Consider the following 57671-nt stretch of genomic DNA (forward strand, 5'->3'; position numbering starts at 1 on the left):
GACAATTTTATTTTGGAACTGTTGGGAGTCATGGAAGGACAGCATTAATGAAATGTCGTCATGCAATATCAAAAGCTGCTATCGGAATTTGAAGGTCAATTGGATGCATTGGAGAACGGGAGCGGTGATGTCCTTTTCAAGGCTGAAAAAGGGATTGTACTGGTGGAAAAGAACATTAGGAAACTGCAAAGGCAAATAGCAAGGAAGACCTTTGCAACCCAAACCGATGAGATCTATTTCTTCAAACATGTAAAGCCCCAGATCTTCAGTAAGCTTATTTATTATGTCAAACTGTTCAATATCGAGAGCAAACGTCCCAGAGGGAACAATGCCGCCCAGATCAAATACCTCCAGCACCAAATCGATAAACTTCAGACCTTTTTTAACGACAACTTGGAATTTTACAATTATTACCGTCGCGGTGCCATGTCTTTGGACGAACAGTACTTTGTCCGGGGCAACCGTGATTTGAGATTGCCCCTGGAATCGTTCCACTTTTTGATCGACGACCAATTTTCCACCTGTCAGGATGGGACGGTGGCCACCATCATGGCCTACGATATGTTGATCGTGTATTTGAGGAAGGAAGTGGATAATCTTAACAATACTATGGAACCCCCAAAAAACAATACTATGGAAAAACCGTCAAAATTATTCTGGACTGGAAGCAAGACCGATCTGATCGAGCTGTTGTATGCCCTCCATGCCAGTAGTTCCATCAATAGCGGAACGGTCGATATCAAGGAGCTGGCCTCACATTTCGAACATTTTTACAATATTGACCTTGGCAATTACTACCATACCTTTATCGATATACGGTCAAGGAAGACCAGTAAGACCCGCTTCTTGGACAAGTTGATCGAAATGCTCAAAAGACGTATGGAATCCTTGGATGAATGAACCTTGACCTGTTCCCAAGTGTGTACCTACTTGGGAATTTTGGGCCGTTGGGCATCAGGGTATCATTTTTACACATTGTCCACAGGACATATTGGTTTCTGCGTGCCCAAACGTCCACGTTTGAAATTAAAAAATATGGCCAAAAAAAATCACCCATCTGTGTACCAACTGTGGAATTGGTTCCAGTTTCCTTTTTGAGTTTTGCATTACGAAAGTCAAATCAGGAGAGGGCCATCAAGTTAGGTGAAAGTAATGCGGTGGCCCTTTTCATTCAAATCAAAACATATGGGAGCGACAATCATTACCACCGAGGACCTGAGTGAGTTCAAAATGGAACTATTGGAGGACATCAAAGATCTATTACAGGACCAAAACGGACAAGCGAACAAAAAATGGCTGAAATCCAATGAGGTAAGGGAGCTCTTGGGCATATCCCCGGGTACGCTCCAGAACCTTCGAATCAATGGCACACTTCCCTACACCAAAATTGGGGGAGTGCTCTATTATGAGTACCATGAGATCATGCAGGTGTTGGAAAGGAACAAGATCCATAATAGGCTTTAGTTCAGTTTGGAAAACATCAACTATATCAAGCACCTCAATGGGGTGTTCGGACAGTTCTCGAAGGACAGCCGTTTGAACCCGACCCATATCAGCCTGTATGTGGCCCTGTTCCAATTGTGGAACAATAACTTCTTTAAGGAGGAATTCTACATCAACCGGGAAGAGGTCATGGAGTTTTCCAAGATAGGTTCCAAATCCACCTACCATCGCTGTATAAAAGAACTCAGCCATTGGAACTATATGCTTTATGCACCTTCGCACAATCCCTTCAAAGGGAGCCGGATCAAGATGTTCGATTTTGGGACAAGTGCTGGACAAGTACTGTACCCAAGCCGTACCAAAAATGGGACAAGCAGTGGACAAGCACTGGTACCTATTATAAAACAAATACAAACTTTGGAAAACACTAAAAACAATAATAAAAGGGAAAATTTTAAAAATCCAAGTTTCCAAGATTTTGAAAACGAGGAAAAACAGACCATAGCTGTCCCATATCGGGACAACCTCAAGACGACCAAAGAGAAAGATTACAGTGAGCCTTTATGAGCTATAGAGCACCGCATATCATCGTTGAGGGAGCCGTCCAATACCCGTTGGGGGAACTAAAGGGCAAACAGGTTCTGTACGATTTTGAAAAGATGTTGACCTATCTGGAAGCCAAGGGAAAATTGTTGTTTGGAAAAAAATTCAAGATCTATCGGGAGGACAGAGAGATTATCTACAAGCTATGCCTCTATTTTATCAGGGACAAGGAACGCTGTTCCCAATACGGCATTGATATCGACAAAGGTGTTCTGCTTTCCGGTCCGGTGGGCTGTGGGAAGACCAGTTTGATGAAATTGCTGAAACATATGGTTCCCCACAAAAGACCTTATCAGGTGATTCCCTGTCGAAACATTGTTTTTTCCTTTAACCATATTGGCTATAAGGCCATTGAAGATTATGGCAATTCCCAATTCTTCTGTTTTGATGATCTGGGTGTGGAGCCCACAGGCAGGCATTTTGGAAAAGACTGCAATGTGATTGGTGAAATATTGCTGTCCCGATATGAGCTTTTCATAGACCATGGGAGAAAAACCCATGCCACAACGAATTTAAATGCCCGGGAATTGGAAGAATGCTATGGTAACAGGGTTAGATCGAGGATGCGGGAGCTCTTCAATTTGATCGGGTTTGATAGAAATACCAAAGACAAGAGAATATGATTTCACAAGAACTCGGCAGTTTGATCAATTTGCTCCAACACATAGGAAAGCAACATGTCTGGTTTCGAGATAACAGGTATGTAATATGTTGATTTTATTATAATGGAAAAAATTCACCAAAAGAACATTTATATTGGAAAAAAACATCCAAATTCTTATATGCACTCTGTTATAATGGAAAAAACTCTTAAACATTATAGTAGAAAATATTCTTCAAATCATACGTTATAATAGAAAATATTCTCTATTTTTGTGTTTTAGACCCTTTATAATGGAAAAAAATGCCCCGCTCCACTTACAAGAGATTATTTTTTCTTCCAGCGATAAAGCATTGAGCAAACAAATTTCCAAATTGGAAAAAGAAGGACGTATAAGAAAGATCGCTCCCCGTATCTATACGTCCAATTTTTTGGAAACGCCAGAGGAAATCATACAGAAGAACATATTTGCCATTTTGGGACACCAATATCCCAATGCTGTTTTGAGCCATCGTTCGGCATTGGAGTACAAACCCACTGCACTCGGGCACATATTTGTCACCCATACCTACACCAAGAACATTAAGTTGCCGGGAATAACCATTCGGTTCATGGAAGGAACGGGACCGTTGAAGGGGGATATCAAATTTTTGGGGAAACTGTATGTTTCACAACGGGAAAGGGCATTTCTTGAAAACCTACAAGTGTCCAAAAGACCCGGACCGCGTTCCAAAACCATACCGCTTCCGGAACTGGAGGAAAAACTGGAGCAAATCGTTCGTGTGAAAGGCGAGAAAGGGCTGAACGAACTTAGAGATCGTGCTAGGACCATTTCTGAAGAATTGGACATGCGCAGGGAATTTGATAAATTGGATGGGTTGATCAGTGCGTTGTTGACCACAAACCCCTCAAAGATATTATCTTCGCCCGTTGCCTTGGCCCGGGCTTTCGGTAATCCATACGACCCCGTTAGACTGGAACTTTTTGAAAAGCTCTTTCGATATTTGAAACAATTGGAGTTCAAAGATTTTCCTGAAAACAACGTTTCCAAAAAAGCCTTTAAAAACTTTGCTTTTTATGAGGCCTATTTTTCAAACTACATAGAGGGTACCGTTTTTGAATTGGAGGAGGCAAAAACCATAGTAAAAACGGGAACACCACTTGCGACAAGAGATGAAGATTCCCATGATGTACTGGGAACGTACAACATAGTCAGTAACAAAAAAGAAATGGCCATTGTACCTTCGACCCCAGAGGAGTTTATTCATATTTTGCAATACAGGCATGGGATACTGCTTGAAGCCAGAAAATCAAAGAACCCCGGGCAATTCAAGGACAAAAATAACAAGGCCGGTCAAACCCATTTTGTGGACTTCAATTTGGTCAGAGGAACGTTGATCAAGGGATTTGAATACTATAATGCTTTAAAAGATCCCTTTTCAAGGGCTGCGTATATTATGTTCATGGTAAGTGAAATACACCCATTTTTGGACGGAAATGGTAGAATGGCCAGAGTCATGATGAATGCGGAACTGGTCAAAGAAAATCAAAGTAAGATTATGATTCCAACAGTTTACCGGGAAGATTATCTAGGGGCTTTGAGACGTTTGACCAGACAAGGTGACCCCATGGTCTACGTAAGGATGCTCAGAAGGGCCCAAACCTTTAGCTCGACCATCACTGCAGAGGACATGGATAAGGTGGAAACATATTTGGAGGCATGCAATGCCTTTAGCGATGATGAAGATAAGATACTTCGATTCAATGGGCCGGGCATCAAGGAGATTGGATGAAATTTTATCCAATTGGTTCGATATTATAACGGTCACTAAAAGGAAATAGACGTTTTTCAGCTATACATAAAACGGATAAATTCAATTTATCAACATCGCATTCCCAATTTCCCGTAATGGTTGGTGCCAATTTGGATTAAAAAATCATAAGCGAAATTAAATAATATTTTATTCACAAAATACTGATTATCAATATTTTGATATTCAATATAGAGTACTTTTCAAATATCAAAAACCGTCTAATCTTAAAAAGTTTACGATATGCGAAAATCACTGTATGCAGCCTTGCCTTTGCTCGTTTTTTCCAATTCCCTATTTGCACAGATTGGAGGCATTGAAGATTCCGTTAACGAAGTTTCCGATACCATACGGGCCATCTTTCCCATTATTCTGGGAGTCATCTTCCTAATAGGCTTTCTGTTCAATGCAGGACATTTCTTTGGTGAGAATGCAGACCTCAAAAAAGGAATTACCCGTGTATTGGTCTTTGTACTTATCGCCGGCGCGGTTGTGGGCATATTTACATATCTCATAGGCATCGTGGTGTAGCATGAAACGCTACGAAATCTATAAGGATATCCGAAAGCGAGCAGTGATAATGGGGTTGCCCATTTCATTGTTCGCACTCATGATGACATCGGTCATCGGGTCATTACTGCTTATCATCTTTTCGTTCAGCTTTTTGGTCATCATTTCGGTATTCTTTCTCAACGGAGGCCTCTATGTGGTATTGACACAACTGACCAAACACCCAGCGGTATTGCATTTTAAAAGAATATTCCCAACCACCATCAGTAACAAACGAGAAAGTCAACTCCAATATGAATAAAATTAACCTATCCGCATATCATCCTATTCTGAGCATAGAAGAGCATATCGTTTTTGCCAGTAATGGTAATGTAATATTATGTTATAAAGCAGACCTACCAGAAATCTATTCCCTATCCGAAAAAGATTTTGAGGACATACACGGCTCATGGTTTCAGGCATTCAAATCCCTACCGACAAGTACGGTTATCCATAAACAAGATATTTATAAGAAAAGCAATTATGCTGCAGATAAACTTCCCAATAAAAGCTTTATGGAAAAAGCGACCCATCGACATTTCAAAGGGCGAGAATACCTGACGCATACATCCTATCTTTTCTTCACCCTTCCATTGGATAAGGCCTTAAATGCTTCCAAGTTTACCAATCCGTTCCGAAAAGTGGAAAAGGGCATTAACAAACAACTGGACCATAATGTCCAGGAGTTTATCGCTTCGGTAAATGATGCAGTTTCTTTTATCAATAACAGCCGTAAAGTGTCTTTGAAACCACTGAACCAAGATGAAATCCTTGAATTGACCAATGCCTACTTTAATGGATTTAATGAAGGTTTTGACACAGATATTCAATTGAAACCTGCCCGCCGAGGTGGGAAAACTGCGATTGAAATTGGGGAGAACCATTTTGATGTACTGGCAGTAAATAGCGAACTCTGTTTCGGTGATGTAGTACAAAGCAGTAAAAACAATGACAAGTTTACTTCGGATGATTTTGTGTTCCATCAGGGTTTTATTGATGGATTGGGATTGGACCTAAATGAAAACCATATCATCAACCAAATTATTTACCTGGATGACAAACATAAATGGAGAAAACTACTGGACAAGAAAATTGAAGAGCTTAGTAAAAGTTCCAACTTCGGAACACAGAACAAAGTCATTCAAAAGAAGATTGAAGCTATTGTTGCTAAAATTGATGAAGACGATAGTTCTAGAATTATACGTGGGCATCTCAACATTGTTTTCTGGTGTCCGGAAGCCGGACGGCTAAAAAATATCGCTTCAAAGATTAAGACCGAGTTCAAGGAGCTGGACATTGTACCATACTACCCAAAGGGGGAAGAACGAAAGCATTATTTCCTCAACTCCTATTGTTGTTTCAGTTCTAACTTTTCCATTGAAGATTTGTACGTCACCGACTTAAAACATGCACTGTGTTTATATATCAACAACAGCAATTATAAATCAGATGGGCAGGGTATCATTTTTAATGATAGGCAATACAATATTCCAGTTTTAAAGGATGTCTGGGACGAACAAAAGAAACGTATCAAGGCTAGAAACTTTGCCATTTTCGCTCCAACGGGAGAAGGTAAATCCTTTTTAGCCAATAATGTACTTCGACAGTATTTCGAGCAGCAAGTCAGATTGGTCATCATCGATTTGGGAGGGTCTTATTCCAAGTTTGCCAAGCTCTATCCCAATGACCATATCATCTTACGATATGAGCAGGGAAAAAACCTGGGCATCAATCCCTTTTACATCTCCAATGAAGCAGATTTGACCCCTGAGCGATTGGAAGACCTTGCCATTTTTCTATTGGAACTATTAGCTGAGGGCAACCAAGTTTCAAAAGCTAAAGAAGTAGCTATTAAAAAAGTGCTACTACATTATTACAAACACATCCGATTAAATCATTCACTGGCTTCTTTGTATCAATTTATAGATGATAAAAAAGATAGCCTCATAGAGGCTCTTAGTATAAGGGAAGAACATTTTAGCGTTTACAACTTCCTGCATATCCTTTCGGAATATGTAGATGATGGATTGTACAGCTTCCTCTTCAATGTGAGTGAAGACCAGACTTATAAGATTGAGGATAAGCGAATGATTGTCTTTGAACTGGATGAAGTGAAGGACAATAAGGAAATCCTTTCTGTAATGTTGAAGCTTATCAAATCGGCTATCCAACGAACCATTTGGCGTAATCGTTCCGAAAGAGGTATCATCCTTTTTGATGAGTTTGCCAAACAACTCAAATTCGATAATGTTTTGGAGAGTGTGGAATTCTATTATCAGGCTATCCGAAAACAAAATGGGGCTATTGGTATTATTCTCCAATCCATCAATCAATTGCCTAATAATTCCACATCGGCAAGTATTCTGGAGAATACACAGGTAATTTATAGCCTTCGGAACGAAAAAGGGTACGAAGAACTTCAAAAACGATTGAACCTGTCGAGTCACGATTTGAACCAGTTAAAGTCTATTCGCAACAACCTTACTGGAGATAGAAAGTATACGGAAATGTTCATCAAGATTGGAAAAGAGAGCAACATTTTTCGTCTCGAAGTGCCCAAAGAAGTGTATGCCGCTTACCTCACGGATGGAAAAGAAAGTGAGACCATAATGCAGCTATATGAGCAGCATCAATCGATGGAAAAAGCCATCAACATATTTATTAATTCTTAAAACGAAAATCATGAAGAACAAAATCAAAATTCTAGTATTAGCATTTGCAATAGTCATTTTATTGCCTGCCCGTGCTACGGGCCAGGGGATGCCAGTGTATGACAATACCAACTTTATCAGCTTTACCAAATCCTTGATAGAATCGGCAAAACAGACCTCACAGTTGTTGAAAACCGTACAGTTTCTAAAGACCCAAAAAGAGAACATCGAAAAGGTCAATAATGTCATCAGACAGCTAAAGGCAGTCCGGGAAATGGCACGAAATAACCAACGTTTGTTCAACATTGTTCAGGATGATTTACGGGAGATTCTCAACTCACCCTATATCAAACCTGATGAAGTGAATCGGGTCTCGGAATCCTTCAATTCCATTATTGAAAACTCTTTGTATGGACTGGAATATATCGACCAGATATTGTCCAATGATACCTTTAAAATGACCGATGCGGAACGAGCCGAAGTCCTGAAGGATATCGAACTTAAATCCAAAGAAATGGTAGCTGAGATTGAAGCTAAGACCAAACGTTACCGTGAAATTATCGCCTTTCGTGAAATGCAGGATAAAATAAATAATAGGGAAACCAATTACTAATGGCGGGTATCTTTTTGGGCATAGGATTGGAATATGTTGATGCGGTGTTTACCACTATCAAGAACAGTGACTTTTCCCAGTACACTATTACAGGAATGAAGACACTGGCCATTCTGTTCTTTCTTATCAATATCCTCAAAAAGTACAATGAAGGCGTTGCCAACAACGAGGGGTATACCTGGGGACTGACCCCTGGAGAGCTCGCAAAGAATTTTGCAGTGGTTATCCTGGTCATTTTCTCAACACAGGTATTGGATGTTTTTGATACCATTCTTGTGGCCATAGAGGCCCAATACCGGGACACGGCTCCTGCGCTCCTCCCGTTACAGATGCAAGACATCGATTTGGAACAGGATGTGGGCGCATTGGAAGCCGCCAAAAAAGCAATGGCCATGTTGTACGAAGCTTTGGTTACTCCTTTGTATGGATTGAAGATGTTGGCTTTTATCATTGGGATATTCCTTTGGTTATTGGATTTATTCATATACCCATTATTTCTTGCAGAACGCTTCTTTTTGTTGGGCATCATGCAGGCCTTTTTTCCTTTGGTGATCAGTCTTGCTGTATTTGAAAAGTTTCGTTCACTCGCGTACAATTTCTTTAAGCTCTATGCTGGGGTGTATATGTTGGTGCCTGCGTTTTTTCTGGTCAACATATTTGTAAACAACCTGTATACAGAAATCAATACCAACTTTTGGAACACTCTTTTTGGAACGGATTGGGGAAGTGCATTTTTTGCGCCATTGCTCCAATTTGGTTCCATTGGATTTATCGTGTTGCTCAAATTCAAACTCTATCGCAGGGCAACATCATTTGTATTTAAACTCTTTTCAGGTGCCTAAGGCACATTAGGCAAATCCAAGCAAAACTTAAAAAAATGAAAACACCTTATCAAAATATTTACAACGTGCTCCGCCTGAACCGATTCATTGTTTTGGCAGTCGTTATCGGAGCAGTTTTGACCTGTACCATCTCAGTAACTAGGGTCATAAAACTTCACAAAGAATCCATCAATAATGCCTTTGTGGTCAATTCGGATGGAAGTGTCATTCCCCTTAAAATGGTACAGCAAAATGAAAATTTAGAAGTGGAAGTATTATCGCATTTAGAACTGTTCCATACCTATTTCTACCACATCGATGCGAGCAATTATGAAAAGAACCTGGAGAAAGCTTTATGGTTAGGAAATAGTTCTGTGGATGCATTGTACAGACAGAAAAAAGCTGATGGCGTTTACAACCGATTATTACAATATTCCTTAGTGCAAAAGGTATTAAAAATTGAATCGAAAATTAAAGTGCAAAATGGACCCTATGGGTTCGAAACCACTGTCATTTTTGAAATCAATCGAGGGTCGATAATCGACACCTATGAACTGACCACATCAGGAAACATTATCCATGTGGATAGGAACTTTCCCAACAATACCCATGGATTATTGATTACCAACTTTTTTGAAAACAAACTTAAAAAGCTAGAAGATTATGAAAATTGAAAAGAATAAAATTGTATTCACTGCCATCATTCTATGTGTAGTGCTATTTATTGGCTCCTATGCTGTAATCGCATTGGGTGAAGAAGAGGAAACAACCATTGATAACAACCAGATTCCCATCCCGGAATTGGAGGAGGGACAAAAGGAATATGGTTCAAAATTAGAGGCTCTGGACGACCTTAAAGAAGAAAGGGAGTTAACCGCTCCATCAGTTTACCCTGATCATATGGTTGATGATAAGGGCTATTTCAATCCAGATTATATGGAATATGAAAAGCAGCGCATTATTGATAGTCTTTATAATGAAGGGAATATTGATTTCGAATTGGGTACCTATCGAAAATCCATTGAGAATATGGAGCGACCTACATCTGATGCAAAGGAAGAACACCAAACTGATCCTGAAACAATTACGGAACCTGAAGCTAATACCATGGAACTGGGACTGGAGCACCAGTTGTTTTTTGCTTCCAATCCGTTGGAAAATGAAAACCTAATGACCCAAAATACGGATGCTTTTATTTATGCACGGGTGGACGGCACACAGACGGTTCGCAACAACTATCGCCTACAAATGCGCTTGACCAGAGATGCACTCATCAATGGCCGCACCGTCTGGAGAAATACACCTATTTATGGTTTCGTGAGCTTTAAACCGAATCGTACCGTCATAGAGATTGAAAACATCAATCACAATCCAGTTAGGTTAAACGCTTTTGACCTTCAGGACGGTAGTGAAGGTATCTACATTGAAAATAGCTTTAGGGGAGAAGCTACTCAAGAGATAGTAGGAGATGTTGTGGATGACATCAATATTGTGGGTGTTCCACAAGTAAGCGGGGTCAAAAGGATATTTCAACGTAACAACCGCTCCATAAAAGTTACCGTTAACGACAATTATCAACTCATTTTAAAACCCATACTATGAAAATTTTGATCGTTATTGCTTTAACCCTATCTATAAACCCTGTAGTTGCTCAGCAAACATTGGATACCATTTACGCCAATGATAAAAAGAACGTGGCCCTGTTTTTTCCGGAACCCATTCGACAAGGAATTACTGGCATTGACAATTTTGTATTTACCTACAATAGGGAAAAAGAACAATATTTTGGATTGTTGCAGGCTACACCAGGAGTAGAAAGTAATCTACTTATTGTAACCAAAAATGGTCAGGTCTACTCCTTTATTTTGAAGTATAAAGAACAGTTATCAAAATTGAATTACTTCATCACACCTAATGAAAGTATTGGGAGAGAGCGATCTGTTGTATTAAAACAAAAGTCAGTTGTTCAGCCATCAGATAAGGCAGACTATTTTAAGAAGTTCAGTAACCATTTATTGAAAACAAAATATGAATCTATTGCAACTAAGCGAAAAAAAGGTATCAAGCTACAGTTGCAAAAGATGGTTTATAATGCTTCTGAAGTTTACTTAGTATTAGAAATCAAGAACAAATCCGAAATCGATTTTGAAGTAGATTATTTAAATATCTACAGAGTAAATGGCAACAAAAAGCGTAAAGCCTCATATCAAGAACTCTTGATTAATGTTGATTATAAGCATGAAATGCCCAAGACTATCAGAATAGACCAATCAAGAAAGTTTGTTTTTGTGTTGTCCAAGTTTGTATTGGTAGATGGCGAAAAGTTGAAGCTTGAATTAAAAGAACTGAATGGGGAAAGGAAAATCCAGCTTTTATGATAAAGCTGAATTCCCTTTTTCGTCCTTCTTGGGATTTAATTTCATTCTTAGCACATTCATATCATCACTAAGTTTCTTATCAAGAACCCTCGCATAGATTTGCGTCGTTGCCAATTTGGTATGACCCAAGAGTTTTGAAACGGTTTCAATTGGAACGCCATTGGACAATGTCACGGTAGTGGCAAAAGTGTGACGTGCCATATGAAAGGTCAGGTTCTTTTTAATCCCAACTGCATCCGCAATTTCTTTTAAGTACAAGTTTATTTTCTCATTGGTAAGCACTGGAAGCAATGTTTCTGATACAACGGTAATTGGATTTTCGACATACTTTTCAATAATGGATTCTGCTTTATCCAATAAAGGAATTCTAACAGGTGTTTTTGTTTTTTGTCTTTTGGTATATATCCATCTACTGCCATCCATTCCCAAAACAATATTATCAGGTGTCAACTTAATAATGTCTGCATAGCTGATCCCAGTGTAGCAGCTAAAAACAAACAAATCACGAACCCTATCTAATCGTTCCAGCGGAAATGCATACGTTTCGAGGTTAGAAAGCTCATTTGCACTTAGAAATTCACGTTGTTTGGTTTCAAATGTGGGTTTCCATCTAACAAATGGATCTTTGTCTACCCATTCTAAATGATAGGCTAGAGTAACAATCTTTCTAAGTCTTTGAAGATGTTTCATCACCGTATTATGGCTCATTGCCTTGGGATGGCCACTAGGATAATATCCAATCAAAAAAGTTTCAAAATCTGAAATGAATTTATAGTTGAGCTGCCTCAAGAAAACATCCGAAGTCTTCAGTTTTTGTTGCAAATACCGATTAATGTAATTCTCTGTAATGCCGAAATTTCTGATGGTGCCGGAAGCAAGTGTTTTTTCGATTTTCCGGTTATGGTATTTTAAAATTTCTTGAAGTGTCTTTAAATCGCTGTCTTCATTAAGGTATTTTGCTTTGACCAAACTGGCTGTAACCAGTTCTCCTTTCAAATTAAGATCACTGTAACATTGAAACAAAGCCGTTTCTACTTGTGCCAAGTACTTATTAGTTTGTTTGGATTCTTTGGAGCTTCCAATGGCTCTTTTGGCTTTTACATTCCAATTGTCAAGGTTTACTTTGCATTTTAAGCTAATGTTAACCCGTTTTTGATTAACTGTTATTCTTGCATAGATTAATGCTTCGTTGTTCTTTGCTTTTTTTTGGTCGGCCCAAAAAAGAATGGAAAATGTGTTTTTTGTACGCATAGTTGCCGTCTTTAAAAATTAAACATTCATCGAGACGAAAGTCAAATCAACTATACCAGTTCAATAAGATGTTTTAGGCAAAGTGTCAGTTCAACTGACACTTTAGAAAATAACTGACGGATAGCTACCATTTTTATGCATATCCAATCAAATTAAATGAACCCCTAAAAACCAAGAAACCATGTAAATCATAAGACTTACATGGTTTTGGAGCAATTTGTCGATTGCTCTTAGTGACCTCGACAGGATTCAAACCTGTAACCTTCTGAGCCGTAATCAGATGCGCTATTCAGTTGCGCCACGAGGCCTTTTTAATGGGGTGCAAATATATTTCTTTTTAAATTTACGACAAAACCAAGTAATCAAAAATTATGGATTTTGAATCCTATATTCGTGATATAGAAGACTTTCCAAAGCCGGGCATTGTTTTTAAGGACATTACACCACTTTTAAAAGATCCAAAAGCGCTACACAAAGCTTGTAATGTACTTTGTGAAATGGTTGGAGACCAGAAGGTTGATAAAGTTGTGGGCGTGGATAGTAGAGGTTTCATCTTTGCTCCTTTAATAGCATCTAAATTAAACGCGGGTTTTGTTCCAGTGCGTAAAAAGGGGAAACTTCCGTATAGCACTGTTTCGGAATCTTATAAGTTGGAATATGGAGAAGATATTGTGGAAATACATACTGATGCGATTCTTAAAGGCGAAAAAGTTGTGGTTCACGATGATGTATTGGCCACTGGGGGAACGGCAAGTGCTGTATGCAAGTTGGTAGAAAAACTTGGTGGAGAGGTTATTCAATGTAATTTTTTGATTCAGCTTACCTTTTTAAATGGAAGCGACAAGCTCAACGAGTATCGGATAAAATCCCTTCTCCAATACTAATCCAAAGCCCTTGAGGTTACAAAATACCGCCATCCAATTATAGCCAACTGTAACTTAGATGCTTTGGATAGGTCCAATCTCTTTTTGGTATAAGAAGGAAGTAAAAGCTTGTTGACTTTTGCCAAGAATTTGTAGAACATAATTTCAATGGTTGGTCAATACAAAGATAACCAAAGTTTTAGCTTCCATAGATTTAATGGAAAAGTAACTCTTTACTCGGTTGAAGTTCGGCCGGAATTTAACATATTTTGATGTCATTATGGGCAAGGTAATAGGTTCGGGAACTCCCAACATCTTCTTGGGTAGGGCATTGGTCTAAATAATTTATGCTCCCTGTACATTTTAACTATTTTGAGGGCAAAGTATTATTTGCTTTAAGAGTACAGATAATGAGCTCAATATGGTAGCTTATGTCAATTTTCAAGAAAACTGATTTTATAAACAATCATGAAAAAAACACGGGAAAAAATAATTTGTTTTCAGCTACAGATTCTGATAATGCTCCTTATACCAATTTTTGGTCAATCTCAGGATGATAAAAGATTCACATTATTGAAATCTTCATATACCGGAGTGAATTTTGAAAATACCATAAAGAGTACAAAGGATAAAAACATATTGTTGTATGCCAATTTTTACTCCGGTGCGGGAGTTGGTGTTGGAGATTTTAATAATGATGGTCTTCAGGATATTTATTTTGCCGGCAATATGGTTCAGGACAGAATTTATCTTAATCAGGGAAATTTAACTTTTAAAGATGTCACTAAAGAAGCTGGAATAGTTGATGATGATGGTTGGTCAGCCGGGGTCACCATTGCAGATGTGAACAATGATGGCTATGTTGACATATATGTGAGTAGGGAGTTATATGATTATAACCCTGAGAAGAGAATCAACCTTTTATATATTAATCAAGGGAATGGAACTTTTATTGAATCAGCAAAGGAATATGGTGTTGATGACTCCCAAAGGACCAGACATGCCGTTTTTTTGGATTACGACCGGGATGGATTTTTAGATATTTTCTTATTGACCCAACCTCCAAATGCAGGAATTTTATCTGAGTTTATTGGGTCGAACAAACAAAAAGCGGAATCTCATGTAAGATTGCTAAGGAATACTGGTGAAAATTCATTTGAGGATGTTACTGAAAAAGCAGGGGTAAAACGATCTGGTTATCCAAATGCTGTTTGTACTGCCGACTTGAACAATGATGGATGGGTGGACATATATGTGACAAACGATTTTAAAGAACCTGACTTCCTATTTATGAATAATAAGAATGGAACTTTCACCAATGTTGTGGATTCGTCAACAGGGCATATCTCACATTTTGCTATGGGAGTGGATATTTCTGATATCAATAACGATGGTCATTTGGATGTGTTTGTGGTCGATATGGTTGCAGAGGATAATTTTAGATTGAAATCCAATATGGGGGGAATGGACCCAGAGGCCTTTTGGAGAGTAGTGAACAAAGGAGGACATTACCAATACATGTTCAATACATTACAGTTGAACAATGGTAATATGGCATTCAGTGATGTGGCCCAAATGACGGGAATGGGTTCAACAGATTGGAGCTGGTCTAATTTAATGGCTGATTTTGATAACGATGGATTGAAAGATACCTATGTTACCAACGGATTATTACATGATATTATGAATACGGATGCCGATAAGGCAGTGGCTGATTTTATTGATAAAACATCGTATGATTGGATTTTGGCACATCCAGATGGTGGTGGAATTACTAGTATTTTCGATATCCTGGATTTACAGAAAGCAGTAAATATGGTTCCTTCCAATCCTATCTCCAATTACGCTTATAAAAATAAGGGAAATCTGCAGTTTGAAAAAGTAATGGATGAATGGGGCTTGGAACAAAAATCTTTTTCCAATGGCTCGGCTTATGCCGATTTCGATAATGATGGAGATTTGGATTTGGTGGTCAACAATGTTAACGAAGAGGCTTTTATTTATCGAAATAATTCCGAAAGCCTACCTAATTCAAATTTCTTCAGGGTCAAGTTAAAAGATGGCAAGAACAGACCAGTATTTGGAGCAAGGGTAGCATTGTTTTCCAAAGAAGGAATGCAGATTCAGGAAACAACTAACGTACGCGGAATATATTCCTGTAGTGAGCCTATTGTGCATTTTGGTCTGGGAGAAAATCAAAAAATTGATAGCCTAGAGATTTCGTGGCCAAATCATAAGAAAACCACACTTAAAAATCTTATGGTCAACCAAGTAATTGAATTGGATATGGATAAGGCCGTGGAACCACAAAAAAACAATGACTCCCCAACCCCTATTTTTAAGGAAGATACTGATTCTAAGGCTATAGAATTTGTACATCAAGAGAACATTTTTGATGATTATGGCTATCAAGTGTTATTGCCTCATAAAATGTCTCAATTTGGTCCGGCAATGGATGTTTCAGATATCAACAATGATGGGCTTGAAGATATTTTTATAGGAGGAGCTCAAGGGTTTAGTCCTGTTTTATACACCCAAAATTCGGAAGGACAATTTTTAAAAAGCTCTCAAACCTTTTGGGAAAATGAAAAAGCATATGAAGATTTAGATGCTTTGTTTGTAGATATCAATGGGGATGGATACAAAGATCTATATGTAGTAAGTGGGGGCAATGAATTTCCTGCGTATGCCTCATTTTATTATGATCGTCTTTATTTAAATGATGGTAGAGGAGGGTTTTCTGAAAGGATTGAATTAAGCGGAGCACAGGAGAGTGGTTCAATAGTAAAGGCGGAAGATTATGATAATGATGGCGATATGGATTTGTTTGTGGGGGGAAGGCATGTTCCCCGCCAATATCCTTTGCCGGCATCCAGCATACTTTGGACCAATGACAATGGTAAATTGGTTGACAATACTAATGTTTTAGCACCAGAATTAAAAGATGTTGGGATGGTCACGGATGCGGTGTGGGCAGATTATGATAATGATGGTGATTCTGATTTGATCATTGTAGGGGAGTGGATGCCAATAACAGTTTTTAAAAATGATGCAGGAAAATTTTCTAAAACGCCCATAAAAGGACTGGAAAACTCTTCGGGATGGTGGTTCAGTATAGAAAAAGGTGATTTTGATCAGGATGGGGACATAGATTTTATTGTTGGCAATTTAGGGTTGAACTATAAGTATAAGACCTCAAAAGAAAAACCTTTTGATATATATTATGATGATTTTGATAAAAATGGATCAAGTGATATTGTCTTAGGTTACTACAATAGTGAAAAACACTACCCATTGAGAGGATTTTCATGTTCTTCCCAACAAATCCCTGGCTTAAAGACAAAATTTGAAAAGTATGATACTTTTGCCTCCTTGGAATTGGATCAGGTATATGGTAAAAGAAATTTGGAGGAATCCTTACATTATGAAGCTGATACCTTTGCTTCTTCTTATATGGAGAATTTAGGGAATGGAAGTTTTAAACTCTCTAACTTACCGCATCTTGCACAGCTTTCCAATATAAACGACATTTTGGTTGATGATTTTAACTCTGATGGCAATTTGGACGCCTTATTGGTAGGGAACTTATTTGTGTCTGAGGTAGAAACACCCAGAAATGATGGTGGAACCGGTCTTTTTTTATTGGGAGATACCAAAGGCAAATTTCAAACAGTTTCTCCTTGGGAAAGTGGATTTTATGCTAGGGGAGACGCTAAAAAAATGAAACCCCTTATGGTATTGAAAAAACCAAAAATAATGGTCGCTAACAATAATGATCAGTTACAAATTTTTGATTTACATAAAAAATGAAGCTGTTTTGGTTGAAAAATAGATGCTCGGCATGAAACTGATGAAGCCGATACCCATATATTCGGTTGGGATGTTGAAAAGAAAAGAGCCGCTTTAAGCGGCTCTTGTTTTCTCTAACTATTTTCCTTGATCCAATGGTCAATTTTACTTTCCAAAAGTGCAAGTGGAACGCATCCAGTTTCCAATACCTGATTGTGAAATTGACGAATGTCAAACTTTTCACCTAAGGCATCCTCAGCTTTCTTGCGCAATTCCCTGATTTTAAGTTGTCCTATTTTATAGGATAGGGCTTGCCCTGGATTTGCCATGTAACGCTCAATTTCTGAGATGATGGAAGCTTCAGATTCAGCTTCATTGTTCAATGAATATTGAATAGCCAGTTCTCTGGTCCATCCTTTGGAATGTAGCCCGGTATCAACCACTAATCTTACGGCTCTATGCATTTCAGCACCCAGCATTCCAAACAATTGATACGGATCTGTATATAAACCTAATTCCGTTCCTAAAGATTCGCTATAAAGTGCCCATCCTTCACCATAACCACTATACCAAAGCGTTTTTCTGAATTTAGGTAATTCTTCACTCTCCTGGGTCAATGATATTTGATAATGATGTCCTGGAATGGCTTCATGTAAAAACAAAGATTCATCGGAATAAGTATTGTATTTGGTAACTTCTGGAATTGGAGTGTAAAAGATTCCCGGTCGGGTACCATCCAAAGATCCAGGGTTATATTCCGCACTTGCCGATTTTTCTCTGAAAGCTTCCGTGCGCCTCACTTCAAAAGGTGTTTTTGGTTTTACATCAAAAAGCTTTTCAATCTGAGGTTTCATTCGGTCATGTATGGCATTGAAATTATCAATTACCTGCTCAGGGTCTGTAAAAGGCATGAGCTCCTTGTTGCTCCTTACATAATCAAAAAAAGCCTTTAAATCTCCTTCAAAACCAACTTGTTCCTTAATTTTTTCCATTTCGGAACGAATCCGCGCAACTTCACTTAACCCCAATTCATGGATTTCCGCAGCTGTCATATTGGTGGTGGTATATTTTTTAATTTGATGAGCATAGTATGCATCCCCACCAGGTTCACCCTGAATGCCGCTAGACTCTCGACCAGCTTCCATATACTCATTGGCCATGAAAGTATGAAGCTTTTCGTATGCCAGGATGATCTTGTCATTTATCATGCTTTCATAAGCGGACGTAAGCTGTGATTTTTCGGCTTCTGAAAAATCCTCTGGCATATTCTTGATCGGGGTATAGAAAAGGTGTTTGTCCAAATCTTTCACCGTTAGTGATTCTAGTTGGGGTAATACTTTTTTAATCAATGATTTTGGAAGTACATGGCCTTTTTCCATACCCTCTCTCATTTTATCTTCCGTACTGGATAGCCACTCCAAATACCCATCTACTCGCTTGATCCATTTTTGATAATCTTCCACGGTGTTAAATGGTTGGGCACTTGAACCACTCGCCAATTGCCCCATAAATAGATTAGGGGACCACATTTGGTCAATAGGAGTAAGGTTTGCATTAAAGTTGAATTCGTTCAAATTGATATCACATTGCCATTCTAGAATAGCCTTGCTCATTTGCTCACTTGCTGTAAGGCTTTCATTGGGAAAATCATTCAACTTAGTTTTGTATCCTTCAAAGTGGGCCTTTACTTTGGCAATATGATCATCAGAAAGTTGATTTGTGAAAACATCATCATAGCGATTGTCACCAGCTGTGGTGGCATTGATAGGGTTTAGTTTTAACCCATCTTCATAATAACTATCTAAAACAGCTGCAAATTTTTCACTAAGGTTTGGTGATTCTTCTTTTTTTGGTTCTTGTTTGCAGGATTGCAAACAAACTAGGGAAACTAATAAAATTGTTATTTTTTTCACGTTTTCGGGTTTGATTTGTTACAAAAATGTAAAATAATCAAATCAAAGAACACAAAGCTTACGTGAATTGCTAAAGTTTTGATAAAAAATATCCCGCTTTAAGCGGGATATTATAAAAAGGACAAGGTTAGTTTTGTGGCTTATTCATCATTTGTTTGGCCAAATCAGCGCCAATCAATGATTCTAACAATGTATTGTTGCTATTTTTGGAGTCTGTACCCTCAATAAAGATTTCAGGCAGTCTAAGGTCTTTCAATTCGCGTGCCACTCCTACTGAGGTTTTATAGTCCCATTCAGCTCTTTCTTGAGGAGTAAGTCCTGCATTTACCAGTTTGGCGTTTTGATACGCTTCGGCATCAGCGGCCACTTTTTTACTCAGAGCCTTGAATTTTTCTACTTCAAACTGCTTTTTTTCCTTGACCAAATTGAATTCAGCAACTTTTGCTTCAGTCTCTGCCGCAATGGTCTTTTGTATTTGTTCTTTTTCTAAACGAGCTCTTTCGGTGGCTTTATCCGCCTCACCACGTGCTTTTTCTTTTTGCGCCCGGTAAAACTCTCTTTCGGCCTGTTGCTTTTCCAATTGGGTTTGTGCAACTTCCTCCTTCTGTAGCTGTAATCGGTTGTCAAAAGTTTCCTCCCAATCAATTTCGGTTACCACAGCTTGTATTACCGTTAATCCATAAGCCTTAAGTGAGTTGCCTTTCTCTCGTACAGGTTCACCGTTTCTTATTTGAATACGAAACCTTTTATGCTTGGTTTCCTTGTTCACTATAGTTCTAACGGTACTGCTATCACCTATAATTTCACGAGTTTGATTATCCGCGTACTCTTCCAATACATACATGCCATTTTCCAATTGATCTTTAAAGTACCTGTCAAAGTCAGATGCTTGTCCTGAGATATAATCCTGTGCATCCATTAATTTACATGTATTTTTTATAGATTGGTCAATGTTTGGTATGATACGGGAGCGTATCATGTTTTTTTCTGTTTTGTTACGATCTGCAACTGACAAAAATTGCAATTCATCCTCGGTGTTTATGCTGATGACAACTGAAGTGGCAATTCTGGCCTTTACCGCATCACTAAAAGCCCAGTATTTTGCAGAATCAACATTGGCATATTCACTTTGCTCGCCCAAATCACCTTCTGTGTTAGGGATAACATATTTAATGGGTAGTTCAAATTGAATAGGAATAAGCCTTCCCCACATTTTAGTATGTATTCCTTGCCTAAAAACGGCTTTTTGACCGCCCCATGGGTATTGGACGGCATAAGCGGTACCAGGTTCTGCGTAAAACAGAGTTCCGGTAACAATACTCATTACTATTCCAACTCCTATAATTTGCAAACTTCGTTTTGGGGTGAACCATTGCAATAGTTTACTGGTTTTAAAGATTGGTTTTGTAACCAAGGTGACAATTCCTAATAATATGATCAGTATTCCAAATAATGTAAGCATAACGATTGGTTTTAAAGGTTAGACAAATATGATAGCGATGAGCTGAACGAACAGCACCACCAAAAACTTTACAATTGCGATCATTGTGTTGATTGATTTTTAAGGGTTAAAAAATTGCTTTGAACCGGTTACGTTTTTTTAAGATAAAATGATAGATATCATGTTTCAAAATTTTTGAAAGGAAATCAATACAATTGCATACACATATGTAACTAAATAAATGAGATTGACTTTAAAAAATGCGTGACCTTCTTCAATGAAGTTTTAAATTGTAACTGTAATAATGTATTTGTATTTTAAATTGAAGCTTTTGTAGGGGTATTTTTGGAGAGTTTTTTAAAACCAAGGGGAGTTTTCACCAAAAAATGGTTGTTTTTGAGGATTTCGTTTATTTCTAAAAATAAAAAACCGACCTTTTTGAGGTCGGTTGATAAATTGATTCAGCAATATTTTTAAGCTATTATTTCTTTTTTGTAGTGATTTGAATTACTCCGTTTTTTGCTTTTTTTCCATACGTTTTAACCGCTTTATCTCCTTTCAAAACATTTATTGAATGGATTTTGTTAGGGGAGAGGTTTTCCATATCTTTCTTGGTAGCTTTCTTTCCGTCAATGTAGTAGATAGGTTCGTCCTTTTCATTAGATCTTATAAACAAGGAGCTGTAATCGGTACCACGGATTTTAATTTCACTATCAATATCTGTATCATTTAAGATGAATGTGCTCTTTTTATTGGTTGAACTTGAGTCATTACGCTTTTTGATTTTGACATGTTTGTGTTTGGAGTCTGAATCATCATCATTATCGGAAGTAACATGGATTTTTACATTGCTATGCCCTTGATGATCAAGATCAACATCTATTTCTTCCAATTCCTCTTCGCTGACCTCTTTTCCGTTCACTGTTATTTTTTTAACACCATCTTTTTCCTTAATGATGATTTCCTTATGTTCTTTATTATCAGAATCAATCCAAACCACGTTGTCATCATCCGATTGGATTCTTATGGTTTTAGATCGAGCATTTCCAAAGGAGATAGTGTTTGAGGTACTATCATAAAATATGGTTAAGGGCTTTATGGGTCCATCTGAGCTAGAGTTGTAGTTACCACTGAATTTTTCTCCATCAGAACTTATGCCATTTAATTGTAGGGTGATGTCAATGATCTCCTTTTGATCATTATGGACAACGGTATAGGAGAAATCAACCCCATCTTTGGCAAGGTCATTTTTAATTTTTTTGAGTTCCTCATCTGAGGTATCCTTATCGATATTCAGTTTAATGGATTTATCGTCCATTTTTATACTTCTGGTTAATTGGTTATCGTTTTTAAGGACAAACTCGGTTTTGGTATTGAAACTGACCAGAAACAGTGCAATGGCCGGTAGAATAAAACCCATTTTAAACACGTTTGTTTTCTTGGATTGATTTTGGTTTAACATGACTATTCGTTTTTTGATTAATGAATTATAAAATGGGTTTGCAATGGACAAACTGTGTGTTCCTGCAGTTTGTTTTAGCATTAAATATTGATATGACTTCTTTTCTTCCCCAATTCCACAACTTGTAGCATCTGCCAAAAACTCCAAATTTTGTTTTAGGGCGATTCGGTATAACCAAATAGCAGGGTTAAACCAAAGTAGGACAACGGCAAGTTCCATAAATAGAATATCTAGGGAGTGATGTTGACTTGCATGTACTTTTTCATGTTCAATGACAGATTCAAGTTCGCTTGGATTAAACCCGACTTTGTGATAGAAAATGTATCTAAAAAATGAAAATGGCGAAATCTTCTGTTGGGTTTGTACGTGATAGAATGGATGGTCTTTCAGCAATTTTGAAGAACCCATCAACCTCTTTAATGATAGGAACTGCATTGCCAACCGGAAGCCCATGATGGTCACACCTATCAGATAAATTACGAACACTAATGACCAAATGCTTGTTGGGGCAACATCTAATTGGCTGTTGGCCATAGGAATGTTTTGTGTTTTGGAGATAGTAAGAGGTTCAGTTAAAACCGTTTTGGTAATGGTAATAAAAGGAGTAATTAGAGAAATCATAAGCCCAACTAGTAAAAACCAACGGTTGGCTTTGAAAAAGGTCTCTTTACTCAAGAAAATATGGTAACAACCCAAGAAGAGTAACATAACACCTGATGATTTTAAAAGATGTATAAGCACAGTTTCCATTACTTTTTACTTTCAATAAGGTCTATGATTTCTTTCAGTTCTTCCACCGATATTTTCTCTTCCTTTGCAAAGAATGAGACCAGATTTTTATAAGAGTTATCATAAAAATCTGCTATTGTGGAATTGATGAATTTTTTACGGTAAGCCTCTTTGGTGACCAAAGGGTGGTATCTATGGGTATTGCCAAAGGCTTCGTGCCCAACATATTTTTTTTCCTCAAGGTTCCGGACAATAGTGGACAATGTATTGTAATGCGGCTTATCGCCCTTCAATTCAGCTTTAATTTCTTTGACAAAGGCTTTTTTAAGCTTCCAGAGAATTTTCATAACCTCTTCCTCCTTATTGGTCAATTTTTGCATGTCGAATTATATTACTGTCCTCAAATATATAACTGTTCATTTAGTTAAACAACTGTTTTTATAGTTATTTAACTATTATTTTAGTTTAAATATTTTTTGACAACTACTTCTTAGCTTTAAATCTTCATCTATATTTACGGCAAATTCAAATAATTGGAAAATCTACTCTTTATAATTCTTGGTTTGGTATTGCTAATTGCAGGTGGAAGTTGGTTGTTGAAAGCTGCTGTTGCATTATCACTTAGGTTGGCTATCCCTAAAATAGTAATTGGGATGACAGTGGTTTCTTTTGCTACTTCCGCTCCTGAACTCATTGTTAGTATAAAAGCAGCCTTGGATGGTTTTCCTGATTTGTCCTTGGGTAATGTGGTAGGTTCCAATATTGCCAATTTGGGCTTGGTATTGGCCATAACAGTACTTATGGGAAGTATTGATGTTAGAAAGAGTTTTTATACTACAGATTGGCCGGTAATGATGGTTGCCTCCTTACTTTTTGTGGGCTTCATTTATTTTGATGGGGTGCTCCAACAGTATGAAGGAATTATACTTGTAGTTTTTTTATTCTTGTTTTTGGTATACTTACTAAGGTTTCAAAAAACAGCTGTGGTTGATGAAATGCCAGAGGATGATATCCCACTACCTTTATATAAAACGGTACTGTTCTTGGGTATTGGAGGTACGGCACTTTGGGGCGGTTCAGAATTATTGATTGATGGAGCCGTTGGTATGGCCTCTACTTTTGGTGTAAGCGATAGGATTATTGGAATTACAATTGTCTCTATTGGAACCAGTATTCCAGAGTTGGCGGCATCTATAATTGCAGTACTGAAAAAGGAGAAAGCAATTTCTTTAGGTAATTTAATAGGCTCAAATATTTTTAACCTGTTGGCTGTTTTGGGCATTACCTCTATAATTACTCCCATAACCGTTGTGGATCAAGGTTTACTTTCCAGTGATATCTTCTGGATGCTAGGAATTTCATTCTTGATACTGCCCTTGGTATTCTTTCCAAGAGGGCTACGATTGGGATGGAGAGATGGTTTAATACTGTTGGTTTTCTATGTCAGCTTTGTTTATTTAACCATAAAATAAAAGCCGCTCCAATTTGGAACGGCTTTCAAAACTATTTCAACAACTAATTTATCTACTATATATCTGCAGACTTCACGGTTTTTATGATTCTACCTGCAATTTTGTATGGATCTCCGTTAGAAGCTGGTCTTCTGTCTTCCAACCAACCTTTCCATCCTTTTTCAACGGTAATAATCGGAATTCTAATGGAAGCACCTCGGTCCGAAACTCCATAAGAGAAATCTGATACGTGGGCAGTCTCATGCAATCCGGTCAAACGCTCATCATTAAATTCTCCATAAACATCAATATGCTCATCGGTAACAGGTCTAAAGGCTTCACATATTTTCTCATAAATCTCTTTAGAACCGCAAGTCCTTAAAGTAGTGTTGGAGAAGTTGGCATGCATACCAGAACCATTCCAATCCCCTTTTACAGGTTTGGGGTGGTATTCAATATAATAACCGTGCTTTTCAGTAAGTCTATCCAATAAGTAGCGAGCGATCCAAATTTCATCACCAGCTTTTTTTGCTCCTTTGGCAAATAACTGGAATTCCCACTGACCTGGCGCAACTTCTTGGTTGATACCTTCAAAATTTAATCCAGCCTCAATACATAGATCAGCATGCTCTTCAACAACATCTCTGCCCCAAGTATATCTACCACCTACAGAACAATAGTATTTACCTTGTGGTCCAGGGAACCCTCCGCGTGGAAATCCTAAAGGTAAATCGGTTTTAGTATCCATTAGGAAATATTCTTGCTCAAAACCAAACCAGAAATCATTATCATCATCATCAATAGTTGCTCTTGCGTTGGAAGGGTGAGGTGTACCATCGGCACTTAAAACTTCTGCCATTATCAACCAACCATTTTTTCTTACAGGGTCTGGGTAAATAGCAACAGGTTTCAACAAACAATCAGAAGCACCTCCAGATGCTTGCTCTGTGGAAGAACCATCAAAGGACCATATTGGACAATCTTCCAGTTTACCACTAAAATCATCTTCAACTTTAGTTTTGCTCCTCATGTTTTGAGTTGGCTGATGGCCATCCAACCAGATGTATTCTAATTTAGACTTGCTCATAATTTCGGTAGTTATTTTTTCAGAAATTTTTATTGATCAAAAATAGTTTTTTCAATCGAAAATATTCATTTTTTAGGGTTAAAAAAGTAAAAAAGGAGTTATAATTTTCATTACCCCTATTTTTTGTGGGGTTAAATGAAAAAAAAGTAAATTTCAAAGGATATATTATTAAATTGTTAATTGTAATTTTGTGATTTAAATATGAAATCAATGTCTAGTATAAGATTTGAAGCTTTGGCCGAAAGCCGCAAAAGGATTCCTGCAACCATTGAAGAATCTGGAAAACGTTCGGAATTATTTGGACAACAAGTGTTCAATGAGGACCGAATGCTCCAATTTTTGACCAGGGAGGCTTTTGAAAAAGTTAAGTCGGCCATTTTTCAGGGAAGCAAAATTGATAGAAAAATAGCTGATCAGGTGGCTGAAGGGATGAAAGCCTGGGCATTATCTATGGGAGCAACCCATTATACGCATTGGTTTCAACCGTTGACCGGGTCCACAGCAGAGAAACATGACGCTTTTTTTGACATACTTCCAGATGGCAGGGCCATGGAGAAATTTGAAGGAGGCCAATTGGTACAGCAAGAGCCAGATGCTTCCAGTTTTCCAAGTGGTGGAATCAGAAACACATTTGAAGCAAGGGGTTATACGGCTTGGGATCCAACTTCGCCGGCATTCATATATAAGACCACTCTTTGTATCCCTACCATCTTTGTTGCCTACACCGGAGAGGCGCTGGACAACAAAGCACCTTTGTTAAGAGCTTTGCATGCTGTGGATGAAGCGGCTACGGGAGTTGCGCAATACTTTGATAAAAATGTGCGTAAAGTGCATGCTACCATGGGATGGGAACAAGAATATTTTTTGGTGGATAAGGCATTGGCCCAATCCAGATTGGACATTCCAATGACTGGGAGAACTTTGGTGGGTAACACAGCTGCAAAAGGACAGCAACTGGATGATCACTATTTTGGTGTGATTCCAAGTAGGGCATTGAGCTTTATGAGTGATTTGGAAAAACAGTGCACCAAATTGGGAATCCCGGTAAAGACTCGGCATAATGAAGTAGCACCAAACCAGTTTGAAATAGCTTCTGTACATGAAGAGGCAAATCTATCCATAGATCATAATCTATTGCTGATGGATGTGATGGAGGTAATAGCTGACAAACATAACTTTACTGTGTTGTTCCATGAAAAGCCATTTGCGGGAATAAATGGATCGGGAAAACACAATAACTGGTCCTTGGCAACGGACACCGGAGTTAACTTGCTTAGTCCCGGTTCAACTCCTATGAAAAACCTTCAGTTCTTGACCTTTTTTGTAAATACCATAAAAGCGGTTGATACCTATGAGGAACTATTGCGTTCCTCTATTGCTTCTGCCAGTAATGATCATAGATTGGGTGCCAATGAGGCTCCCCCATCAATTATGTCCATTTTTATAGGAAAACAATTGAGTGATGTTTTGGATGAATTGGAGGGCGTTTCCAAAGGAAAATTATCTCCGCAAGAAAAAACAGAGCTCAAACTAAACGTGGTAGGTAAGATTCCTGAAATTTTATTGGACAATACAGACCGTAACAGGACCTCGCCTTTCGCTTTTACAGGGAATAAGTTTGAAATGAGGGGAGTTGGGGCAAAAACCAATTGTGCCAAACCCATGACCGTTCTGAATACCATTGTAGCCAGACAACTTACGGAATTTAAAAAGGAGGTTGATGCATTGATAGATAAAAAGAACCTCAAAAAAGATGAGGCGGTTTTTAATGTGCTTAGGGAATATATAAAAACCTCAAAGCGGATTCGTTTTGATGGAGATGGATATGGCGAAGAATGGCAAGATGAGGCTAGAAGAAGAAAACTGAGCAACAATAAGAACACACCTGAAGCATTGCAAGTACTTACTTCTAAGGATAGCATAGCACTTTTCAAGAACATGAAGGTTATGAACGAGGTGGAACTAAAGGCACACCAAGAAGTGGAACTAGAGTCTTATACCTTACATCTTCAAATTGAAGGAAGAGTTTTAGGGGAAATGGTGTACGGTATTATAATTCCGTCTGCAATTCGCTATCAAAACATTCTTTTAGAAAACATTAAAGGTTTAAAAGATGTTTATGGGGCAATACATGAGAAAGTTGCAGAAGGGCAATTAAACCTATTGGAGCAAATAGGGGAACATATTATGGAGATCAAAAAATTGACAGATAAAATGACGGAGTCGAGGAAAAGTGCCAACAAACTTTCTACTATTAATAAAAAGGCTTCCGCTTATTGTGATAATGTAAAACCATATTTCGAAACCATACGTGTTCAGTCTGATAAGTTGGAAAAATTGATTTCAGATGATTTGTGGCCCATTACAAAATATAGGGAGCTGTTGTTTGCTAAATAGAGCTCTTTTTGGTTAAATCGATTGGTCTACTTAATTTTTCCAATCCGTTACAATTTCATTTTTTATAAATTGATTGATTTCCCACTGTGATGCTATAGGATTCTGAGTATGTGGCATAAACTGACTATACGGAAAAGGCCCATATTCCGGGGTTACGGTCAAAAATGTCCTTTTGTTCTTTAGTGAATTCTGCACCATTTTGGTCCACCATACCTTAAACTGTAATAGCTCTGCCTCGTAAGTTGGATCTCTGGGGTCGATAACCTGAGGGGATTGTGCAGATCCCACGCGTGCATGAACATGGAAGGTGTGTTCAATAGCTTTTGAAACGGCTTCTTCTTGGTTTTCCAACATGGATTCCGCAACACAGCACCAATGCGAAAAATCCGAGGTTAATTTTAAATCTGGAAACTCCTTTAAATATCCCAAACACACATGGGCCGCGAAAGAAAAACGAGAACGATGGGTTTCATGGGTAATCATAACATTGGTTTCTTTTTCTATTTCTTGTGCCAATACCAGCAATTCAAGATTTTGCTTAAAACTAAAGAAATCCATTCCTGTGTGGGAATTGATGAGCAAAGGATTGGCTTCTACCAAATTGTAAAGATGCCTTTTTAGACCCTCTTTATGTTCTTGAAAAATTAAGGATTTGGTCTCCCAGTGTTGGGCCACAAAATCAAGGTCAAAATCCTTCAGTAAATTCAGGATTTTTGTTTTTTCGTCTTTATCCAAGGGAAGGTCAATTTCAACGCCATGATAGCCATTATCCTTTACTTTCTGTAAAAATACAGGCCATTCCAAATGGGAACTTCCCCAGCGTGGATAGATTAGTTTTAATTCCATTTATGAATTGTTTCTCACTTTGCGTTCGCCAGTATGTTCAATGCCTTGTTCTCTTTCAAATTCAATCATTTTTTTAGGTCTGAAATTTAAAATTAAGGCCCTTCGAGGACCATCAGTAGTGTTTCCTCTACTAAAATGCAAGGTAAACCCATCATGAAAAGTACATCCTCCAGCATCAAGGGTAATACACTGTGCATTACTTGTGTCTGTTTCACAGTGTAAAGCACCTCCTTTTGTGTGCGGACGATGCTCTTTAAGTAGTTCATCTTCTTTGGGAATAAACCACATGCATCCGTTTTCTGCGTGGACATTGTCTAGGGCTACCCAACAGCTCACGGATCTTTTATCTGGCATTTTGATCCAGTACGCTGCGTCTTGGTGCCAAGGGGTAGGAGTATTGGTATGGGGAGCTTTGTTGATCAACATGTCAAAATCTAGTTCCATGTCATCGCCCAACAATTTTTTTGCATGGTTTAGAGCAAGTTCATAAGTCATGCTTTCCGATAATTTAGATTCAATTAGGCTTGGCCGCATAATCTGTGTGATTTTTTCCACAGTATTTTTGTTTTCTTCCTCTCCTCCCAAATCACTTCTTAAACCTTCGGTACGCTTTTTATCATTTAAAAGGTCCTCATAAAGGACCCTGAGTTTTTCAACCTCTGAAAAAGGAATTAAAGTGTCCAATTTGACAAATCCGGTAGTTAAAAAATCTTTTCTCATGATTATCATACAATTTATGTAAAGAATATGGGATAAAATAAAAGTGTATTCTCCTGAAAGTCTTTTAAATTCGTATGACAATACAATTTTATACATAAATCATGCAAAAACAAACAAATAAAAGAAAGGTGTTCAATCTAGGTCAGCTTGGTTTTGTTGGATGTCATGATTTTGGTTATTACCATTACAACAAAGTGGAGCCAACGCTTGAAACACATCATCATAAGGCGGTATTGGAGATTTGTTTTTGTTTAAAGGGGCAGCAATATTATCAGGTTGGGGAAGATGTTTTCAAGTTGACAGGAAACCACATTTTTATAGTGCCACCAGATGTGGATCATAGTTCAGGGGTATATCCTGAGGATATAGGGGAGGTGTTTTGGTTACAGATATCCTTGGAAAAAGGGAAGTTGTGCAATTTGTCAGGGGACCAATCTGAATTTTTGTTGGGCGAATTAATACAAAGAGGGAACGCCTTGTTCAAAGGCGCATTTATTTTAAAACCCATTTTGGAGAAATTGATAAGAATGCTTGAAGAACCTGAAAACCCGCTTGTCAAGTTGTGGGGGAATCAATTGATAGTCCAACTATTATTGGAAACTTTGGTACTGGCCAAGGAACCACAACAGATGATCAATTCTGAACGACTTGATATTCTAAATGATTTCATTGGAAAGCATCTACACAGAATTGTTTATGTGGATGAACTAGCTACATTGGTCAATATTTCTACCTCACATTTCAAATCTTGGTTCAAACAGCATTTTGGGGTTCCGCCAAAGGCATATATCAATAGATTGAAGATAGAACAGGCCAAGAAAGATTTGCTCGTTAAAAAAAGCATAACCCAAGTGGCCTTTGATTTGGGGTTCAATTCATCTCAATATTTTGCTACAATATTTAAAAAATATACGGGAGTTTCCCCAAGATCTTATGTCACAGCAATTAATCGTCAAAACTGATTCGAAATTTGCGGGAATCAATCCTTAACATTCCCTATTTTTGCGCAAAATTCACATAATGTCCTCAGACGCTAGTAAACGATATGCACAACGTGGTGTTTCAGCATCAAAAGAAGATGTGCACAACGCTATCAAGAATATTGATAAAGGGCTTTTTCCGAAGGCTTTTTGCAAAATAGTCCCTGATTATTTAACGGGTAGCGATGAGCATTGTTTGGTAATGCACGCGGATGGAGCCGGTACCAAATCGTCTTTGGCCTATATGTATTGGAAAGAAACCGGGGATGTTTCGGTTTGGAAGGGAATTGCCCAAGACGCACTAATCATGAACATTGATGATTTGATTTGCGTGGGGGCCACGGACAATATTATGCTATCATCTACAATTGGACGGAATAAAAATTTGATTCCGGGAGAGGTTATTTCTGGCATTATAAACGGAACCGAAGAGTTGATTTCCGACTTAAAGCAGCATGGAATGACCATTCACTCAACGGGAGGGGAAACTGCCGATGTTGGAGATTTGGTACGCACCATAATTGTTGATTCTACGGTAACGGCGCGAATCAAAAAAGATGAGGTAATTGACAATGCCAATATAAAAGCTGGGGATGTGATTGTTGGCTTGGCTTCTTATGGGCAAGCAACTTATGAAACCGAATACAATGGTGGAATGGGCAGTAATGGACTTACCTCTGCACGCCATGATGTTTTTGGAAAGTACTTAGCTGAAAAGTATCCTGAAAGTTTTGATGCTGCCGTTCCCAATGAATTGGTGTATTCTGGAAATACGAAATTGACGGATGAGGTGGAAAACTCACCTATTGATGCTGGAAAATTGGTGTTGTCACCAACTAGAACCTATGCACCTATCATAAAAAAAATATTGGAGCAATATTCTTCTGAACGGGTTCACGGAATGGTGCATTGTAGTGGAGGAGCACAGACCAAGATTCTACATTTTGTGGACAACCTGCATATCATTAAAAATAATATGTTCCCGATTCCTCCTCTGTTCAAGTTGATTCAGGAGCAGTCCGGTACGGATTGGAAGGAAATGTACCAAGTTTTTAACTGTGGTCATCGCATGGAATTATATGTGGATGAGCAGATTGCAGAGGATATTATTTCCATTTCAAGAAGCTTTAACGTTGATGCTCAGATTATTGGTCACGTCGAAAATTATGATGGTAAAAAATTGACCATTCAAAGCGAATTTGGCGAGTTTCAATATTAGCATACGATTCACCATAATTTAACGTTCTTTCTATAAACCCCGCACTATGGAAAGAAAAGATTTTTTAAGAAGTTTGGGAGCTGGAGCGGCATTTGCCCTAACTTTTCCCTGTGTTAATGGATGTTCAAAAGATGCAGAAGATGGAGGAGATCGTGAAATTCCTTCAGGTGTTGACTTTACAGTGGACCTCGCCTCGTCAAAAGCGGCAGCCCTTGCTAATAATGGGGGCTTCATTGAAGTAGCATCAAACGTTTCAATGAATGGATTGACCGATATTGTCGTTGCCCGTAATTTGGCAGGTAATTTGGTGGCTGCAAGCTTAATATGTAGTCATCAGGGGTACGCAGAAGTTGAATTTGTAGAACGGGACGGGGGAATTTTTGAGTGTAATGTGCACGGGTCTCGTTTTGGACAAGATGGAACTCCATTAAATCAGGTCGATAGCAACCCGGCTAAAGCCTTGAAAGTATTCAGCACTGAACTCAATGGTGAAACTCTAAGAGTTTTTGAATAATTTCTTTAGCTAAAATTAATGAAGTACCCGCTGTTCATACTATTTTGCTTTTTATTTGGCATGCTGCAAGCACAGGAATGGCAAGAGAATTTTGTTGATGCCGTTGAATTGGCTAATAAGGAGGATAAACCTATTGTTTTAGTGTTTTCCGGGTCAGATTGGTGTGCTCCCTGTATTCGTCTTAAACGAAGTATTTTGGAATCGGAGGATTTCGTGAATTATGCGGCATCCCATTATATACTTTACAACGCAGATTTTCCAAGGAAAAAGAAGAATCAACTCCCTTTGGAAAAATTAAATTCCAATAGGCGACTGGCAGAAGAGTACAATCCTACGGGATATTTTCCCTTGGTTGTGGTCATGGATAAACAAGAATCGATACTTGGTAAAACTGGCTTTGATAGAAAAGCCACTCCTAAAGAATTCATTTCCCTACTGAATGGTTTTGTAAAATGAAAATGTTTGTGGTATTCCTATGCAGCTTGCTTTGTGCGTTTTCCAACGCGCAAAGAGAGGAGGACATTACCGTAAAAAGAACCTTGAAACTTATGGGAACGCGGTTTGAGATAACCGTGATTGCCCCCAATGAAGATATTGGCTACATTAATATAGATGAAGCTGTTTCAGAAATTAAACGCATAGAAAAGATTATTTCTTCATGGGATGATGCTTCAGAAACCTCATTGATCAACAAAAATGCAGGAGTAAAGCCTGTTAGGGTATGTCGTGAACTCTTTCAATTAATAGAGCGATCCAAAAAGATTTCTGAGATTACAGATGGTGCTTTTGATATCTCATATGCATCCATGGACAATATATGGAAGTTTGATGGTAGTATGGACAGAATGCCCAATGATGGAGAGTTGCAGCGGTCCATATCAAAAATTGGATATCAGAAAATTATATTGGATTCTAAAGAGCAGACCGTTTTTTTAAAGGAAAAAGGCATGCGAATTGGTTTTGGCGCTATTGGAAAAGGATATGCGGCAGATAGGGCCAAAGAGCTTTTGGTATCCAAGCAAGTTAAAGGAGGCATCATCAATGCATCAGGGGATTTAACCACTTGGGGAACAAAGGTGACAGGGGAGAAGTGGTTGATTGGTATCGCCAATCCGTTGAGTAAGGATAAAGTGTTTAGTTGGTTACCCGTAGTAGAATCTTCAGTGGCTACCTCTGGTAATTATGAAAAATACATTGTTCTGAATGGAAAAAAATATTCCCACATTATAGACCCAAGAACTGGCTACCCCACTACCGGAATCAATAGCGTGTCTATCTTTGCTAAGAATGCGGAGTTGTGCGATGCTTTAGCTACAGCTGTATTTATCATGGGCAGGGATAGTGGAATCCACCTCATTAATCAGATAAATGGTGTTGAGGCGGTAGTAGTTGATGATGGGAACAAAATTCATAAGAGTACCGGAATTCTTTTTGATAAAAATCAGTAAATTTAGAATATGCGAAAACTTCTTTTTCTCCTTTTTTTATTGATTTTTTCCAGTTCATGTGTTGCTGTACGGGAATATGATAAGGTTTATCTCAGCGATATTGAAATGCAATTGGGGGCAAGAGCATCTGAGCGATTTGAAACCAATTTTCAAATTTACAGAGAAGCGTCAGCAGGAGCCAACGGTGGTAAAACAGGTGGTGGTTGTGGATGCAATTAGGAGATGAAAAGCGGGAAATGAAAAATAAAAACTTGAAACAATCCAATATTTCTAAAGCACTATTTTTCTTTTTTTGTTTTGCCACATACTTTGGATGGTCTCAACAGGACAACATTTCATACAAAAAAAGAGTATTGGAAAGCAGTGAAATTGATCTGCTGTTCAGTTATTATGATCAAGATGGGCAAAATGCAGCCGTAACAGGGGGTGAAGGGACGGAGGAACTCACCGATGCCACCTCAACCATAGTTTTACGAATGCCCTTGAACGAAGATGATGTGCTCACGGTAGATGTTGGGTTATCGGCATATACCTCTGCCTCATCCAGCAATGTGAATCCTTTGGATGGAGGAAATAGCATTGTAACTCCTTTTGATGCTTCGTCGGGAGAATCTAGAAAAGACTTGTTGGCTTACATAAATCCGAGTTATCAGCATAGTTCTGAAGACCGAAACTCCATTTGGAGTGCCAATCTCTATTTTTCATCGGAATACGATTATTTCTCTTTGGGATTTGGAGGGAGTTACTCTAAGCTTTTCAATGAAAAGAATACCGAATTGACTCTTAGCGGACGTGTTTTTTTTGATAAATGGAATGCTATTTATCCCATTGAACTCGGACAAGGTTTTTTTGATGATCGCATAACCGGAAATGGCACGTATAATCCAAACTTTACCTCATTCGAAAAAGAAAATAGAAACTCCTACTCTCTGTCACTTAGTTTTTCGCAAATCTTGAGCAAGCGATTGCAAGGAGCACTTTTTGTGGATGTGGTTTCACAAAATGGTCTCTTGAGCACCCCATTTCAAAGGGTTTATTTTGGCGATGTGGGGAATTTTTTCATTGATGATTTTCAATTGGCCGATGATGTGGAGCGACTGCCGGACAGTCGATTTAAAATCCCTTTTGGTGGAAGATTAAATTATTATGTGAACGATTTGTTGGTTTTACGATCATATTATCGTTTTTACTGGGATGATTGGGGAATTACTTCGCATACGGCAAGTTTGGAAGCTCCTTTCAAATTGACGGATAAGTTTACCTTATACCCTACCTATAGGTATTACACACAATCTGCTGCGGATTATTTTTATGCTAAGGAAAATGCACTGTCTACACTTGACTTCTATACTTCAGACTATGACTTATCTAAATACAATGCGCATCAATATGGTCTTGGTATTCAGTATAAGGATATTTTTACGAACACCAAGATTTTAAATTTTGGACTTAAGACCATTGATCTTCGCTTTAGCCAGTATGATAGAAGTGACGGTCTCAATGCCTACATCATAACCTTGGGGACTACTTTTATTGGAAATTAGCATTGCTAATTTGCTAAATTCAATCCAATCAAAAATCGTAAATTCGCATCTTAACGTGGATTGATTTATGCTTGACAAACTCAATATAGTAAAACAACGTTTTGATGAGGTTTCCGACCTTATTATTCAACCCGATATCATTTCTGATCAAAAAAGATATGTAAAGTTGAACAAGGAGTACAAGGACCTTAAGGTCCTTGTGGACAAACGTGATGAATATATAGCATTTACCAACAACATTGCCGAAGCTGAAGAGATTATTGCGGATGGTAGTGATACCGAAATGTTGGAAATGGCCAAAATGCAATTGGATGAGGCCAAAAGTTGGCTTCCTAAATTGGAAGAGGAAATAAAACTTTTGTTGATACCCAAAGACCTTGAAGATGAGAAGAATGTGGTGATGGAAATTAGGGCAGGTACTGGCGGTGATGAAGCCAGTATTTTTGCAGGCGACCTGTATCGTATGTATGCTAAGTATTGTGAATCCAAAGGATGGAAGACCAATATTATGGATTTAAGCGAAGGGACTAGCGGAGGGTACAAGGAAATCCACTTTGAAGTTAATGGTGAGGACGTGTATGGAACCCTTAAGTTTGAAGCAGGTGTGCATCGTGTACAGCGTGTTCCACAAACGGAAACGCAAGGTAGGGTACATACCAGTGCCGCAACGGTGATGGTAATACCTGAAGCAGAGGATTTTGATGTGCAGATTGACCCAAAAGATGTTCGGATTGATTTTTTCTGTTCCTCTGGGCCAGGAGGGCAGTCAGTGAACACTACCTATTCGGCTGTACGTTTAACCCACGTTCCCACAGGTTTGGTTGCGCAGTGTCAGGATCAAAAATCCCAGCATAAGAACAAGGAGAAAGCATTTAAAGTGCTTCGTTCTAGGTTGTACGATTTGGAATTGGCCAAAAAGCAAGAGGAAGATGCAGCTAAACGTAACTCTCAAGTAAGTAGTGGCGACCGTTCCGCAAAAATCAGGACTTATAATTATCCACAAGGAAGGGTCACGGATCATAGGATTGGGCTGACACTTTATGATTTGCAAAACATCATTAATGGTGATGTTCAAAAAATTATTGACGAACTCATGTTGGTGGAAAACACGGAAAAACTGAAAGAAGCTTCTGAGATTTTTTAGATATCTGTGGTAATCCTCATAGGAGAAAGCAAAACAAAATGTTAGTTCGAGTGCGCTCGAGAACGAGTATATATGAAAATAGAAGAATTAGTATCCCAAATCAAACTAAAAAAATCCTTTCTCTGTATTGGTCTTGATACGGATTTGGATAAGATTCCCAAACACCTGCTTGACCACGAGGAAGACCCTATTTTTTCATTCAATAAGGCAATTATAGATGCCACACATGACCTGTGTGTTGCTTACAAACCCAATATAGCATTTTATGAAGCTTATGGTTTAGAAGGGTGGAAGGCGCTGGAACGTACCATGGAGTATTTGAATGAGATTTATCCGGATATTTTTACCATTGCAGATGCTAAAAGAGGAGATATAGGAAATACTTCAACCCGATATGCCAAAGCCTTTTTTGAAGCCTTGAATTTTGATTCTATAACCATTGCACCCTATATGGGTAGAGATTCTGTGGAGCCCTTTTTGGAGTTTGAAAATAAACATACCATTCTATTGGCTCTAACTTCAAACCAAGGTGCTTTTGATTTTCAGACAAAGAATATTGGTGGGCATGAATTGTACAAAGAAGTTTTGGAAAGATCAAAGACGTATAAAAATTCAGAAAAGTTAATGTATGTGATTGGGGCTACAAAAGCCTCTTATTTGGAAGAAGTACGTCAAATTGTTCCAGAAAGCTTTTTATTGGTGCCAGGTGTTGGTGCCCAAGGAGGAAGTTTACAGGAGGTCTGCAAATATGGGATAACAAAAGATGTGGGATTGCTCGTTAATTCCTCGAGAGGGATTCTATATGCTTCTCAAGGGAAAGATTTTGCCCCAATGGCTAGAAGCAAGGCAAAAAGCATGCAAGAGCAAATGGAGATAGAATTAGCTAAGCTAAATTAACTTTTATGATAAGTTCTCCAGGATTTTTTGGATACCCTGAGCCTTACGCTTAAAAAACTCTCCCAAACTGGTGTTTATGTACGTTGCGTCGGTCGCCTTTTCAATAAAGGCCTGGTATCTATACTCCAGGGCTGATATCGCTTGGCTTCCGCTAGTGATTGGAGTCACCGCCCCAACTCTACAATATTGATTTTTCATTTTTTCAAGATTTGTTATAACAAAGATACGTTGAAAACTAGGTTTTGGACTATGCTTTGGTGGTGTATACGTCTAGAAATCAGGTACTTTATCTATATTTTAACATTGATGTTGTTTTTCCCGATAAATCTTACCTTTTCTAAGCGAGAAATTAACGTACATTTAATAAAATAGGATAGGTTAAGGTATTGTGGAATGAAGCTTTGATGTTTAAATAGAAACAGATGAAAAAGTTGTTTGGAATATTGGTTTTTATGTTTTCGTTTTTGATGAATGCCCAAACCGATAGCTCCTGCAATTGCTGTACGGAAGAATATAGGGCTTTTGATTTTTGGGTTGGCACTTGGGAGGTTGTCAAAACTGATGGGAGCAATGCGGGAAAGAATCTGATAACTAAAGAGGAAGAGGGGTGCGTTATTAGAGAAAATTGGACAAGTGCAAGTCCTGGTTATACAGGAACAAGTCTTAATTTTTATAATGCAGCAACCAAGCAATGGGAACAACTTTGGATTGATAATACGGGGAATTTTTTGAAACTTAAAGGAAACAGGGTTGGTAATCAAATGATATTGGCTTCAAGTACATTTGCCAAAGATGATGGTAAAAACTATAGAAATAGAATTACTTGGACCAAGAACAACGATGGTACTGTTAGACAACTTTGGGAGGTACTTGAGGGAGATACTGTTGTTAATGTTGTCTTTGATGGGCTTTATAAAAGAAAATAAAACAGCCCATAGAGGATAATTGATTGACTAATTCAAATATTCTTCCCAAATGAGACTTTTTGGATTTTTTGAAGAGCTTCTTGATGGGCTGTTTGTAATCCAAGTTAACCAAGGTAAAATCCTTTTCGGAAAACCCTTATCAACGTTTACTTAGCCTATCTAGCCGTACTTATTTTAACTTTTATACCTGCAAAGCCCTTTTTTGGTATTGGCTTGGTGTAAGTTGAGTATCTCTTTTAAAGGCTTTATTAAAAGTCACCTTATTGTTATAGCCAACTTCATAAGCAACATTTATGATATTTAATCTTCTGGATTTGTCTTCAAGTAAAAGTTGTTTGGCTTCTTTGATCCGGTACATATTTACAAATTCATGAAAACTAACATTAAAATGCTCATTAATTATCTGTGAAGTATTATGGCGTGTGGTGTTGAGTTTTTGTGCTACCATATCCAAATTGATATTGTTTTCCTTGTAAATTTTATCCACAGCAAAAAGCAGTAAAAGATTCTCTCTTAATTCTGCGGACAAACTAGGTGTTAAGCCTGATTTCTCATATTTGGGGAATAAACGGTTAGTATAGTCGTATGCCCCGCTAAAAACATCGGGTTGAATATTGGCAGAATATCCAACATATAATACCATTAGGGCCATAGAGGCAACCGAAGCATTGTACAGAGCACCTGTAGAATAACCATTAACTATTAATATGCCATATGCTGTATATGTAAAGACGTAAAAAATATGTATATGGTATACATTCTTTTGCCATGTTTGATTTTTAGCATCCAAAAGCTTCTCTCTTTTGCTTTTTAAATAGACTTTTCGAATGAAGTATCCATAGACCGTTAATGAGATAATTTTGAGAACAACAATCAGGAGAAGCCTAGCGGAATCTTGAGGATTTAATCCATTCTGGATTCTGTTCAGCATTAATTGAACTTTGCTCTCAGCTGTAAAAAGATATACGGTAAAAGTAAGATAGCCAATTAGAACAATTGTAGGTAAAAAATGAAGTAAGTCTAGTTTTTTAAATTTATACTTCTGAGTGGTTATCTTAAAATAAAAATAGAGTAGGGGGCCATAAAGAAAGGAGGCCCAAGAAGACATAAGGTAGGTATGCGGATAGGTAAACATGTAATTCGCCCTATTAATGCTGATATGTAAAATAAAAATAGAGTGGATGAATATGAAGGATGCAATCAAAAACCTGCCGCTTAGATGTATTTTTCTATTTACACAAATAAGAAAAACTACATAAAAGCCTATAAGAGCAACAAAAAGATACATAAGAGACCAGGTGGTGACCTTGGGAATTACTTTTTCTGATATTTTTTTGAACTCTGTAGAATTTCTAATAGGGTCAAAACCTTCATTGGAAAGAAAAATGGGGTCAAAGTTTAACTGCAAGTATTCGTTGAGTTTGGTCGTGGATTCCAAGGGATGTTCCAGAGCTGCCTCACTCAAGGCCAACCTCTTAAGGACATGAGCCTTTTCGGTGCCAAGATTTTTAACATTTTTCTTGTAGATGGAAATGGCTTTTTCATACCGATGAATATTGTAATAGTAATCTGCCCATTCCAAGGAATCTTGAAGTTTGATGGAAAAAGGACTAATTTTTATTCCGCTACCAAACTTGTATGTCTTTGCATGACAAGACATACATATCACGACAAACAGAAATGTAAGGAAACAGATTGACCGTCTCATGTGATTGATAAGTGAATTAGCCTTCTTTGAAATTACATAATTAGCTAATTCGAAATGTTAAAAAAAAACTAAATACCGTAACTCCCGATAATAGTTTACCTGTGATTCCACTTTTTAGTGTTCTTTTTTTAGAAAATCAACATGAAACGGTGAATTAGTTATGAAAATGAAAAAACCGGTGCGAACACCGGTTTAAACTAACTAACTCAAAAAAATGCTAACTCAGATAATTTATTGCAAAATTCCATTGCAATATTTAAATCAAGGTTAATATAACTTCAGGATTTTGTTATCCTTTTCTTGATTTATTGAGATTATAACGATGAAGTTGTTATTTTATTGCTTAATTAAGAAAAAATTATGATTAATCTTGTAAAGCAAACACTTTTCTTAACAATTCTGAGGTTCTTGAAGAAATTTTTGTCCTAATTTCCTTTTCCTCAATTGAAATCATGGTATATACTCCTGCCAAAGCTTCTTGGGTGGTATAGTCGGTTAAATCTGGATTTACATCATTAGTAAGAGGTAGATTATTGTATTTGGTTATGATATTGGTCCATATTTGATCTGCGCCAACCTTTTTAAAAGAGTTTTTAATGACTGGATTGAATTTGTCATATAGCTTTGTTTTTGTATTCCTTTCTAAATAAAGAGTTGCTGCATTATCACTACCGAGCAAAATTTGTTTAGCATCGTAAAAGGAAATTCCTTTAACAGCATCAATAAAAATGGGAGTAGCTTCTTTGACCGCATCTTCTGCTGCCCTGTTAAGTATACGTAATCCCTCGTCCGCAAGTTTTCCCAGACCTATGTCTCTTAACGTCTTGTCTACTTTTTTTAACTCATCTGGCAATAAGATCTTGACCAACTCATTTCTGAAAAACCCGTCTTTTACCGTTAGTTTATTCACTTGTTTCTCAACCCCTAAATTAAGAGCCTCCCTTAAACCCTGGGCTATTTCCGCATTGCCAATGCCAACTGTTCCCTGTGGTAGTTGGTTAACCACTTGTTGAAGTTCTGTGCAACCAATAAACTGAAAAATTGCAATGAATAGCAGTGTTCGCTTCATATTTATATTTTTTATAGTTGAAGTGAAGTTACTGCTAAAGTGTAAAATATCAATTCTTATGCTTAAAGTTATTTAGGAAAAGACTACCGTTTTGTTATTGTAGACCATAGTTTTTCTTGCTGCATGCATTTGGACAGCTCTTGAAAGTACTATTTTTTCAAGGTCTCTCCCTTTGGTAATAAAATCTTTGATGGAATGAGAATGGGAAACTGTGGTTACGTCTTGCTCTATAATAGGGCCTGCGTCCAGTTCTGCAGTAACATAATGACTTGTGGCCCCTATAATTTTAACTCCTCGTTCAAATGCTGCATGATAGGGTTTTGCTCCTGCAAAAGCAGGTAAAAAGGAATGATGGATATTAATGATTTTCTGTGGAAAAACATCTATTACCTTTGGAGATATAATTTGCATATATCTGGCCAGAACAATAAAGTCTATCCCATATTTCTTTAATAGCTCAAGTTGTTTTTCCTCTGCTGATTCTTTATTCTCTTTGGTTATTGAAACATGGTAATAGGGTATTTGAAATTGATCGGCAATGTACTCAAGGTCTTTATGGTTGCTTAAGATAAAAGGAATCTCCACCAATAGCTCTCCAGAGCGGTATCGACTTAAAAGGTCATAAAGGCAATGATTGTATTTGGAAACAAAAACAGCCATTTTGGGTTTTTTCCCATCTTTATAAAGTTCCCATTGCATGCCATATTTGCTGGCCAATTTTTTGTCAAATTCTTTTTTAAATAGAGGTAGTTCAATAGAATTTTCAAATTCACTTTCCAACCGCATAAAGAATACCCCAGCCTCCTTATCAACATGTTGATCCAAGTAGATAATATTGCCTTTTTGCTCGTGGATATATGAAGTAACTGAGCTTATAATCCCAGATTGATCAGGGCAATGAATAAGAATGGTAAGTTTCATGGTGTGCTTTTTGACCAAGTAAAATTATGATATTCAGAAAAAGTAACTCAAAGTCACATAGATTTTTATAAAATCCTAATCAAAACCTATTTTTACTTGCATTTTCTGTAAATTGCAGGACAAAAAAGGACCTTTTATTGCCAATGGAACAAAAACATCCTTACAAGCCTAAAAATAAAATTAGAATAGTAACCGCGGCATCCTTGTTTGATGGACATGATGCGGCTATAAATATCATGCGACGAATCATTCAAGCTACCGGGGTTGAAGTGATTCACTTGGGACATGATCGGAGTGTGGCAGAAGTGGTTGATTGTGCTATTCAGGAAGATGCCAATGCCATTGCCATGACCTCCTACCAAGGAGGGCATAATGAATATTTTAGGTATATGTTTGATTTGCTTCAGGAAAAAGGAGCTGGTCACATCAAGATTTTTGGCGGTGGCGGCGGCGTAATTCTTCCAGAAGAGATTAAGGAGTTAATGGATTATGGAATAGAACGCATTTATTCTCCAGATGACGGTCGGGAAATGGGATTGCAGGGTATGATCAATGATTTGGTGAAACGCTGTGATACCCCGGTCCCAGATTTGAAAATTCCAAAGAATAAGAAGTTGAATGACTTATTGAGGGAAAAGGAAGTAAATACTTTGGCCCGACTCATATCCTTGGCAGAAAACAGGCATGATGTTTATGAAATGCATCAACCTGTAATTGAAAAAAATAAATCTTTAGCCCCGGTACTTGGAATCACTGGAACTGGTGGAGCAGGTAAATCCAGCTTGGTAGATGAATTGGTGAGAAGGTTCTTAAATGACTTTCCAGAAAAACATATTGGAATAATATCGGTCGACCCTTCAAAACGTAAAACCGGAGGTGCTTTATTAGGTGATCGTATTCGTATGAATGCTATTAACAATGAACATGTGTACATGCGCTCATTGGCCACTCGACAATCCAATTTAGCTTTGTCAAAGCATGTGGCAGAAGCTGTACAAGTACTAAAAGCGGCCAATTTTGATTTGATAATCTTAGAAACCTCAGGTATAGGGCAGTCAGATACCGAAATTTTGGAGCATAGTGATGTTTCCCTTTATGTGATGACCCCAGAGTTTGGCGCAGCTACCCAATTGGAAAAAATTGATATGCTCGACTTTGCAGATGTAGTTGCGATAAACAAATTTGATAAAAGAGGAGCTCAGGATGCCCTGCGTGATGTAAAGAAACAATATATGCGCAATAATGGGTTATGGGATGTTGATCAAAAAGATCTGCCCATTTTTGGCACCATAGCATCACAATTCAATGACCCGGGAATGAACAAGTTGTACAAAGTGGTCATGGATACTCTGGTTGCTAAGGCTAAATCAACTTTGGTTTCTAATTATGAGGTCGGCAATGAAATGTCGGAAAAGATATTTGTCATCCCACCTGCACGGACCAGATATCTGTCCGAAATTGCGGAAAACAATCGTTTGTATGACTCTAGAGTAGAGCAACAGAGCAAAATTGCGCAAAAACTCTATGGTATTTTTTTAACGTTGTCGTCAGTTTTGGAAATTGATCAAGTGGATGCAGAGCAAAAACTGTTGTTCAAGTCTGGATTGGAGGAGAAAGCCATTAATTCTTTAATGAAAAAAGATGAGGACAAAGAGTTGATTTTGCTTTTGGTCAAAGAATTTGATAAGGTAAAAATGGATTTTGACCTACATCATTGGGAGACCATTTTAAAATGGAGAGAGAAGAAAAACCGATATAGAGCTGAGGTTTATACCTTTAAGGTTAGGGATAAAGAGGTCAATATAAAAACCCATACAGAATCATTGTCGCATAGCCAGATTCCGAAAGTGGCTTTGCCAACGTATGAAGCTTGGGGCGATGTTCTTAAATGGAGTTTGCAGGAAAATGTTCCAGGGGAATTTCCGTATACCGCAGGACTGTATCCTTTTAAAAGAGTGGGTGAGGACCCAACACGTATGTTTGCTGGTGAAGGTGGGCCAGAGCGCACCAACAGACGTTTTCATTATGTGAGTTTGGATATGCCGGCCAAACGTCTTTCCACGGCATTTGACTCCGTTACCTTATATGGTAATGATCCAGATGCTAGACCTGATATTTATGGGAAAATTGGTAATGCCGGAGTGTCCATTTGTTGTTTGGACGATGCCAAAAAATTATACTCTGGATTTGATTTAAGTGACCCAATGACCTCTGTGAGCATGACCATCAATGGTCCGGCGCCAATGTTGCTGGCCTTTTTTATGAATGCAGCCATAGACCAAAATTGTGAAAAGCATATCCAGCAAAATGGTCTGGAACGAGAGGTAGAGGAGAAAATCGAAAAAATATACAAGGCGAGAAAAGCTAAAAAGCCAAATTACTCAGGAGAACTTCCTGAAGGGAACAATGGGTTGGGATTGATGTTATTGGGGGTAACTGGTGATCAGGTACTTCCTAGGAATATTTATGAAAAGATAAAAAAAGAAACACTGAACCAGGTACGCGGAACGGTGCAGGCAGATATTCTAAAAGAGGATCAAGCGCAGAATACCTGTATTTTTTCAACAGAATTCGCACTTCGGTTGATGGGGGATGTTCAAGAATATTTTATAGGGCAACAGGTTCGTAATTTTTATTCTGTTTCCATTTCTGGTTACCATATTGCAGAAGCAGGAGCCAATCCAATTACACAATTGGCCTTTACGTTGTCCAATGGTTTTACTTATGTGGAGTATTATTTGAGCCGGGGAATGGACATCAATAAGTTTGGACCCAATCTTTCCTTCTTCTTCTCAAATGGAGTAGATCCAGAATATGCGGTAATAGGAAGGGTGGCAAGGCGGATTTGGGCAAAGGCAATGAAAGAAAAATATGGAGCCGACCCGCGCGCGCAAATGTTGAAATATCATATCCAGACATCAGGAAGAAGTTTGCATGCCCAGGAAATTGATTTTAATGATATCCGAACCACTTTGCAAGCACTGTATGCCATTTATGATAATTGTAATTCATTGCACACCAATGCTTATGATGAAGCAATAACAACTCCAACGGAAGAATCTGTGCGTAGGGCCATGGCCATTCAGTTGATTATCAATAAGGAATTGGGATTGGCCAAAAATGAAAACCCAATGCAAGGTTCCTTTATTATTGAAGAACTTACCGAATTGGTTGAAGAGGCCGTTTTGTTGGAATTTGATAGAATTACCGAAAGAGGTGGAGTCTTGGGGGCTATGGAGACCATGTACCAACGTTCCAGGATTCAAGAAGAAAGTCTACATTACGAAACTTTAAAACATTCAGGAGCTTACCCAATTGTTGGAGTAAATACATTTTTGAGTTCCAAAGGATCTCCAACTATTTTACCTGCAGAAGTAATTAGGGCTACGGAAGCTGAAAAGAAAAATCAAATTGAAACATTACAAAATTTACATCAAAGAAATATATCCGAAGCTGAAAAACAAATAGTTGAACTACAACAAGCAGCAATCAAAAATGAAAACCTCTTTGAAAAATTAATGGAGGTTACAAAGTATTGTTCTCTAGGACAGATTACCAGCGCACTATTTGAAGTTGGTGGACAATACAGACGTAATATGTAAATGCTATGAAGAAGGGTTTATCGGAAAATCTGACTAGTCATTTCTACTTTGGAAAGATTTTCTCCATTTTTTAAAAGATACCCTGAAGACTTTTATTTCTCGCCTCAACAAGTTTAGGTATTCCTTTTCTTTAACCCCATCCTTTTCAAGACCATTGCAATAAGCTAAAATGTTACGAGTCATAATGTTAATGAAAGTCAAGCTTTTCATTTGCACCGAATATGAGTTGCTCAACGCCGCCTGTTCCACTTCTTTGGTAATAAGTACCGCGTCTGTCATAAGAGATTGGGTAATATCGTCACGAAAACTATCAATCTTCCTAAGATGTAATTTGTCCCTGTTGTAAGAGAAGTAAGAGGCAATAGCTTCGCTAAGGTCTCGCAAAGCCAATGATTTCCTATATATCCCCAAGGAATTTAAAGAATTTCTCTCCATTTTTTCAAAGCAATTTCTACCTATAAAATTACGTATGAAAAAGATAATGTAACTTTGGTTTTAAAAGAAAAATCAATCATCGACTTTCGAATATAAAATTTTAAACGTTCATTACTTTAAATATGAAGATAGATGAATTAAACTGGGAAATCTTAGGGTATTTGCAAGAAAATGCAAGAGAGACCTTTGCCAATATTGGCCGTAAAGTAGGGTTGACTCCACCCGCTGTTGCAGAGCGAGTAAAAAAGATGGAAGATTTGGGGATAATAGAAGGTTATGGCGCAAATGTTTCCTATGCACTGGCGGGTCATCAGTTAAAAGCTATTGTGATGTTAAGGGCTTTCATGGGAAAACTTAAACCTTTTCTGAACAAAGTGAAATCATACGACGAAGTTGTGAATTGTTACAGAATTACTGGTAATGAAAATATCATTATGGAAGTGGTGCTTCAGGATCAGTCGCATTTAGAGAAATTTATCGATGAATTAATCGTTTATGGAGAGTGTAGAACCCATATTGTATTGTCTGATGTTGTTGCAAATGCACCTATAGTCAAAAGAAAATCGTATTGATTTTTCCTTTATTTTTAAATACTAATTAAAGTATTTTCCTTTGGCTAGATTTTTGTTGTGAAATTATTATGAAAAAAAAATATGCTTTAATTTTTCTTGCTACTTTTTTGTTGCAGAATGCTTTTTCCCAACAAATAGTTCTAAAAAAAGGGATGGTTATGGAAGGTTTAACCTTACATGACTCTATTCCTGATACCTTTTCACTTTACTTGCCCACAACATTTTCCACTAACAAAGAATGGCCATTGCTGTTAATTGTAGATTTAAAGGGCAGGGAAAAACAAGCTCTTTCCATGTTTGTGCAATCTGCGGAAAAGGAGGGATATGTTTTAGCTGCTCCTCAACTATCGGATACCGTGGCGTTGTCAAAAAGTATGGTGAAAACGAGGAGAGCTCTAGAAAGGGTTTTAAGTATGCTTCCTATACATAACTCGCGCATTTATGCGGCCGGTGCAGGTTCTGGTTCACGTTTTGCTAATTTGGTTCCTATTTTCATGAAGGAGGTCAAAGGAGCTGTTTCTATTGGGGCGTCGGTTGCTAATACCGATTTGTTGAGTGTGAAACGCCCATTTCATTTTATCGGTATGGTAAATGAAAACAATTACAATTATACTGAAATGCTGACCACCGAAAAAATCTTGGATCGATATAGATTTCCCAATCAGGTTTTGATTTATTCAATGAATAAGGAATGGCCAGATGGCAAGTATCTGAAAAAGGCCATGCAATTATTTACATTGGCAGCAATGGGAAGAAAACTTATACCAAAAGACTCTTTATATGTTGAAAAGGCATTTAAAGAAGATGTTAGTAAAATAAATCAATTCAGAAATTCGGGAAAACTGATTTTGGCCGAACAATATCTGGGTGAAATGATGTCCATTTATGGTGCTCATAAAAATTTAGACTCTTTGAGATTGGTGCAACGCGAAGTAAGGAGAGATAAACTTTTTAGGTCCATGAGGCGTGCTGAGAATGCAACCCTTTTAAAAGAATCTCTTTTAAAAGAGGATTATCTATATTATATTGAAGAGGATGTTATGACCCATAATTTCAATAATTTGGGTTGGTGGAATTATCAGATGACAGAAATAAACAAGTTCATCAAAGGTGTCAATGCACATGAAAAAAAGATGGGAAACCGTTTGTTGGGATACGTTAATGCACTTGTTGAGGACAATATTGATATTGTGAGATCTGAGGAGTTAATAGATGAAGATGCCTTAGCATTTCTTTACATGCTGAAAACCATTGTAGAGCCCCAGAATTTTGACTTCTACCTTGAACTGATATCATTAAGCGCAAAAAATGAAGATTTTGGCACTGCTTTGTTTTATTTGGAAGAAGCTTTGGAAAAAGGATTTGAGGATAAGGATAAATTATATGGTCTTGAGAACACAGCTTTATTGCGGATAAACCCAGATTTCAACAAACTGGTTTTTAAGCACTTAAAAGATGCTCGGTACGAGATTATTGAAGAATAAACTTGGGTACATTGTCCAAATCCCAATCTATAACAAGGCCACTTGCAAGAGATTGAGCTATCTCTTTACCATAAAGATATTCGCATAGATAAAGAGCTGCTTCAAAACTTTTAGCTCCACCGGCAGAGGTGATGAACTTTCCGTCATGAACAAAAAGCACACTGTCCTTCACATTTAAATGAGGAAACATTTTTTTGTATGCAGGTATGTCACTGGGAAAAGTTGTTGAAGTCACGCTGTCCAAGATTCCTGTTTTTGCTAGAACAAATGCCCCATCGCAGTGCGATGTTACGAACAAAGCATTTTTACTAACCTTTTTCACAAAATTCAACATAGTGGTATCCTTTAGGTCGCTATCAAGGTGGTGTTCGGCACTAGGTACAATCAAGATATCAATATTGGGAATGGAGTCCTTGGTATAATCAAAATCCGGAAGAATCCTCACACCCTCGAAAGAAGTAATAGGATTCAAGGTGTTTGCCACAGTAAAGGTATTCATGGCTTTGATGTTTTTTCGGTATTGGGTGTGCTGAAAAATATCGTAAGGAGCTGTAAACTCTGTATTGTAAACTCCATCCATAATTAAAAATGCGGCATTGTACCTATCTGGTTTTGATTCTGGAAACCACCTTTGAGTTGTGTTTTTAGTGTCTTCTTTCTGAATTTTATCAGCGCATGAAACCAAAAGAAAGGAAAAAGCGAAAATCAATATGTTCTTTATCATGTATCAAATAATTAAAGCGGATAGGTGGTGCTAAAGTAATATTAAGAATGAATTCTACTACTTTTACAACAAGATTTATAAGTATGAAGTATAGGTTGTTGTTAATTATTATATTGGTTATTGCTTGTGGTAGGGGTAAGAAATACCATGACAAGAAAGAGCATATCTCCGAAAGATCGTTAACGGCACAGGAAATTATCGATTTTCAGGCGGATTTGAATACTACTTTTAAAAACCCAAAAACATCCCCACTCCCAGATAGGTATAGAAAAGATTTTGAAGGGTTGAATTTTTTTGATGTCGATACCACATATGTGGTCAAGGCAAGGTTTGAAAGAACTCCAGATGCCGTTCCTTTTTTACTGGCAACAACAACCGATGAAAAAACGGAAGAAGTATTGTACGGAATAGCTCATTTTGAACTTAATGGGAAGGAGCATCAACTTGAAATTTATCAAACACCTTCATTGCTCTCGCAAGAGAAGTATAAAGATTACCTTTTTTTACCATTTTTGGATGAAACCAATGGACTGGAAACCTATGGAGGGGGTAGATATATTGATTTGACCATTCCAAAGGAAGATACTATTCTTATTGACTTCAACAAGGCCTATAATCCCTATTGTGTTTACAATAAAAAATACTCTTGCCCATTAGTGCCAAGGCAAAACTACCTGAGAACTAGAATAGAGGCAGGGGTGAAAGACTTTATAAAAGATTGAAAAGCCTTAACCCTTTAGGGTTAAGGCTTTTTTGCATTTCTGCTTTATTTGAATTAGAATGAATATATGGCCGCAAAAAGTACAGATGCCAAGCTTGATGTTGGAGCGGAGTCATTATCGATAAAAGCATCCTCAGATGAACTGTCCAATCTGATTTCTGGCTTAAGAATCAAATCTCCTATGGTAGCACTGCCAGTTAGGGTCAGGGCCAATACATTGGCATCGCCGTCTGAGCCTGATCCAATTCCGGCCGTATTCCCGAAGGAATCTCCTGTCATAAAATATTCCCCTCTAAGACCAATGGTAAAATTTTCTGAAGTCTTCAACTGCGGATAAAGTGCTACCCCTGTAAAACTGCCACCATTGTCTTCTTGGCTAAAATGCGCTGCGTTAACTCCTAAGAAAAAATCTTCTGATATATCAAATCCCCCGGTGAAATCGATTTCAAAACCACCTTGGCTGTACAAAAAGTTCAAAAACTGACCCGAATATCCCAGCTGGGCGCCTACCGCATAATCTCCTGTTCCATTCAATTCCGTCAAATCCGTTGGATTCATCACGGCCAACATGGCGCTCCAATCGTTCCCTAAATCAAAATCTGCCTTTAAGCCCGTATGGCTAAAAGGACCATACGAGAATAGGTAAGAGGTGCTGTAATTAAAGTTTGAGGCGGGTGAAATAACCTCATAACCCAAAAAGGTGTTGAAATTACCAAAAGTCAGTGTTATATCTTCACTTACATTCCAGTATACATATAATTGGTTAACAATGTCACCTGTTGCTGAGTACATGGGTGAAGCAAAAATAGCATCAGTTCCGCGTGGACCAAACACCAAATCTGCCACAAATCCCACTTTTTCACCTTCGTATGTGCCAATAACATTGGCCATGCCCAGGGCAAATCCATCAAGATTGGCAAATGAGGACCCTGGAGCAATGGCATCTTCACCATTTGGAGCTGTAAGATTGGTTCTGTAATATGCATCTACTGTTCCACTGAATTCGAATTTTGTTTTAGCTTCTTCTGTCTCTTGTGCAAAAGCAATGGTTGAAATACTTGCAAGGGCCAAAAAAGCCATTTTTTTTATATAATTTGCGCTAATAATCGTTTTCATAATCTTAATCATTTAGGTGCCTCAATACAGAAGCATTTAATTGTGTTAAATAGAGATTGTACTAGTGAAAAGGTTATTTGACGGAGCGTTCTGCCAAACGCTCCGTCTTCCTTTGTTATATATTTAATGTTGGTTCATTCGAAAATCTGCATAAGCATCCATTCCGTGTTCATGAATATCAAGCCCTTGTAGTTCTTCTTGCTCAGTAACCCTGATTCCAGCAAATTTCTTGATGGCAAAAAGGATGATGAAAGCAGTTAATGGGCAAAATGCCGCTACGGCACCTACGCCGGCCAATTGAATCAAGAATTGGTCAAAACTTGCCAACTCCCCAAAAATGCCAACGGCCAATGTGCCCCATATGCCACAAATCAAGTGAACCGCTACAGCTCCAACAGGATCGTCCAATTTTAATCTATCTACCAAGGCTACTCCCCCTACAATTATAACTCCTGCCAAAAGTCCAATTACTACAGCATTATTTGGCGACATTTGGTCGGCGCCTGCTGTGATGGCGACCAAGCCTCCCAAAATTCCATTTAAGAACATGGTAAGGTCATAGTTTTTGTATGCTAAAAATGAAGTCAAAAAAGCAGATACTCCTCCGGCAGCTGCGGCCAGTGATGTGGTTACCAATACAAGGGAGGTCAGTTCTGGGTCTGCGGAAAGTACAGACCCCCCATTAAAACCAAACCAGCCTAACCATAGGATTAATACCCCAGCTGCTGCAAGTGGTAAGTTATGACCTGGAATTGCTTTGGGTTTTCCGTCCTCACTAAATTTACCAATCCTGGCTCCTAATAGATAAATGGCAATTAATGCGCCCCAGCCGCCTACTGAGTGTACCAAGGTTGACCCCGCAAAATCATAGAATCCTAGACTGTCCAACCAGCCGCCGCCCCATTTCCAGGCGCCTACTATTGGATAAATTAGACCTACATAAATAATAGTGAATAGCATAAAGCCTCCCAGTTTTACCCTTTCTGCAACGGCTCCAGACACTATGGTAGCCGCCGTAGCTGCGAACATACCCTGAAAAAGAAAGTCTGTCCACCATGTGTAACCTCCATCGGCATAAGCTGCGGTCATTCCTCCTTCTGGGGCGGCAATCCCAAATCCAGCGAATTTAAGGATACCTAAATCCCCTTCTTCAAATCCGGGATACATAAGATTGAACCCTCCTATATAATATAATAGGAGTCCAACACATATAATAAATACATTTTTGAATAGAATGTTAACTGTGTTTTTTTGTCTGGTTAGGCCTATTTCCAAAAAGGAGAATCCCAAGTGCATAAAAAATACCAGGGCGGTACATATCATCATCCAAACGTTGTTTGCTGTAAATAATCCTGCGTCCATAATCTTAAATATTGTTTTGTTGGTTAAGTTTTAGTTGATTCCAGCGCTTCCGCTTTCTTTTGTTCTTATTCTATAAGCTTCAATGACGTCAGAAACGAATATTTTGCCATCCCCTACACTTGCTGTACCTGCTGCCTCCAATAAAGTGTTGACCGTTCGTTCCAAAAAGTCATCAGACACTACAATCACCAGATATCTTCGTTGTATATCTGAAGTGCTGTACGATATACCCCTGTACACATGTCCTTGTTTTTCATTGCCAACTCCAGTAACATCCCAGTAACTGAAAAAGTTTACCTCAATTTGATGAAGTGCTTTTTTGACTTCATCAAATTTGGATTTTCTAATAATAGCCTCGATTTTTTTCATAATTAAGTAGTTAATAGATGATCAAATATATATGAATTGATAATCAACCATAAAAAATATAGGGTCTATTGTATTATTTTTATATTAAAATAAAAATTACCCCTATAATTTTAGGGGTTATGTATAATATAAACGTATTTTTTATCAAACACGATAGTGTTTTTTTAGGAGATCAATCAAATGCGAGGTGTTTTTACTTCTATTTGGAGCCTGCAATAGATGTATAATCAAAAAACCGTTAAAAAAATGTGTAGAAAATATTTTCTTGGTTAATCACCAAGTCTGGATAACCATAAACCAATGGCAACAGCAATAACACCTGCAACAACACTAGCTATGGTATATACTGAAAAATGAAAAAGCTCGCTGTTTTTTAATAAACTATGTTTTTCAAAAGCAAAAGCAGAGAAAGTTGTGAACCCTCCACAAAACCCTGTAGCTAAGAATAAGGTGTTGTTGGCTGATAGGAAATTGTTTTTTGAAGATAAACCTAAAATAACACCGATAAGCAAGCAGCCAATAATATTGACCAAAAAAGTGCCAAAGAAGAAATTTTGGAGTAATAGATTTAAAGGTTTTGAAATTACATAGCGAAGAGCACTACCTAATCCACCACCTAAAAAAACAAGAAAAACCTGCTTCATACCCTAAAGGTACAAACTAAACAGCTTTCTTGTATTTGGATTCAGAAGACTGGTGGGGGAAAAGTTTTGTAATAGAAGTCTCCGAAATTTTATGGGTAGGTTTTTTTAACCTAGTACTTATTCCATTAACACTGAAAATCAGTAATAATGCATTTACAGCGAGTAAAACAAAAAATATTCCAAAAAATGTTGTCATTTCTATTGAAATTGAGAGTAGTACAAAAGTACGGCATTTCCTATAGTATACGTATTACGCTCTTATAAAAGTTGTAAAACACTTTATTTTTGTGGTAAATGCAAGTTTGTTGTTAATTTTTAAGAAAGTATTTAATCAAGAACAGGATTACTATGAATGTTAAAAAAGAAATCAAGACCCATTTAACCCCTCTGTAATTTTTTTTGTGCAAGGTTTTATCTTTACGATAAGAGCTGACAATCACTCCAATAAAAACAACCACAAATAGGGCTGTAAAAATTAATTGTCCTGTGCTGAACATATTTTATATTTTTACGCAAAGCTAAATCAATTCAAGTATAATGGAAAGTAAAATAAAAGCTGTAGAGGAGTTTCACAATTCTTTTGGACTGGGAGTTTTGCAAAGACCAAAGGCGGATTTGGGAAAAGATAAGAACCAGTTACGGTTTAATCTAATGGATGAGGAGAATAAAGAATACTTGGAAGCTGCAAACAATGGTGATTTAATTGAGGTGGCGGATGCTTTGGGCGATATGCTCTATATTTTGTGCGGTACAATTTTGGAGCATGGAATGCAGTATAAAATAGAGGAGGTCTTTGAAGAAATACAGCGAAGTAATATGAGTAAATTGGATGAAAATGGAAAGCCAATTTATCGTGAGGATGGAAAAGTGCTAAAGGGACCTAACTATTTTAAACCGGATATCAAAACAGTTTTGGATAAATAAAAAAAGCGCCGAAAGGCGCTTTTTTTTATTTATTGCACTTTAAATCTCCAGCCAAATTTGTCTTCGGCTCGGTTATATTGTATATCAGTTATTCGTTGTTTTAGTTTAGAAGCATAACTATTGGTTAGCTCCGGCAAATCATAATCTTTGTCTTTATATCCAAACCCGGCTATTGGCGATACCACAGCAGCGGTTCCCGCTCCGAACATTTCTTTTAATGTTCCATTGTTGGCCGCCTCAACTACTTCGCTAACGGAAATTTTCCTAACCTCAGTTGCTATTCCTTCATCTTTGGCAATATCCAAAATACTCTTTCGGGTAATACCGTCCAAAATACGATCACTTGTTGGCCCGGTAATCAAGGTGTCATTTATGCGAACAAAAATGTTCATTGCTCCAGCTTCCTCAATATACTCATGTGTATTGTCATCTGTCCAAATAACCTGCTGGTAGCCTTTGTCAACGGCAAGCTGTGTTGGGTAAAACTGCCCTGCATAGTTCCCTCCTGCTTTGGCATACCCTACACCACCGTTGGCGGCTCTTGAATAGTTTTCTTCAATCAATACCTTTACTTTTCCAGAAAAATAAGCTCCTGAGGGCGCACAGGCAATAATAAATTTATATTCATCAGCCGGTGAGGCATGAAAGCCGGTTCCAGAAGCGAGGATAAATGGTCTTATATAAAGTGAGCTACCTGGCTTTTGGGGAATCCAATCACTTTCCAATTGCAAAAGGGTATTTAGTCCTTCCATAAAATAGGCCTCCGGTAACTCTGGTATGGCCAATCTTTTGGCAGATTTGTTCAATCGTTTAAAATTTTCCAAGGGTCTAAACAACCATGCTTGGCCATTTTCATCCTTGTAGGCCTTCATTCCTTCAAAAATGGATTGACCATAATGGAATATTTTTGCAGAAGGGTCCAGTGACAGTGGCTGATAAGGAATAATTTTAGGAGCTTTCCACTCCCCATTTACATAGTCGCAGATCAGCATATGATCAGTGTAAGTGCTTCCAAATGAAAGATTGTTAAAATCAACATCATGGATTTTGGAAGTTTTTGCCTTTTCTACAGTAAAAGTATTCGCCATTGTTTCCATATTACAAAGGATTAGAACCGCTAAAATTAAACAATAAGCAAAAGCATTGCTTACTTTTAATTAAAATTAAACAGTTTCTTGCTGAAATTTTACGATTTTTCTATTCTTTGATGTATTTAACATTTTATATGCAGCTTGAACAAAAGAAATTGGAATCCAATAATTAATTATCAGTGAAAATTAGCCAAAGACTTTGAAAAGAAGAGTAATAACTACTGCGGACGGTTCCAAAACTATACAAATAGAGGATTGGGATGAACAATATCATTCCAAGCATGGAGCAATCCAAGAAGCATTTCATGTTTTTATAGATCACGGACTTGCGCTGTTTCAAAATACTGAAGTGAAAATTTTGGAAATAGGCTTTGGAACAGGGCTTAATGCTCTGATTACCATGATGGAAATGAAAAAGAGAAATTTACAGATAAATTATGTGGCGATAGAAGCGTTTCCAGTTTTAATGGAAGAAGTAGAACAATTGGAATATTGTATGCAATTAAATGCTCCGGAACATCAATCACTTTTTGATAAAATGCATATGGTTGAATGGGAAAAGAACATATCCATCATTTCAAAATTTACCTTGAAAAAACAAAAGAAGGACTTTAAATCGATAAACGACACGGATTTGTTTAACCTCATTTACTTTGATGCTTTTGGAGCTAGAGTTCAACCTGAGTTGTGGACTGAGGAAATATTCTCAAAAATGTACAATGCGTTAAAAGATAACGGGGTGTTGGTTACCTATGCCGCTAAAGGTAGTGTTAGAAGAGCTTTGCAGTCCGTTGGATTTACAGTTGAACGATTACCAGGTCCTCCTGGAAAACGGGAAATGTTACGGGCAACAAAAACAAGACAGTGATAAAATAGTGTTAATTGGCCTCGTAACTTTATGATAATTTAGTTTAAAGTATGAACATTTATGTTAAACCTAAATTAATGCCTGATAAGCAGCTGTTTAAACCACTAAATTTGGACTAAAATGATGTTATGAAGGTGTTGATAACAGGAGCAACGGGGTTGGTGGGCAAAGCCATTGTCAACGTGCTACTTTCAAAAGGTGTAGCGGTTAACTATTTGACTACGAGTAAAAAGAAAATAGTTGTTTCCGAAACATATAAGGGCTTTTATTGGAACCCTTCAAAAGGAGAAATAGATTTTTCATGTTTTGAGGGTGCTACCGCTGTGGTGAATTTGGCAGGAGCTAGTATTTCTAATCGTTGGTCCAAATCTTACAAGGAAAAAATTCGGTCAAGTAGGGTAGATAGCCTAAAAACTTTATACGAAGGACTAAAAGAAAATGACACCTCACAGATTCAATCTTTTATTTCTGCTTCTGCCATAGGTGTTTATCCAAGTTCATTATCCAACTTTTACATTGAGGATGAAAAGAAGGTTGATAAAAGTTTTCTTGGTGAAGTTGTACAGAAATGGGAGCAAGAAGCCGATAAGTTCAACGAGTTTAATTTCAACGTAGCCAAAATAAGAATAGGTATAGTGCTTTCAACTTTGGGAGGGGCACTTCCTAAAATGGCCAGACCCATTCAAAATTTTGTTGGAGCGGCTTTTGGAAATGGAGATCAATGGCAATCTTGGATTCATTTAGATGATTTGGCACAACTGTTTGTTTTTGTCATTGAAAATAACCTTAAGGGTATCTTTAACGCTGTGGCGCCAAACCCCGTTACCAACACCAAAATGACCAAGGAAGTAGCAAAAATATTGGATAGACCTTTAATACTGCCCAATGTGCCTAAGTTGGCCATGCAGCTTATTCTTGGAGAAATGGCATACTTGCTCTTTGCAAGTCAAAGGGTGAGCAGCAAACGAATAGAAAAAAAAGGTTTTATTTTTCAATACTCAAACATAGGGTCTGCACTTGAAGACTTATATTTAACCAAAACGGAAGGCGGTAAATCAGAGGAAACCAGCTTGGATAAGAAGTTTGTTTAAGTTCTGGGGATTAACTATCCATTCCAGTATCCGCCAAAGGCGGATTTTTTTGTGATTTGTGGTGACATTTTGACATTTTTAGACAATTGGCAGTACTTTTGCCTCTTCAAAAAAGGAAATAAAATTTACGGCATATGAGTAAGAAAAGTAAGGTTGAGGAAATGGATGCGGAATTGAACGATTCCCAAACAATTGAAAATCCTGAACTGAGCGATGAAAATATAGAAGCGAAAGCTGGAACTGAGGAGAAAGAAGAACTTTCTGAGGAAGACCAGCTACGTGAAGATCTGGCAAAAGAAAAGGATAAGTTTTTAAGACTTTTTGCCGAGTTCGAAAATTTCAAGAAACGAACGTCCAAAGAGCGCATGGATCTTTTTAAAACTGCGGGACAAGAAGTTATAGTTTCGTTGTTGCCAGTTTTGGATGATTTTGATAGAGCCCTTAAGGAAATTTCAAAATCTGAAGATAAAGAGATGTTCAAAGGAGTAGAGCTCATCAGCAATAAGTTAAAGGAGACTTTAAAGAGTAAGGGATTGGAACAGGTTGAAGCTGGAGAAGGAGATGTTTTTGATGCCGAGATCCATGACGCCATAACACAGATACCAGCTCCAAATAAAAAAATGAAAGGCAAAATAATAGATGTGGTCGAAAAAGGGTTCAAACTTGGAGACCGCATTATACGACACCCAAAAGTGGTTGTTGGTAACTAAAAATATATGAAGGAGGACTTTTACGAAATATTGGGTGTTTCCAAAGGCGCTTCGGCTGCGGAAATAAAGAAGGCTTATAGAAAAAAAGCCATCGAGTTTCACCCAGATAAGAATCCAGGTGATACCAAGGCTGAGGAAATGTTCAAAAAAGCTGCGGAAGCCTATGAAG

The 57671-nt window shown here is 37.8% G+C and carries 55 protein-coding genes and 1 tRNA gene (1 of these 56 running past the window's edge); 36 read left to right on the plus strand and 20 right to left on the minus strand.

All coding sequences use genetic code 11. The features are described 5' to 3' along the window. Positions 1–60 precede the first annotated feature (60 nt). The 13 genes from CRO15_RS09710 (at position 61) to CRO15_RS09775 (ending at position 11470) form a co-directional block, all read left to right on the plus strand. Entirely contained in the window at positions 61–900 is an 840-nt protein-coding gene (locus CRO15_RS09710) for an RteC domain-containing protein (protein WP_097045645.1), read from the plus strand. A 285-nt stretch (positions 901–1185) separates the two neighbouring features. After that, positions 1186–1464: a helix-turn-helix domain-containing protein gene (locus CRO15_RS09720; protein WP_097045647.1), complete on the plus strand. Its 279-nt coding sequence runs from the start codon at positions 1186–1188 to the stop codon at positions 1462–1464. 6 nt (positions 1465–1470) lie between these two features. After that, the gene (locus CRO15_RS09725; protein ID WP_097045648.1) at positions 1471–2010 is read left to right on the plus strand and encodes a hypothetical protein; all 540 of its coding nucleotides are present in this window, start codon (positions 1471–1473) and stop codon (positions 2008–2010) included. Next, positions 2007–2669, plus strand: a complete 663-nt coding sequence (locus tag CRO15_RS09730; protein ID WP_097045649.1) for a P-loop NTPase family protein — start codon at positions 2007–2009, stop codon at positions 2667–2669. Before CRO15_RS09725 ends, CRO15_RS09730 begins: the two co-directional genes overlap by 4 nt. A 271-nt stretch (positions 2670–2940) precedes the next feature. Continuing rightward, positions 2941–4440: a Fic family protein gene (locus CRO15_RS09735; protein WP_097045650.1), complete on the plus strand. Its 1500-nt coding sequence runs from the start codon at positions 2941–2943 to the stop codon at positions 4438–4440. A 261-nt stretch (positions 4441–4701) separates the two neighbouring features. Next, positions 4702–4989, plus strand: coding sequence for a hypothetical protein (locus tag CRO15_RS09740; RefSeq protein ID WP_097045651.1), 288 nt, complete (start codon positions 4702–4704; stop codon positions 4987–4989). A gap of 1 nt (position 4990) precedes the next feature. Continuing rightward, positions 4991–5269 (plus strand): hypothetical protein, encoded by a 279-nt coding sequence (locus CRO15_RS09745; protein ID WP_097045652.1) that lies wholly within the window; start codon positions 4991–4993, stop codon positions 5267–5269. Continuing rightward, positions 5262–7679: a TraG family conjugative transposon ATPase gene (locus CRO15_RS09750; RefSeq protein ID WP_097045653.1), complete on the plus strand. Its 2418-nt coding sequence runs from the start codon at positions 5262–5264 to the stop codon at positions 7677–7679. The genes CRO15_RS09745 and CRO15_RS09750 overlap by 8 nt, the downstream gene beginning before the upstream one ends. A gap of 10 nt (positions 7680–7689) precedes the next feature. Continuing rightward, entirely contained in the window at positions 7690–8271 is a 582-nt protein-coding gene (locus tag CRO15_RS09755; RefSeq protein ID WP_097045654.1) for a TrbJ/VirB5 family protein, read from the plus strand. Beyond that, complete coding sequence (locus CRO15_RS09760) at positions 8271–9113, plus strand: hypothetical protein (RefSeq protein WP_097045655.1); 843 nt, start codon at positions 8271–8273, stop codon at positions 9111–9113. Before CRO15_RS09755 ends, CRO15_RS09760 begins: the two co-directional genes overlap by 1 nt. Before the next feature lie 35 nt (positions 9114–9148). Then, positions 9149–9766: a conjugal transfer protein TraK gene (locus CRO15_RS09765; RefSeq protein WP_097045656.1), complete on the plus strand. Its 618-nt coding sequence runs from the start codon at positions 9149–9151 to the stop codon at positions 9764–9766. Then, a complete protein-coding gene (traM, locus tag CRO15_RS09770; RefSeq protein WP_097045657.1) occupies positions 9756–10694 on the plus strand; it encodes a conjugative transposon protein TraM in 939 nt (312 codons plus the stop codon). Before CRO15_RS09765 ends, traM begins: the two co-directional genes overlap by 11 nt. Beyond that, positions 10691–11470 carry a DUF4138 domain-containing protein gene (locus tag CRO15_RS09775; RefSeq protein WP_097045658.1) on the plus strand — a complete coding sequence of 260 codons (780 nt, stop codon included), beginning with the start codon at positions 10691–10693 and terminating at the stop codon, positions 11468–11470. The genes traM and CRO15_RS09775 overlap by 4 nt, the downstream gene beginning before the upstream one ends. On the opposite strand, the gene CRO15_RS09780 is transcribed toward CRO15_RS09775, so the two are convergent. Beyond that, the gene (locus CRO15_RS09780) at positions 11465–12721 is read right to left on the minus strand and encodes a site-specific integrase (RefSeq protein ID WP_097045659.1); all 1257 of its coding nucleotides are present in this window, start codon (positions 12719–12721) and stop codon (positions 11465–11467) included. The genes CRO15_RS09775 and CRO15_RS09780 overlap by 6 nt on opposite strands. A gap of 234 nt (positions 12722–12955) precedes the next feature. Then, positions 12956–13029: transfer RNA gene (locus CRO15_RS09785), tRNA-Arg, on the minus strand. 63 nt (positions 13030–13092) lie between these two features. On the opposite strand from CRO15_RS09785, the gene CRO15_RS09790 reads away from it, so the two are divergent. Continuing rightward, the gene (locus CRO15_RS09790; protein ID WP_097045660.1) at positions 13093–13605 is read left to right on the plus strand and encodes an adenine phosphoribosyltransferase; all 513 of its coding nucleotides are present in this window, start codon (positions 13093–13095) and stop codon (positions 13603–13605) included. Here the strand turns inward: CRO15_RS09790 and CRO15_RS09795 are convergent. Continuing rightward, entirely contained in the window at positions 13602–13745 is a 144-nt protein-coding gene (locus CRO15_RS09795) for an SsrA-binding protein (protein WP_097045661.1), read from the minus strand. The genes CRO15_RS09790 and CRO15_RS09795 overlap by 4 nt on opposite strands. Positions 13746–14052: 307 nt before the next feature. Between CRO15_RS09795 and CRO15_RS09800 the strand changes: the two genes are divergently transcribed. Further along, positions 14053–17394: a VCBS repeat-containing protein gene (locus tag CRO15_RS09800; protein WP_243396944.1), complete on the plus strand. Its 3342-nt coding sequence runs from the start codon at positions 14053–14055 to the stop codon at positions 17392–17394. A 113-nt stretch (positions 17395–17507) separates the two neighbouring features. Here CRO15_RS09800 and CRO15_RS09805 read toward each other — a convergent pair whose 3' ends face one another. The 4 genes from CRO15_RS09805 to CRO15_RS09820 form a co-directional block, all read right to left on the minus strand. Then, positions 17508–19286, minus strand: a complete 1779-nt coding sequence (locus tag CRO15_RS09805) for a DUF885 domain-containing protein (protein WP_097045662.1) — start codon at positions 19284–19286, stop codon at positions 17508–17510. 127 nt (positions 19287–19413) lie between these two features. Then, positions 19414–20748, minus strand: a complete 1335-nt coding sequence (locus CRO15_RS09810; protein WP_097045663.1) for an SPFH domain-containing protein — start codon at positions 20746–20748, stop codon at positions 19414–19416. Positions 20749–21208: 460 nt separating this feature from the next. Continuing rightward, a complete protein-coding gene (locus tag CRO15_RS09815) occupies positions 21209–22810 on the minus strand; it encodes a M56 family metallopeptidase (RefSeq protein WP_207763861.1) in 1602 nt (533 codons plus the stop codon). 128 nt (positions 22811–22938) lie between these two features. Continuing rightward, positions 22939–23298, minus strand: a complete 360-nt coding sequence (locus CRO15_RS09820; RefSeq protein ID WP_097045665.1) for a BlaI/MecI/CopY family transcriptional regulator — start codon at positions 23296–23298, stop codon at positions 22939–22941. A 153-nt stretch (positions 23299–23451) separates the two neighbouring features. Here CRO15_RS09820 and CRO15_RS09825 point away from each other — a divergent pair, with 153 nt between their 5' ends. Continuing rightward, a complete protein-coding gene (locus tag CRO15_RS09825; RefSeq protein ID WP_097045666.1) occupies positions 23452–24390 on the plus strand; it encodes a calcium/sodium antiporter in 939 nt (312 codons plus the stop codon). Positions 24391–24445: 55 nt separating this feature from the next. Here the strand turns inward: CRO15_RS09825 and CRO15_RS09830 are convergent, their stop codons facing one another. Next, on the minus strand, positions 24446–25456 hold the full coding sequence (locus tag CRO15_RS09830; protein ID WP_097045667.1) for a glutamine synthetase beta-grasp domain-containing protein: 1011 nt from the start codon (positions 25454–25456) through the stop codon (positions 24446–24448). A 210-nt stretch (positions 25457–25666) separates the two neighbouring features. Between CRO15_RS09830 and CRO15_RS09840 the strand changes: the two genes are divergently transcribed. Continuing rightward, positions 25667–27853 carry a glutamine synthetase III family protein gene (locus CRO15_RS09840; RefSeq protein WP_097045669.1) on the plus strand — a complete coding sequence of 729 codons (2187 nt, stop codon included), beginning with the start codon at positions 25667–25669 and terminating at the stop codon, positions 27851–27853. Positions 27854–27883: 30 nt separating this feature from the next. On the opposite strand, the gene CRO15_RS09845 is transcribed toward CRO15_RS09840, so the two are convergent. After that, positions 27884–28699: a sugar phosphate isomerase/epimerase family protein gene (locus CRO15_RS09845; RefSeq protein WP_097045670.1), complete on the minus strand. Its 816-nt coding sequence runs from the start codon at positions 28697–28699 to the stop codon at positions 27884–27886. Beyond that, on the minus strand, positions 28700–29419 hold the full coding sequence (locus CRO15_RS09850; RefSeq protein ID WP_097046178.1) for a phytanoyl-CoA dioxygenase family protein: 720 nt from the start codon (positions 29417–29419) through the stop codon (positions 28700–28702). Positions 29420–29520: 101 nt separating this feature from the next. Here CRO15_RS09850 and CRO15_RS09855 point away from each other — a divergent pair, with 101 nt between their 5' ends. The 10 genes from CRO15_RS09855 to CRO15_RS09905 all read left to right on the plus strand — a co-directional run bounded on the left by CRO15_RS09855 (position 29521) and on the right by CRO15_RS09905 (position 38091). Beyond that, a complete protein-coding gene (locus tag CRO15_RS09855) occupies positions 29521–30381 on the plus strand; it encodes an AraC family transcriptional regulator (protein WP_097045671.1) in 861 nt (286 codons plus the stop codon). Positions 30382–30439: 58 nt separating this feature from the next. Then, the gene (locus CRO15_RS09860; RefSeq protein WP_097045672.1) at positions 30440–31618 is read left to right on the plus strand and encodes an AIR synthase related protein; all 1179 of its coding nucleotides are present in this window, start codon (positions 30440–30442) and stop codon (positions 31616–31618) included. Positions 31619–31664: 46 nt separating this feature from the next. Beyond that, positions 31665–32132: a QcrA and Rieske domain-containing protein gene (locus CRO15_RS09865; RefSeq protein WP_097045673.1), complete on the plus strand. Its 468-nt coding sequence runs from the start codon at positions 31665–31667 to the stop codon at positions 32130–32132. 18 nt (positions 32133–32150) lie between these two features. Then, on the plus strand, positions 32151–32588 hold the full coding sequence (locus CRO15_RS09870; RefSeq protein ID WP_097045674.1) for a thioredoxin family protein: 438 nt from the start codon (positions 32151–32153) through the stop codon (positions 32586–32588). Then, the gene (locus CRO15_RS09875; protein ID WP_097045675.1) at positions 32585–33580 is read left to right on the plus strand and encodes an FAD:protein FMN transferase; all 996 of its coding nucleotides are present in this window, start codon (positions 32585–32587) and stop codon (positions 33578–33580) included. The genes CRO15_RS09870 and CRO15_RS09875 overlap by 4 nt, the downstream gene beginning before the upstream one ends. Positions 33581–33589: 9 nt before the next feature. Then, on the plus strand, positions 33590–33799 hold the full coding sequence (locus CRO15_RS09880; protein WP_097045676.1) for a DUF4266 domain-containing protein: 210 nt from the start codon (positions 33590–33592) through the stop codon (positions 33797–33799). A 17-nt stretch (positions 33800–33816) separates the two neighbouring features. Then, positions 33817–35124: a DUF3570 domain-containing protein gene (locus tag CRO15_RS09885; protein WP_097046179.1), complete on the plus strand. Its 1308-nt coding sequence runs from the start codon at positions 33817–33819 to the stop codon at positions 35122–35124. Between the two features lie 67 nt (positions 35125–35191). Next, on the plus strand, positions 35192–36268 hold the full coding sequence (prfA, locus tag CRO15_RS09890) for a peptide chain release factor 1 (RefSeq protein ID WP_097045677.1): 1077 nt from the start codon (positions 35192–35194) through the stop codon (positions 36266–36268). Positions 36269–36340: 72 nt separating this feature from the next. Further along, positions 36341–37165: an orotidine-5'-phosphate decarboxylase gene (gene pyrF / locus CRO15_RS09895; RefSeq protein WP_097045678.1), complete on the plus strand. Its 825-nt coding sequence runs from the start codon at positions 36341–36343 to the stop codon at positions 37163–37165. A 422-nt stretch (positions 37166–37587) separates the two neighbouring features. Further along, positions 37588–38091 carry a hypothetical protein gene (locus CRO15_RS09905; RefSeq protein ID WP_097045680.1) on the plus strand — a complete coding sequence of 168 codons (504 nt, stop codon included), beginning with the start codon at positions 37588–37590 and terminating at the stop codon, positions 38089–38091. A 181-nt stretch (positions 38092–38272) separates the two neighbouring features. On the opposite strand, the gene CRO15_RS09910 is transcribed toward CRO15_RS09905, so the two are convergent. The 3 genes from CRO15_RS09910 to purU form a co-directional block, all read right to left on the minus strand. Continuing rightward, positions 38273–39751, minus strand: a complete 1479-nt coding sequence (locus CRO15_RS09910) for a helix-turn-helix domain-containing protein (protein WP_243396945.1) — start codon at positions 39749–39751, stop codon at positions 38273–38275. 412 nt (positions 39752–40163) lie between these two features. Beyond that, positions 40164–40868: a DUF4197 domain-containing protein gene (locus CRO15_RS09915; RefSeq protein ID WP_097045682.1), complete on the minus strand. Its 705-nt coding sequence runs from the start codon at positions 40866–40868 to the stop codon at positions 40164–40166. 72 nt (positions 40869–40940) lie between these two features. Next, the gene (purU, locus tag CRO15_RS09920) at positions 40941–41789 is read right to left on the minus strand and encodes a formyltetrahydrofolate deformylase (RefSeq protein ID WP_097045683.1); all 849 of its coding nucleotides are present in this window, start codon (positions 41787–41789) and stop codon (positions 40941–40943) included. Positions 41790–41932: 143 nt separating this feature from the next. Here purU and CRO15_RS09925 point away from each other — a divergent pair, with 143 nt between their 5' ends. Further along, on the plus strand, positions 41933–45391 hold the full coding sequence (locus tag CRO15_RS09925; RefSeq protein ID WP_097045684.1) for a methylmalonyl-CoA mutase family protein: 3459 nt from the start codon (positions 41933–41935) through the stop codon (positions 45389–45391). Between the two features lie 33 nt (positions 45392–45424). Here the strand turns inward: CRO15_RS09925 and CRO15_RS09930 are convergent, their stop codons facing one another. Continuing rightward, on the minus strand, positions 45425–45826 hold the full coding sequence (locus CRO15_RS09930; RefSeq protein ID WP_097045685.1) for a hypothetical protein: 402 nt from the start codon (positions 45824–45826) through the stop codon (positions 45425–45427). Between the two features lie 122 nt (positions 45827–45948). Here CRO15_RS09930 and CRO15_RS09935 point away from each other — a divergent pair, with 122 nt between their 5' ends. Both CRO15_RS09935 and CRO15_RS09940 read left to right on the plus strand, forming a co-directional pair. Continuing rightward, on the plus strand, positions 45949–46398 hold the full coding sequence (locus tag CRO15_RS09935; protein ID WP_097045686.1) for an Lrp/AsnC family transcriptional regulator: 450 nt from the start codon (positions 45949–45951) through the stop codon (positions 46396–46398). Positions 46399–46556: 158 nt separating this feature from the next. Beyond that, on the plus strand, positions 46557–47882 hold the full coding sequence (locus tag CRO15_RS09940; protein WP_243396946.1) for an alpha/beta hydrolase: 1326 nt from the start codon (positions 46557–46559) through the stop codon (positions 47880–47882). Here the strand turns inward: CRO15_RS09940 and CRO15_RS09945 are convergent. Beyond that, positions 47869–48606, minus strand: a complete 738-nt coding sequence (locus tag CRO15_RS09945) for a DJ-1/PfpI family protein (RefSeq protein ID WP_097045688.1) — start codon at positions 48604–48606, stop codon at positions 47869–47871. The two genes, CRO15_RS09940 and CRO15_RS09945, sit on opposite strands and share 14 nt — an antisense overlap. A gap of 83 nt (positions 48607–48689) precedes the next feature. On the opposite strand from CRO15_RS09945, the gene CRO15_RS09950 reads away from it, so the two are divergent. Further along, positions 48690–49328: a DUF1684 domain-containing protein gene (locus CRO15_RS09950; protein WP_097045689.1), complete on the plus strand. Its 639-nt coding sequence runs from the start codon at positions 48690–48692 to the stop codon at positions 49326–49328. Between the two features lie 53 nt (positions 49329–49381). Here CRO15_RS09950 and CRO15_RS09955 read toward each other — a convergent pair whose 3' ends face one another. The 4 genes from CRO15_RS09955 to crcB all read right to left on the minus strand — a co-directional run bounded on the left by CRO15_RS09955 (position 49382) and on the right by crcB (position 52818). Further along, positions 49382–50443 carry an outer membrane beta-barrel protein gene (locus tag CRO15_RS09955; protein WP_097046180.1) on the minus strand — a complete coding sequence of 354 codons (1062 nt, stop codon included), beginning with the start codon at positions 50441–50443 and terminating at the stop codon, positions 49382–49384. Positions 50444–50566: 123 nt separating this feature from the next. Beyond that, complete coding sequence (locus tag CRO15_RS09960) at positions 50567–51805, minus strand: ammonium transporter (protein WP_097045690.1); 1239 nt, start codon at positions 51803–51805, stop codon at positions 50567–50569. Between the two features lie 30 nt (positions 51806–51835). Next, entirely contained in the window at positions 51836–52174 is a 339-nt protein-coding gene (locus CRO15_RS09965) for a P-II family nitrogen regulator (protein WP_097045691.1), read from the minus strand. A gap of 269 nt (positions 52175–52443) precedes the next feature. Beyond that, entirely contained in the window at positions 52444–52818 is a 375-nt protein-coding gene (gene crcB, locus CRO15_RS09970) for a fluoride efflux transporter CrcB (protein ID WP_097045692.1), read from the minus strand. A gap of 537 nt (positions 52819–53355) precedes the next feature. Here crcB and CRO15_RS09985 point away from each other — a divergent pair. Next, positions 53356–53742: a pyrophosphohydrolase domain-containing protein gene (locus CRO15_RS09985; RefSeq protein ID WP_097045695.1), complete on the plus strand. Its 387-nt coding sequence runs from the start codon at positions 53356–53358 to the stop codon at positions 53740–53742. Between the two features lie 29 nt (positions 53743–53771). Here the strand turns inward: CRO15_RS09985 and CRO15_RS09990 are convergent, their stop codons facing one another. Next, positions 53772–54839, minus strand: coding sequence for a branched-chain amino acid aminotransferase (locus tag CRO15_RS09990; RefSeq protein ID WP_207763864.1), 1068 nt, complete (start codon positions 54837–54839; stop codon positions 53772–53774). Positions 54840–55032: 193 nt separating this feature from the next. Between CRO15_RS09990 and mnmC2 the strand changes: the two genes are divergently transcribed. From mnmC2 to dnaJ, 4 genes are all read left to right on the plus strand, one after another. Further along, complete coding sequence (gene mnmC2 / locus CRO15_RS09995) at positions 55033–55701, plus strand: tRNA (5-methylaminomethyl-2-thiouridine)(34)-methyltransferase MnmC2 (protein ID WP_097045697.1); 669 nt, start codon at positions 55033–55035, stop codon at positions 55699–55701. A 128-nt stretch (positions 55702–55829) separates the two neighbouring features. Then, a complete protein-coding gene (locus CRO15_RS10000) occupies positions 55830–56792 on the plus strand; it encodes a TIGR01777 family oxidoreductase (protein ID WP_097045698.1) in 963 nt (320 codons plus the stop codon). A gap of 134 nt (positions 56793–56926) precedes the next feature. Beyond that, positions 56927–57502 (plus strand): nucleotide exchange factor GrpE, encoded by a 576-nt coding sequence (locus tag CRO15_RS10005; protein WP_097045699.1) that lies wholly within the window; start codon positions 56927–56929, stop codon positions 57500–57502. 6 nt (positions 57503–57508) lie between these two features. Continuing rightward, on the plus strand, positions 57509–57671 hold the 5' portion of the coding sequence (gene dnaJ / locus CRO15_RS10010; protein WP_097045700.1) for a molecular chaperone DnaJ. Its footprint extends 956 nt past the window's final position; only the first 163 of its 1119 coding nucleotides appear in the window; it begins with the start codon at positions 57509–57511; its stop codon lies beyond the right edge, outside the window.

Source organism: Flagellimonas pacifica, assembly GCF_900215465.1.
In the GTDB taxonomy this organism is placed as follows: domain Bacteria; phylum Bacteroidota; class Bacteroidia; order Flavobacteriales; family Flavobacteriaceae; genus Flagellimonas; species Flagellimonas pacifica.

Coding starts and splice junctions, on each gene's coding strand:
- CRO15_RS09795 (WP_097045661.1), bottom strand. CDS start 13,745: ATGTTCTACAAATTCTTGGCAAAAGTCAACAAGCTTTTACTTCCTTCT.
- CRO15_RS09775 (WP_097045658.1), top strand. CDS start 10,691: ATGAAAATTTTGATCGTTATTGCTTTAACCCTATCTATAAACCCTGTA.
- CRO15_RS09780 (WP_097045659.1), bottom strand. CDS start 12,721: ATGCGTACAAAAAACACATTTTCCATTCTTTTTTGGGCCGACCAAAAA.
- CRO15_RS09730 (WP_097045649.1), top strand. CDS start 2,007: ATGAGCTATAGAGCACCGCATATCATCGTTGAGGGAGCCGTCCAATAC.
- CRO15_RS09840 (WP_097045669.1), top strand. CDS start 25,667: ATGTCTAGTATAAGATTTGAAGCTTTGGCCGAAAGCCGCAAAAGGATT.
- CRO15_RS09845 (WP_097045670.1), bottom strand. CDS start 28,699: ATGGAATTAAAACTAATCTATCCACGCTGGGGAAGTTCCCATTTGGAA.
- CRO15_RS09915 (WP_097045682.1), bottom strand. CDS start 40,868: ATGAAGCGAACACTGCTATTCATTGCAATTTTTCAGTTTATTGGTTGC.
- CRO15_RS09965 (WP_097045691.1), bottom strand. CDS start 52,174: ATGAAAAAAATCGAGGCTATTATTAGAAAATCCAAATTTGATGAAGTC.
- CRO15_RS09735 (WP_097045650.1), top strand. CDS start 2,941: ATGGAAAAAAATGCCCCGCTCCACTTACAAGAGATTATTTTTTCTTCC.
- CRO15_RS09985 (WP_097045695.1), top strand. CDS start 53,356: ATGGAAAGTAAAATAAAAGCTGTAGAGGAGTTTCACAATTCTTTTGGA.
- CRO15_RS09950 (WP_097045689.1), top strand. CDS start 48,690: ATGAAGTATAGGTTGTTGTTAATTATTATATTGGTTATTGCTTGTGGT.
- CRO15_RS09810 (WP_097045663.1), bottom strand. CDS start 20,748: ATGCTTACATTATTTGGAATACTGATCATATTATTAGGAATTGTCACC.
- CRO15_RS09830 (WP_097045667.1), bottom strand. CDS start 25,456: ATGAGCAAGTCTAAATTAGAATACATCTGGTTGGATGGCCATCAGCCA.
- CRO15_RS09755 (WP_097045654.1), top strand. CDS start 7,690: ATGAAGAACAAAATCAAAATTCTAGTATTAGCATTTGCAATAGTCATT.
- CRO15_RS09875 (WP_097045675.1), top strand. CDS start 32,585: ATGAAAATGTTTGTGGTATTCCTATGCAGCTTGCTTTGTGCGTTTTCC.
- CRO15_RS09930 (WP_097045685.1), bottom strand. CDS start 45,826: ATGGAGAGAAATTCTTTAAATTCCTTGGGGATATATAGGAAATCATTG.
- CRO15_RS10000 (WP_097045698.1), top strand. CDS start 55,830: ATGAAGGTGTTGATAACAGGAGCAACGGGGTTGGTGGGCAAAGCCATT.
- traM (WP_097045657.1), top strand. CDS start 9,756: ATGAAAATTGAAAAGAATAAAATTGTATTCACTGCCATCATTCTATGT.
- pyrF (WP_097045678.1), top strand. CDS start 36,341: ATGAAAATAGAAGAATTAGTATCCCAAATCAAACTAAAAAAATCCTTT.
- CRO15_RS09745 (WP_097045652.1), top strand. CDS start 4,991: ATGAAACGCTACGAAATCTATAAGGATATCCGAAAGCGAGCAGTGATA.
- CRO15_RS09885 (WP_097046179.1), top strand. CDS start 33,817: ATGAAAAATAAAAACTTGAAACAATCCAATATTTCTAAAGCACTATTT.
- CRO15_RS09955 (WP_097046180.1), bottom strand. CDS start 50,443: ATGAAAACGATTATTAGCGCAAATTATATAAAAAAAATGGCTTTTTTG.
- CRO15_RS09815 (WP_207763861.1), bottom strand. CDS start 22,810: ATGATTTCTCTAATTACTCCTTTTATTACCATTACCAAAACGGTTTTA.
- CRO15_RS09820 (WP_097045665.1), bottom strand. CDS start 23,298: ATGCAAAAATTGACCAATAAGGAGGAAGAGGTTATGAAAATTCTCTGG.
- CRO15_RS09865 (WP_097045673.1), top strand. CDS start 31,665: ATGGAAAGAAAAGATTTTTTAAGAAGTTTGGGAGCTGGAGCGGCATTT.
- CRO15_RS09790 (WP_097045660.1), top strand. CDS start 13,093: ATGGATTTTGAATCCTATATTCGTGATATAGAAGACTTTCCAAAGCCG.
- CRO15_RS10005 (WP_097045699.1), top strand. CDS start 56,927: ATGAGTAAGAAAAGTAAGGTTGAGGAAATGGATGCGGAATTGAACGAT.
- CRO15_RS09960 (WP_097045690.1), bottom strand. CDS start 51,805: ATGGACGCAGGATTATTTACAGCAAACAACGTTTGGATGATGATATGT.
- CRO15_RS09945 (WP_097045688.1), bottom strand. CDS start 48,606: ATGATAAAGAACATATTGATTTTCGCTTTTTCCTTTCTTTTGGTTTCA.
- CRO15_RS09740 (WP_097045651.1), top strand. CDS start 4,702: ATGCGAAAATCACTGTATGCAGCCTTGCCTTTGCTCGTTTTTTCCAAT.
- CRO15_RS09905 (WP_097045680.1), top strand. CDS start 37,588: ATGAAAAAGTTGTTTGGAATATTGGTTTTTATGTTTTCGTTTTTGATG.
- prfA (WP_097045677.1), top strand. CDS start 35,192: ATGCTTGACAAACTCAATATAGTAAAACAACGTTTTGATGAGGTTTCC.
- CRO15_RS09720 (WP_097045647.1), top strand. CDS start 1,186: ATGGGAGCGACAATCATTACCACCGAGGACCTGAGTGAGTTCAAAATG.
- CRO15_RS09750 (WP_097045653.1), top strand. CDS start 5,262: ATGAATAAAATTAACCTATCCGCATATCATCCTATTCTGAGCATAGAA.
- CRO15_RS09710 (WP_097045645.1), top strand. CDS start 61: ATGCAATATCAAAAGCTGCTATCGGAATTTGAAGGTCAATTGGATGCA.
- CRO15_RS09855 (WP_097045671.1), top strand. CDS start 29,521: ATGCAAAAACAAACAAATAAAAGAAAGGTGTTCAATCTAGGTCAGCTT.
- CRO15_RS09850 (WP_097046178.1), bottom strand. CDS start 29,419: ATGAGAAAAGATTTTTTAACTACCGGATTTGTCAAATTGGACACTTTA.
- CRO15_RS09870 (WP_097045674.1), top strand. CDS start 32,151: ATGAAGTACCCGCTGTTCATACTATTTTGCTTTTTATTTGGCATGCTG.
- CRO15_RS09760 (WP_097045655.1), top strand. CDS start 8,271: ATGGCGGGTATCTTTTTGGGCATAGGATTGGAATATGTTGATGCGGTG.
- crcB (WP_097045692.1), bottom strand. CDS start 52,818: ATGAAGCAGGTTTTTCTTGTTTTTTTAGGTGGTGGATTAGGTAGTGCT.
- CRO15_RS09910 (WP_243396945.1), bottom strand. CDS start 39,751: ATGTCTTGTCATGCAAAGACATACAAGTTTGGTAGCGGAATAAAAATT.
- CRO15_RS09940 (WP_243396946.1), top strand. CDS start 46,557: ATGGAAGGTTTAACCTTACATGACTCTATTCCTGATACCTTTTCACTT.
- purU (WP_097045683.1), bottom strand. CDS start 41,789: ATGAAACTTACCATTCTTATTCATTGCCCTGATCAATCTGGGATTATA.
- CRO15_RS09935 (WP_097045686.1), top strand. CDS start 45,949: ATGAAGATAGATGAATTAAACTGGGAAATCTTAGGGTATTTGCAAGAA.
- CRO15_RS09800 (WP_243396944.1), top strand. CDS start 14,053: ATGAAAAAAACACGGGAAAAAATAATTTGTTTTCAGCTACAGATTCTG.
- CRO15_RS09860 (WP_097045672.1), top strand. CDS start 30,440: ATGTCCTCAGACGCTAGTAAACGATATGCACAACGTGGTGTTTCAGCA.
- CRO15_RS09765 (WP_097045656.1), top strand. CDS start 9,149: ATGAAAACACCTTATCAAAATATTTACAACGTGCTCCGCCTGAACCGA.
- CRO15_RS09925 (WP_097045684.1), top strand. CDS start 41,933: ATGGAACAAAAACATCCTTACAAGCCTAAAAATAAAATTAGAATAGTA.
- CRO15_RS09990 (WP_207763864.1), bottom strand. CDS start 54,839: ATGGAAACAATGGCGAATACTTTTACTGTAGAAAAGGCAAAAACTTCC.
- CRO15_RS09880 (WP_097045676.1), top strand. CDS start 33,590: ATGCGAAAACTTCTTTTTCTCCTTTTTTTATTGATTTTTTCCAGTTCA.